This window comes from Actinomadura decatromicini (assembly GCF_008121305.1).
GTDB lineage: Bacteria > Actinomycetota > Actinomycetes > Streptosporangiales > Streptosporangiaceae > Spirillospora > Spirillospora syzygii.
In genome coordinates this window covers 394,704-452,374 of record NZ_VSRQ01000003.1, presented here as the reverse complement: position 1 = coordinate 452,374, position 57,671 = coordinate 394,704, and the positions used below count along the sequence as shown (strand labels likewise).

The window sequence follows — 57,671 nt, the reverse complement described above, 5'->3', positions numbered from 1 at the left end:
CGGGTCCGGCGGGACGGCGACGCCCGGCGCGAAGCCCGCCCGCGGCGCCGGGTTCCCGACGAGCGCCGCCGGCGCGTTCGCCATCCAGTTCGCCAACGTCTACCTGAACTACGACCAGAAGGGCGCGCCCGCCCGCGAGGCGCAATTGCGCACGTTCCTGCCCGACGGCGCCGACGCCCAATTCGGCTGGAACGGTGTCGGCCGGATGCAGGTGCAGTCCGTCCAGGTGGCCGGAGTGGACGCCCGCGACGCCAACAACGCGACGGTCACGCTGCTCGCCCGCACCGCCGACAAGTGGCTCCGGCTCGCCGTTCCCGTGTACGCCGACAACGGCGGCGCGCTGGTCGTGTCGGCCCGTCCCGCGCTGCTTCCCCCGCCCACCAAGGCCCGGCTTCCCCAGGGCGGCGTGCAAGACCGCGACACCGCGCTCGAGGGCGAACTCCAGCCGTTCCTCGGCACCTTCTTCCAGGAGTACGCGACCGGTAACCAGGCCGCGCTGTCGCGCTTCTCCGCCGACGGCGCGACCATTCCGGGGCTCGCCAACTCCGTGGCGTTCGTGCAGGTCAAGTCGGTCGTCGCGCCGAAGGGGTCCGCGGGCGAGCGCACCGTCACCGCGACGGTCGTGTGGCAGCCCGCGGGCGGCGGCGGGGGTGAACTGGAGCAGGCCTACCAGCTCGTCATGGTCAAGAAGGGCGCGACGTGGCTCGTGCGCGACATTCGCGGCACCACGCAACCGAACGCATCATGAAAGGCCGCGATTTGAAGAAGCCGACCCCTGAATCCGCCGACCTAGGAAGGTAGCCAGTCGATGCTGCACCACATCATGGCGTCGATTCCACATGAAATTCTGGCGGCGCCCGAGAACGACGAACTCAAAACAGACGATCTCGCCGACTGGCTGCGCCAGATATTCGGTCCGCTGTTCCTGGTGATCGTCTCCATTGTGGCGATCTTCTTCCTGTTCACCCGGGAGATCACGCGCTTCGTCCAGTTCATCGTGCTGGCCATCGGGATCGGGGTGATCTTCTACGTGCCCAACATCATCGAGACCACGGCCAAGGCGATAGCCAAGGCCCTCGGCGTGGACGTCACCTGACCGCGAGGTCGGCAGGCGGCACGGTGCTCGCGCAGTTAGGGGAGTAGGGGCGTGGATCTACCCACGTACACGAACATCTGGCGCATCGAGAAGCGGCTGTACAAGCTGTACGACCTGCGGTTGCCCATGCCGCTGCCGCTCGTCCAGATCGGCGTGTTCCTCGGGGTGTTCGTGCCCTGGATCGTGCTCCTCAGGGTCGTCGGCATCCCGTTCGAGTCCCCGTGGCACGTGCTGTACATCGTCCCGCCGGGAGTGCTGACCTGGCTGGCGACGCGGCCCGTCATCGAGGGCAAGCGGCTCACCGAGCTGCTGCTCTCCCAGGGCCGCTACCTCACCGAGCCGCGCACCTGGTGCCGCCTCACCCCGATCCGGGAGCCGCGCGAGGTCGTCGTCGTGGCCCGCGTCTGGCGCCGTGCGGGCGCCCCCGCCCCGGTCGCCGCCGCGGAACGCGCCGCGATCAAGTCCCGCCGCAAGGGCCGCAGGGCCGCCGCCGAACCGGCGCCCGCCCGCGCCGCTCAGCCGGTCGCGGCCGCGGTCGCGGAGCCCGCGCTGGTGCCGCGCCCCGCCGTGGCCACCGCGCCCCCGTCCCTGGGCGCCTACGCGGCCCAGCACGACGTCCCCGCCCCCGCCGAGGCCCTCGCTCCCGCCGCGCCCAAGCCGTGGCGCCGCACGACCCGCGACATCTCGCACGAGGACGACGTGCAGCTCGCCCCCGCCGAGTACGAGCAGCCCCCGGCGGCTCCCCGGCTGGAGGCCCCCTCGGGCTCCGGCAAGCGCGCCCTGGCCTCCGGCGTCCGCCGCCCCGGCGCCCCCGCCGAGATCTGGCAGGCCGCCGCCCCGCCCGCGACGACCCCCGACGTCCCGCGCCAGGCCCCGGCGCCGCGGCCGGACGTCCGCCGCGCCGCCGAAGAGATCGCCAACGCGACCCCCCAGGCCCCCGCCCTGCCCCCGGCCTCCCCGCCAACCCCGCAGACTCCCGAGCCCCCGGCTCTCCCAGCCTCCGGCCAGCAAGGCGCCGCACCACGCGAGCGCGCCAACACGCCCGCAATCCCCGGCCCAACACAACCGGCGGACACCCGAGCATCCGAAGCCCAGCCGCCCGTCCACCACGACGGGACGCCCGAACAAGCCCACCCAACCCCCGCCGAAGGAACCAAACCACCTTGGCCGGACGGCGCAACCACGCCAGCCGAACGTGACGGTGCTGCCCTTGAGCAGCCGGACGTCTCACAGCAGCCTGCGGAAGACCCGAGGTCGGCAGGTGCGGGCGAGCCGGGCGAGCGTGATGGCGCTGCCGCCGTCGAGCAGCCGGGCGTTCCTGGCCAGCCTGCCGAGGGTGCCAGGTCGCGGTGGCCGGAAGGTCCGCGTGGCGGTGCTGGTACCAATGAGCAGGCAGGCGACTCGCAGCAGCCTGCGGAAGGCGTGAGGTCGGCAGGTACCGATGCGCCGGGTGAGCGTGATGGCGCTGGCGCTGTTGAGCCGTCGGGCGTTCCTCGGCTGCCCGCCGAGGGCGCACGGTTGCGGTGGCCGGAGAGCGCGGCGACGGGTGACCAGCGTGATCGGGCCGGTGCCGTTGAGCAGTCCGGTGCGGACGTCGGACGGCGTGCTCAGGACGACTCGGCGGGGACGCCTTCGGAAGGTGTGCGCGAGCGGGTCAGGGGCGTTGCCGGGGCGGCGGACGGGGCCCAGGACGGGGAGCGCGTACGCGAAGGTGAGACCGGTTCCGCTGGAGAGCCGGGGGATGTGCGCGTTGGTGGACGCGGCCCGCAGGTCTGGTCGGCGGGGGAGACGCGGCGGGACGTGCGGCAGGAGTCCGGGGAACCGGGCGAGCAGCCGGTCGGCCAGCATCCCGCCGAGAGCGCGTCCAATGGCGAGGCCGGGGACAAGAAGGTCGCCGGACAGCGCACGCCGTCGCAGCGGCCGTCGCCGCCCGCGCCGCCCGCCACGCGTCCCGACATCCCGGTCGTGCCGGGAGCGTTCGGGGCGCGTCCGCAGAACGGCGAGGGCGCGCAGCCGCCCGAACGGCAACTGCCGCAGACCCCTCAGCTACGGCAAACACCTCAATTGCCGCAGACTCCCCAGCTCCCGCAGAGCCCTCAACTACCGCAGGCTCCTCCTCGGCAGGCGCAGGCGCCTCAGCAGCCGGTAACTCCTCAGCAGCCGCCGACTCACCAGCAGGCACAGACTCCTCAGCAGCCGCCCGCTCCCCAGCAAGCGCAGGCTCCTCAGCAGGGGCAGGCTCCTCAGCCGCCGCGGATGGAGCCGCGGCCGTGGTCGCAGGGGCTGTCGAACCCGCCTCGGCCTGCGGCGGCGGAGCACACCGCCTGGCCGTCCGTCCAGGAGCCGCAGCGGCAAGAGCCGCAAGAGCCGCAGCAGGCGGTCGAGGCGGTAGGGGAGCAGGCGCCGCCTCGGGAGGTCAGGTCCCAGCCCGCGTCGCCCGTCCGGCCGCGGCCGCTGCCGCCGCCGCCCGCGCCGCCGCAGTCCGGGCCCGCGATCACGCCGCCGGACCCGGAGCACGAGGTCACCGGCGGCGGTCTCCGGCGGCTGTTCCACGCGGTCGGCGGCGGGCACGGCGACGTCGACGCCGACTACGAGCAGCGGCTCCAGCAGCCGTTCCACGGGACGCGGCACATCGTCGTCCTCGGCTGCACCGGCGGCGCCGGGCAGACGGTGACCGGCCTGATGCTCGGCCACACGTTCGCCCAGCACAACGGCGAGCCGATCGTCGCGGTGGACGTGAACCCGGGCCCCGGCGCGCTCGCCCGCCGGACGCGCAGCGACACCAACGAGACGCTCACCGGCCTCATCACCCGCGCCGACCAGGTCGGCAGCCTGACCGCGATGCGCCGCTACACCTCGCAGGCGAAGTCCGGCCTCGACGTCATCGCGGCGGGCAAGAACCCGCTGCAGGCGCTCGACGACCGCGACTACGCGCTCGCGATCCGCACCCTCGACCGGTTCTACTCGGTGACGCTGCTGGACGCGGCGGCCGCCGTGGTCGCGCGCGTCCTGCCGTACGCCGACCAGCTCGTCCTCGTCGCCCCGGCGAGCGCCGACGCGCCGCGCGCGGTGTCGATGACGTTCGAGTGGCTGGACGGCCACGGCTACGAGGAGCTGCGGTCCCGCGCGGTCACGGTGATCAACGGGGTGAGCCGCCGCAGCATGGACGACGTCGAGCAGGCGGAGGCCGTGGCGCGCGGCAGATGCCGGGCGCTGGTGCGCATCCCGTGGGACGATCACCTCAGCATGGACCGCGCGCCGCGCAACGAGCTGAAGTCGTTGCGGACGCCGACGCGCCGTGCCTATCTTGCCCTCGCCGGCGTGGTCGCCGGCGGCTTCACCGTCATGCCCGAGCGTTACCAGGAGTTCCAGCAGGAGCAGGAGGCCACCCGATGAGCGCCCCTCGCGGGCATCGAGCGGACACCGTCGTCGGACTGGCGGGCGCGCCTGATCTTGATGACCGTCCGGACGGCGAACACTTCCCCCGACGGTCCTGCACGCCACCCGGCGCATCGGGACAATGGACCGGGGTTGGGAGGGGCGCGTGAGCAAGTCGAGCCGACTGGCGGTGCGGTACTTCGACGACCGCGTCCTCCTCACCGACAACGCCGCCTGGGCGTACTTCCGCCTGCCGACCGTGTCGTACGAGTTCACGACGGGTGAGGAGCGCGAGGCGCTCGCCACCAACATCACGATCGCGCTCGCGGGCATCCGGATGCAGGACGCCGAGGTCCACCTGCGGATCGCGCACCGGACGTACCCGGCCGCCGACTGGGCGCTGGCCCTCGACCGGACGTCCGACGGCGGCTCCGGCTGGCGCGAGTACCTGGAGGAGACCTACGCCCACGTGTGGGCCAAGGACTTCTGGACCAAGGAGGTCTACCTCGGGGTGAGGCTCGGGCCGCGCGGGATGGGCGCGCACCTGTCCGGCGGGGTGCTGTCGCAGCTCCTCGGGTTCTACAAGCGGAGCGAGAAGGTCCTCGGCGTCGTCGACGACGCGATCGACAAGAAGGAGATCGCCCGCTGGACGGAGCAGGCCGAGCGCATCGGCCGCGCCCTCGGCGGGTCCGCCCTCTACGCGCGGCACGCCACCTCCACCGAGGTGGCGTGGCTGTTCCAGCACGCGGTGACGGGGTCGCTGGCCGACCCGCCGCCGTCCGCCGTGTCGCGCCGCACGTGGGGCAAGGGCGAGATCGAGTCGCTGGTCGAGGGAGCGATCCACAACGGCCGCTCCTACCTGCGGATCGAGCAGCCGAACTTCACCGGCGCGGGCGGCGGCGCGACGGCCGCGTCCTACGTCGCGTACCTGTCGTTCGCCCGGTTCCCCGACATGATGCCCTTCCCGGACGGCGAGCCCTGGTTCCACTACGCCGACGCCCTGCCGTTCCCGGTGGAGATCAGCGCGCGGATGAAGCTGATCCCTCCCGCGAAGGCGTCCAAGGACGTCTCGCGCAAGCTCGCGCACGCCCGCGACATGGACCAGCACATCCGGGAGGCGGGCGCGGAGGCGCCGATCGCGCTCGCGGAGCAGATCGACGCGGCGCGGATGCTGGAGCACGGCATCACGAAGGAGCGCCTGCCGTTCGTGTACGGCTGGCACCGGCTGATCGTGTCGGCCCCGACGGAGGAGCTGCTCGCCCAGCGGGTGGACGCGGTCGTCGAGCACTACCGCGACATCGGCATCGACGTCGTCAACTCCACCGGCGACCAGTTCTCCCTGTTCCTGGAGTCGCTGCCCGGCGACCAGATCAGGCTGAACGCGTACGCGCAGCGCCAGCCGCTGCGGACGATCGCGGGCGGCATGCCGGTCGCGACCGTCGACCTCGGCGACCGCCCGGACGAGAACGACGAGGGCTGGATCGGCCCGTACGTCGGCGAGACGCTCGGCCGGGCCCGCTCGATCGTGCACTTCGACCCGCTGGTCGCGGCGGCGCGGAACCGTCCCACCGCGGTCGCGATCACCGGCGAGCCGGGCGGCGGCAAGACGACCCTCGCGCTGCTGCTGATCTACCAGATGGCGCTGCGCGGCGTGACGGTCGCGGCGATCGACCCGAAGGGCGACGCCGAGTCGCTGGTGGAGCTGCTGAAGGCGCGCGGGCGCAGGGCGCGCATCCTGCCGCTCGGCTCCGCCGCGCCCGGCCTGCTCGACCCGTTCTCGTTCGGCGACGACCTCGCCACGATGAAGACGATGGCGACCGAGACGCTGCGGCTGCTGCTGCCGCGGATGTCGGAGGAGCGCGAGTCCGCGATGATCCAGGCGGTCGGCGCGGTCGCGAACGCCGAGCGGCCCTCGCTCGGCCGGGTCGTCGACCACCTTGAGGCGTCCGACGACCCGGCGTCCAAGAACCTCGGCGCGGTGCTGCGGTCGATGTCGGAGATGCGGCTCGCGCGGCTGTGCTTCGACCCGTCCGGCGGCGAGCGCATCGACACCGAGGGCTGGACGACCGTGTTCACCCTCGGCGGGCTCACCCTCCCGGACGTCGCGATCTCCCGCGAGGACTACTCCTACGAGCAGCGGCTGTCCGTCGCGCTGATGTACCTGGTGTCGCAGTTCGCGCGGCGGCTCATGCACGGGCTCGACCGGCGCCTACCGAAGGCCATCTTCCTGGACGAGGCGTGGGCGATCACGTCCACGCCGGAGGGCGCGAAGCTGATCCCCGAGGTGTCGCGGATGGGACGGTCCCGCAACACCGCGCTGATCCTCGTCTCCCAGAACGCGGGTGACCTGCTGAACGAGCAGGTCACCAACTGCCTGTCGTCGGTGTTCTCCTTCCGCTCCACCGAGCGGGTCGAGGTCGGCAACGTGATGTCGCTGCTCGGTGTGGAGGCGTCCGACGAGCACAAGGCCGTGCTGCGCAACCTCGGCAACGGCGAGTGCATCTTCCGTGACCTCGACGGCCGAGCGGGGCGCATCGGCGTCGACCTGATCTCCGAGGAACTGCAGCGTTGGCTGGACACCAACCCCACCCGGTCGAGACCGGGCTCGTCCGAACTGACCGTCGCGGGGGCAGAGGTCGAGGAGGTCGGCAGATGAGAACCCGCGACCGGATGGCGCGCCTGCAGCGCTCGCCCGGCCAAGGTCTCGACCGTTCCGTGCTCGCCTCGCCGCGGCGCCGGCGGCTGCGCCGCGCGCGCCAGCCGGTGCTGGTGATGCTGGCGGCGGTCGTGCTGATGGTCGGGCTGTCGCCGATGGCCAGCGCCAACCCGATCTTCCCCAGCCCCAACGACGTCTGCAAACCGGCCGACAACCCGGCGCCCGAGCAGTACGGGTCGGGGACGGACGGCCTGATCAAGCCGCCCGACTACCCGAACCAGGAGCTGAGGAAGACGCCGGTCGAGCAGCTCACCTACTACGACCGCTACGGGACGGCCGGGCAGACCTGGTACGCGGTCGACATGGGCTGCTCGGACGCCATGGCGCTGATGGGCAACGGCCTCGCCAACACGGTGTTCACCGCCGTCCGCGCCATCGACCGGACGACGATCAGCGTGTACCAGGCGGCCGCGTCCGAGTCGCTGCTCGGCTGGCTGAAGAGCACCGTCGACGGCGTCATCACCGACATGGGCAAGACGTTCAACGCCCGCTACTGGTCGTGGGTGGTCATCCTCGGCGCGATGTGGCTGGCGTGGTGGGGGCTCGTCCGGAAGCGGGCGAGCAAGGTCACCGAGGGCGTCGTCTGGATGGTCGTCGCGATGGTCGCGCTGGTCTGGCTGATCGCGCGTCCGTCCGACTTCACCACGCTCGGGACGAAGACGTCGGAGGCGACGAGCGCCGCGTTCAACGCGGCGTTGCCGCAGAGCGGCACGACGGGTGGAGTGTGCATACCGGCGCCCGGCGGCAAGCCCGACCCGGCCGCGTCGCAGAACCTGGACGCGACGTCCCGCAACGCGAACCGGCTGTGGGTCGCGCTGGTGTGCAAGCCGTGGCTGCAAGGCGAGTTCGGGACGACCGACCCCAACGCCAAGGTCGTCAAGGACAACGCCGACAAGCTGCTCTGGGCGCAGGCCGTCGACCTGCCGGAGACGTACGGCGCGAACCAGGCCAACCTCGGTAAGAAGGCCGACGCGTACAAGGACGTCTCGAAGAACATCAAGGAAGAGCATCCGGGGACGTATCCGCTCTACCAGGGCAAGAACTGGGAGAACCGGCTGGCCGTCGCGTTCGGCGGGCTGCTCGCCGCGCTGGTCGCGGGGGTGCTGATCCTGGTCATCGCGATCGCGCTGATCGTCGTGAAGATCGCGTTCCTGCTCCTGCTCGTGGCGGGGCCGATCTTCCTCGGGATCGGCATCCATCCCGGCATCGGCCGGGTGATCGCCGTCCGCTGGCTGGAACTGCTGCTGTCGATGCTGCTCAAGCAGGCCGCGCTGATCGGCGTGCTGTCGCTGCTGCTGTGGGCGTACGGGCTGATCCTCAGCGAGACGCTGCCGTGGGGGCTGCAGATCCTGCTCATCGCGCTGGTGACGTTCGCGGCGTTCATCTACCGCAAGCCGTTCCAGCACCTGTTCTCCGCCGTCGGCTACTCGGCGATCGGCTCGCGGGAGAAGAGCGAGGCGCAGCTCAACCGGTCCGTCACGGAGGCGCGCCGGAGCACGATGGGCGTCGCGTCCGCGGTGCCGGGGGCCGGGCTCGTCCGCTGGGCGAAGCGGGAGGCGGCGTCCGAGGCCGTCGCGCCCGGCGCGCAGCGGGACACCTCGCCCGCCACCGCCGCGGTCGCGTCCGACCGGCGGGCCGCGGTCACCGGGACGGGCGAGGGCCAGTCGCCGGAGGACGCGCCCGTCCTCGCGGCGAGGCCGCGCGGCGGATCCGCCGCCGCGCACGGCCGGTCCCGGCGCGGCGCGCCGCCGCTGAACCTTCCTTCGCGGGCGCTCGGCGAGCGCAGCAAGGACGGCGGCAGTGGCAGCGGTGTGAGCGGCGGTGTCGGCGGCGGTGTGAGCGGTGGCGGCGGCGCGGGCGAGCCGGTCGGCGCGCGGCCGGGCGGCGGGAAGCCGTCCACGGGCACGGGCGGCGGGACCGTCCGGCCGACGTCCTGGTCCGGACGCGGCGGCACCAACGGCGGCACCAGCGGCGGCGTCAGCGGGGGTAACGGCGGCTCCGGGGGCAGCTCAGGCGGCTCCGGCAGCTCCGGCGGTTCGGGCAGGTCGGGCGGCTCCGGTGGTAGCTCGGGCGGCGGCAACGGCTCCGGGAACGGCGGGGGCGGCGGCTGGTTCGGCGGACGCTCGTCCGGCGCGGCGGAGCGCGGCCGCGCCCGCCCCGGCGGCGGTAACAGCGGCGGCGGCGGTAACAGCGGCGGCGGCGGAGGTAACAGCGGCGGCGGCGGAGGCAACAGCGGCGGAGGCGGGAGCGGCGGCGGGTCGGAGCCCGAGCCGAACATCCCGCGCCAGCGCGGAACGGCGGGCGGCGGCACCCCGCCGCGCAGCGGCCCCGGCGGCGGGCAGACGCCGCCGCCCCTGTGGGGCCGGCGCGGCTCCGAGGAGAGCCCGCCCATCCCGTTCTGGCTGCGTCCGGTCGACCGGGACGAGTGATGAACCTGAACGAACGCCAGCGCAGGCTGCTGTTCGGGGGGCTCGTCGTGGTGCTCGCGGCCATCGGCGTCTACCTGACCGTGGCCGGTCCCGGCGACGACGACTCCGGCGACCCGGACGCGCGCCCGCGTCCGACCGCGACGGCGACCGCGACGGGCCCCGCGTCCCCGCCGCCCGGGATCCAGGGCGCGGTCGATCCGAACTCCTTCGACGTCTACCGGCTGCTGCCGTTCTCCCGCGAGGAGTTCGCCACCGCCGCCGACCTGGCCGGACGGTTCGTCGCCGCGTACGGGACGTACCGCTTCGACGAGCCCCCCGAGACCTACGCCGCCCGCCTGACCGCCCTCACCAGCGGCGACCTCGGCCCGCAGCTCGCCCGCGACGCGTCCACCCCCGGCATCCTGGAGGAGCGGCGCCGCGAGCAGGTCGTCGCGCAGGGCTCGGCGAGCATCGACCAGGTCCGCGACATCGCCGACAACTCGATCATCTTCGTGGTGACCGGACGGCAGCAGGTCACCAAGGGCGGCAGGACCAGCAGCGACAGCAAGCGGTACGCCGTGACGGTCGCCCGCGACGGCAACTCCCTCAAGGTCTACTCGTTCCAGCCCGCCGACGCGGGGCAGGCGGGTGACACGGGATGAACCGGCGGCTGCTGATCGCCGGTGCGCTCTGCCTCGCCGCGACCGCGTTCGCCGCGCTGCTGATCGTCCCGGTCCTGTTCGGGACGAGCCGGTTCATGTTCGGCGGCGGCATGGCGGGCGGCGGCGGCTGCGTCGACACCTCCGGCGCCGGCGCGCAGCCCGCCGCCGCGAACGACGCGAAGGCCATCCCGGCCAACTACCTGGACCTTTATAAGGGCGCGGGGCGCGCGTACGGCATACCGTGGAACGTCCTCGCCGGGATCGGGAAGGTCGAGACGGGGCACGGCACGTCCACGCTCCCGGGCGTCAAGAGCGGCGAGAACTACGCGGGCGCGGGCGGCCCGATGCAGTTCCTCGCCGCGACGTGGAAGTCGTTCGCGGTCGACGGCAACAAGGACGGACGCAAGGACCGCTACGACCCGGCGGACGCCATCCCGACCGCCGCCGCCTACCTCAAGCACAACGGCGCCCCGCAGCGGATGCGGACCGCGATCTTCCAGTACAACCATTCCTGGGAGTACGTGAACCTCGTCCTGGACTGGGCGGAGAAGTACGTCGGCGGCGACTTCAAGGTCGTCCAGGCGAACGGCATCGACTGCGCCGACAACGACCTCCCGCAGAACGCCTCGGAGCTCGTGAAGAAGATCATCACGTTCGCGATGGCGCAGCGCGGCAAGCCGTACGTGTTCGGCGCGAACGGCCCCGACGCCTGGGACTGCTCCAGCCTCATCCAGGCCGCGTACCGGTCGGCGGGCCTCGCCATCCCGCGCACGACGTTCGAGCAGTGGCCGTACGGCGTGAAGGTCGGCAAGGGCAAGGAACTGCCCGGTGACCTGGTGTTCTTTAACTCCGGTCCGGGGACGTCCTCGAACAGCCCCGGCCATGTCGGCATGGTGATCGGCAACGGCAAGATGATCGTGGCGAGCTGCTCGACGTGCGTCCCGGCGATCGGGGTGAAGACGTACAAGCGGCCCGACTGGGTGGGGGTGACGCGGCCCCTGGCGCGTCCCGACGTCCAGAAGAAGGTCGACGCGCTGGCCGGCTGACGGCCGGGCGGGCTAGCGGTAGCGGCGCCTGCCGATGACGAGCAGGAGGTCGCGGAGCGCGTCGGCGGCGCCCCGGACGTCGCCCGCCGGGACACCCGCCATGACCTCCTCGTGCGCGTCGGCGGACGCGGCGAGGGCGCGCTCGGTGACCCGCAGCCCGACCGGGGTGAGCTGGACGAACCGGCTGCGCGCGTCCCCGGCGTTGGCCTCCCGCTCGACGTAGCCCGCCTTCTGCAGCCGCTGGAGCACGTTGCTCGTCCCGCCGGAGGTGAGGAATGCGGACCGGGTCAGCTCGCTCGGCCGCAGCCGGTACGGCTCGCCCTCCCGCCGCAGGACGGTCAGCACCTCGAACTCGGCGTAGGTGAGGCCGAGTTCGGCGAGGTCGGCGCGGAGGGCCTGCTGGAGGAGCATGGTGATCCGCCCGGCCCGCTTGCCGACCTCCAGCATCGCGATGAGCGGCTCGGGGAGCCCGTCCCGCCGCCAGGTCTCGGCGACCGCGTCGATGTCGTCCCGTGGTCCGCCGTCGTTTGCTCGCACCCGCCGAGAATACTCGCTCGCCCCATTGCTTTCTAAAAAGCTTGTTTCTAAGCTTTGTCGTATGACGACGTCAATGCTGCTGCTCCGGAACGGGCTCGTGATCGACACCGACCCCGTCCCCACCGTGCTCGGACACGCCGACGTGCTCGTCCGGGACGGCCTGATCGCCGCCGTCGGCCCCGGCCTCGACGCCCCGCCGGACGCCGACGTGCTCGACGCGACCGGCGGCCTCGTCCTGCCGGGGTTCGTCGACACGCACCGGCACGTCTGGCAGGCGGGCATCCGCGCGATCCTGCCCGACGCGACGCTGCCCGACTACCTGCGGCGGATCCTCGGCGAGCTGGCGCCCCGGTACCGTCCGGACGACGTGTTCGCCGGGACGCTCGCCGGCGCCCTGGAGTGCCTCGACTCGGGCGTCACGACGCTGGTCGACTGGTCGAACATCCAGCTCGGGCCCGGCCACACCGAGGCGAGCGTCGCGGCCCTGCGCGACTCGGGCGTCCGGGCCGTGTTCGGCTACTGCCACGGCGGCGGCGAGGACCTCGACGCGTTCGCCGCCGAGACCGCCCGCGTCCGCCGCACCCACTTCGACGGCCCGGGCGGTTCCGGAGGGACGGTCTCCATGGCCATGGCCGCGCTCGGCCCCGAGATCGCGGGCGAGGAGCGGGCGCTGCGCGAATGGCGGCTGGCGCGCGACCTGGACCTGCCGATCACCGTGCACATGGGCGGCTTCGGGCCGGAGAGCGCCGCCCGCGGCCTGGCGTTCCTCGACGCCCACGGCCTCTGGGACCGGCCGGTGTCCTACGTCCACGCGAACCACTACACCGGCGACCAGTTCAAGCGCCTCGCCGCCCACGGCGGGACGGTCTCCGCCACCCCCGCCGTCGAGGCCGTGCTGGACATCGGCCCGCCGCCCACCGGGCGGGCCCGCGACGCGGGTCTCCCCACCGGCCTCGGCGCCGACGTCGTCTCGTGTGGCCCCGGCGACATGTTCTCGATCATGCGGGCCGCCTACGTCCTGGAGCGGGGGCGTCCCGGCGGCGCCGGGCTCGGCCTCACCGCCGCCGACGTGCTGCGGATGGCCACGATCGAGGGCGCGGAGGCGATCGGGCTCGCGGACGTCACGGGGTCGCTGGCGCCGGGCAAGCAGGCGGACGTGCTCGTCCTGCGCACCGACACGCTGGGTCTCGCGGCGGCGCACGACCCGATCGCCGCCGTCGTCCTGTCGGCGGACGTCCGCAATGTGGACACGGTCCTCGTCGGCGGCCGGGTGGTGAAGCGCGGCGGGACGCTGCTGGGGCAGGACGTCCCGGCCCTGCTCGCCACGCTGGCGGAGTCGGCCCGACGCTTGACCTCCGGCTGACGCCGCGCCGGGGTTCCGCCGCCGGACGCGTGGCGGACGGATAATGCGAAGGGGAATGACGGACCGGCGTGGCATGCTGATCCGCGTGGAGCCCGACACCAAGGAGTCACAGACGACCACAGAGCCGGAGATCACCATTCGGGTGGCCGACGAACTGCTGATGTTCCTGCCCGCCGTCCGCCGCGCGCCGGTGAACCGCGTGGCCTGCGACGGCACGTCCACGCTGGGGCATCTGGTGGAGTCGCTCGGCGTCCCGCTGCCGGAGGCCGGTCCGATGACCGTCGGCGGCGAGCCCGCGGGGCCGTCCACCCGTCCGGCGCCGGGCGACGAGGTGGGGGTGGCGGCGGTGCCGCGGCCGCAGGCCGTCCCGCTGGAGCCGGGGCAGGTCGCGCCGCGCTTCCTGCTCGACGTCCACCTCGGCACGCTCGCCCGCCGGATGCGCCTGCTCGGCCTCGACACCGCTTACCACAACGACATGGACGACCCGGCGCTCGTCGTCCAGGCGAACGAGGAGCGCCGCGTCCTCCTCACCCAGGACCGCGGGCTGCTGCGCCGCCGGGCGCTGTGGTTCGGCGCGTACGTGCGCGGCTCCCGACCGGACGACCAGCTGCGCGACCTGCTCGACCGGTTCGCCCCGGTCCAGCGCCCGTGGACGCGGTGCACGGCGTGCAACGGGGAGCTCGTCCCGGTCGCCAAGGAGGAGATCGAGAGCGCCCTCCAGGCGGGCACCCGCCGCAGCTACGACGTCTACGGCCGCTGCTCGGACTGCGGCAAGATCTACTGGCGCGGCGCGCACGGCGACCACCTGGAGCGGATCGTCCGCGAGGCCCGCGCCTACGCCGCCGCGTCCGAAGCCGCCGCCGCGTCCGCCGCCGGAACCGCGTCCGGGGCCGGGCGGTGACCGCCGTGATCGTCGTCGTGGGCGCGGCGATCGTCTCCGGCGGGCGGCTGCTGACCGCGCAGCGGGCCGAGCCGCCGCACATGGCGGGCGGCTGGGAGCTGCCGGGCGGCAAGGTCGACCCGGGGGAGTCCGACGAGGACGCGCTGGTCCGCGAGTGCCACGAGGAGCTGGCGGTCAAGGTGCGGCTGGAGCGCCGGGTCGGCGGCGACTGGCGGCTCAGCGACCGCGCCCTCCTCAGGGTGTGGACGGCCCGTCTCGTCGAGGGCGAGCCGCGCGCCCTGGAGCACCTCGCGCTGCGCTGGCTGGCGCTCGCCGAGCTGTACGAGGTCGACTGGCTCCCGGGCGACCGCCCGGTGATCGACGTCCTCGCGGCCGACGCCGCCGCCTACGGCCTCGGCGTCGCCTCGGGACAGGGAGAGTGACGGGGGCTTCCTGCCGCGCCGCAGGAAGCCCCCGACGTCTCATCCCTCGATGACGCCCGCGTCCGCTCAGGAGATGCGGTTGGCGCCCGCGAAGTCGGACCGGTCGGACAGTTTGGAGATCTTCACCACATCGCCGGTCTGCGGTGCGTGCAGGAACTTGCCGTCGCCGAGGTAGATCCCCATGTGGTGCAGGCTGCCGCCGAAGTACACGAGGTCGCCGGAGCGCAGCTCGCTCCGCGAGACCTTGGTCCCCAGCGCGAACAGGTCGCCGGTGTAGTGCGGCAGGCCGGGCTTGCCGACCTGGGTGTAGGCCCAGACGACGAGGCCGGAGCAGTCGAAGCCGCTCGGTCCGGCGGCGGCCCACACGTACGGCGAGCCGATCTTGGTGAGCGCCTTGCGGGCCATCTTCGCGGGCAGTCCCGAGCCCTTGACGGTCGCGCTCAGGCCGGTGTGCGGGTCGCGGACGTGCGTGGTGGACAGCTTGTCGAGCCGCTTCATCACCTCGGCGACCTTGCCGCGGGCGGCGGCGCGGGCCTGCTTGGCGTCCTCGGCCGCCTTCTTGACCTGCGCGGTCTTGGCCTCAGCCGACCGCTGCGCCGACTCGGCCTGGCCGATCTGCTTCTGCAGCGCCTGCACGGCCGCGGCCTGGTTCTGCGCGAGGTAGGCGCGGTCGGACAGGCCGTCCGGGGAGCCGCTCGAACCGAAGATCGCGTCGGGCGCGCCGGTCATGTAGTTCGCCGCGGCCAGCTGCCCGAGCCGTTCCCGGGCGGGCGCGGCGGCGGCCCGCAGCCGCGCGGCCTCGGCGGCGGCGGCGCGCTGCGCCTGCATCGCCTTGCCCAGGTCGACGCGGGTCTTGTTGTACTTCTCGGTGAGGATCTCGGCCTCTTCGTTCAGCGCGTCGAGGCTCTTGCGGAGCCCCTGCTCCGTCGTCGGCGTGGGGCTCGGGGTCGCGGCGGCGGTGAGCGCGGCCACGGGCGCGGCGTGGGCGGCGACGGGAGCGGCGGCGCCGAGGCCGATGACGAGCAGTGCGGCGGTGGCGGCGGGCGTGAGCCGCCGCCGATGCGGAGCCGGTGTCAAACCGGTGTTCTCCTCTCCTCGCGCGCCTACCGGGTTAGCTGACGGGTTCGGGCCAGGAGTCGCCCTACGGCGCGCCCTCGCGGGGCGCGCCGATTCACCCCGGGGGGTTGGGTCCCCGGTTCTCCCGGCGTACGGGAGATTCGGCGCTCCGGCCGCAGCCCCGGGGGGTGGGACTCCGGACGGCCGGATCTCGGGCAGATTACAAAGGATCGGCAAAGTTGGCGAATCGGCCCCGCCGCCGCGGGCCGGTCCGGACGCCCGCGCGGGCCGGCGCCGGACGGCCGCGCGGCTCGTCCGCCGGGGCGGGTCGCGCGCGCGGGGAAGTAGAATAGGTGGCTGCCGCCGTTTGCGGTGAATCCCGAACTCTCACGCAAGGCGAACCCGCATGCCCATTTCCACGCGCGACGACCTTCGGAACGTCGCGATCGTCGCCCACGTCGACCACGGCAAGACGACGCTGGTCGACGCCATGCTCTGGCAGTCCGGCGCCTTCCGCGAGAACCAGGACGTCGACGACCGGGTGCTCGACTCCAACGACCTGGAGCGCGAGAAGGGGATCACGATCCTCGCGAAGAACACCGCCGTCCGGCACAACGGGCTGACCATCAACATCATCGACACGCCGGGCCACGCCGACTTCGGCGGCGAGGTCGAGCGCGGGCTGTCCATGGTGGACGGCGTCGTCCTGCTGGTGGACGCCAGCGAGGGCCCCCTCCCGCAGACCCGGTTCGTCCTGCGCAAGGCGCTCGAGGCGAAGCTCCCGGTGATCCTCGTGGTCAACAAGACCGACCGCCCGGACGCCCGCATCGACGAGGTCGTCGACGAGACGTACGAGCTGTTCATGGACCTCGACGCCGACGAGGAGCAGATCGACTTCCCGATCGTGTACGCCTCCGGCCGCGCCGGCCGCGCCTCGCTCGACAAGCCCGCCGACGGCGAGATGCCGGGCAGCGAAGACCTGGAACCGCTGTTCAAGGTCATCACCGAGACGATCCCGGCGCCGTCCTACGACCCGGACGCGCCGCTCCAGGCGCACGTCACGAACCTGGACGCGTCCAGCTACCTCGGCCGGATCGCGCTCTGCCGCGTGCACGCCGGGACGATCAAGAAGGGCCAGCAGGTCGCCTGGTTCCGGCACGACGGCAGCGTCGAGCGCGTCAAGATCACCGAGCTGCTGATGACGGACGCGCTCGCCCGCAAGCCCGCCGAGGCGGCGGGGCCGGGCGACATCATCGCGATCTCCGGCATCCCCGACATCATGATCGGCGACACCATCGCCGACCCGGACGACCCGCGCCCGCTCCCGCTGATCACCGTGGACGAGCCCGCGATCTCCATGACGATCGGCACCAACACCGGTCCGATGGCGGGACGCGAGAAGGGCACCAAGGTCACCGCCCGCATGGTCAAGGACCGGCTCGACCGGGAGCTCGTCGGCAACGTGTCGATCAGGGTGCTGCCGACCGAGCGTCCGGACGCCTGGGAGGTGCAGGGCCGCGGCGAGCTGGCCCTCGCGATCCTGGTCGAGAACATGCGCCGCGAGGGCTACGAGCTGACCGTCGGCAAGCCGCAGGTCGTCGCGAAGACGATCGACGGGAAGAAGCACGAGCCGGTCGAGCGGCTCACCGTCGACATCCCCGAGGAGCACCTCGGCGCCGTCACGCAGCTCCTCGCCGTCCGCAAGGGCCGCATGGAGCAGATGACGAACCACGGCACCGGCTGGATCCGGATGGAGTTCCTCGTCCCGGCGCGCGGCCTGATCGGGTTCCGCACCGAGTTCATGACCGAGACGCGCGGCACCGGCATGGCGCACCACGTGTTCGAGGGGTACGAGCCGTGGTTCGGCGAGCTGCGGACGCGGCCGTCCGGCTCGCTCGTCGCCGACCGCGCGGGCGCCGCCACCGGCTACGCGATCACGAACCTCCAGGACCGCGGCACGTTCTTCGTCGGGCCGACCACCGAGGTGTACGAGGGCATGATCGTCGGGGAGAACTCCCGGTCCGACGACATGGACGTCAACATCACCAAGGAGAAGAAGCTCACGAACATGCGGTCGTCCACGGGCGACGAGCTGGAGCGGCTCACCCCGCCGCGGCTCCTCTCCCTGGAGGAGGCCCTGGAGTTCTGCCGCGAGGACGAGTGCGTCGAGGTCACGCCGGGCAACGTCCGCATCCGCAAGGTCGTGCTGGACGCCAAGGAGCGCGAGCGCATGCGCGCCCGCTCCAAGCGCGCCGGATGACCCGCTGAACGAGCCGAAAGGGGCGGCCCGCGGATTCCGCGGGCCGCCCCTTTCGTCTTGTCGTGGGCTTTAGTTGAGCTGGACGGTCCCGGTGACGTCGGCGGCCAGGCGGAGCTGGTCGCCGTCGCGGAGCGGGGCCTCCACGCCGCGGGGGAGGCGCTCGCCGTTGACGAACGTGCCGTTCGTGGAGCCCTCGTCGCGGACCCACGCCGTCCCGGACGGGTCGAGCCACACCGTCGAGTGGCGCCGCGACACGTTGTCGTACTGCGTGAACGTGGACGCGACGGGGGACTGGCCCGCGTCCCGTCCGAGCACGAGGTGCTGGCCGACGGACACCTTCAGCTCGCCCGTCGGGAACTGCACCCGCAGGACGGGCGTGCCCTTCTGCGGCAGCGGACGCAGGCACGAGTCGCACTGCGCGGCGCCCGGGTTGGACAGCACCGCCTCGCAGTACGGGCACATGAACGCCGTGCTGTCGGGCTGGCGGGGCTGGTTGTGGTCGGCCGGGAGCAGGGTCGCCTCGCGGCCGTGCGGCGGCATCGGCGGCTGGCCGTGCTGCTGCGGCGGCGGACCGAACTGGTGGTCGCCTGGCCCCGGCTGCGGGGCGCCGCCGCCGAACTGGTCCTGCGGCGGCGGACCGTACTGGTCCTGCTGGGGGGCGCCGAACTGATCCTGCTGAGGCGCGCCGAACTGGTCGCGCTGGGGCGCGCCGCCGCCGTACTGGTCCTGGGGCGGCTGCCCGTAGTGCTGATCGCGCGGCTGCTGGTACTGGTCCTGCTGCGACGGGTACTGCTGGTCGGGCTGCGGATAGGGGTCGGCCATCGGCGCCTGCTGCTGCGGCTGGCCCCACGGGTCCCGCTGCTGTTGCTGCTGCGGCTGGCCCCACGGGTCGCCGGGCGGCTGCTGCCCGCCGGGCTGGCCGCCGTGCTGCTGCGGCTGGCCGTACTGGGGCTGCTGCCCGTGCTGCGGTTGCCCGTGCTGAGGCTGTCCGTGCTGAGGCTGTCCGTGCTGGTCGGGAGCCTGCTGCTGGGGCGCGCCCTGCTGGGGCACGGGCGGCTGGCCCCACGGGTCCTGCTGCTGCTGCGGCTGGCCCCACGGGTCGGACGACTGCCCCGAACCGGGCTGGCTCTGCTGCGGCGCCTGGTGCTGGGGGGCCTGGTGCTGGGGTGCCTGGCGCTGCGGCGCGCCCCACGGGTCCTGCTGCTGCGGCTGGCCGTACTGGGGTTGGCCGCCCTGCTGCTGCGGCCCGCCGTACGGCTGGCCGCCCTGCCGCTGCTGCCCCTGGCCCTGCGGCGGCGGGTAGCCCCGCTGCGGGTCGTCGTACCCGCCCGGCGCCTGCCGCTGGGCCCCGCCGGCGCGCGCCAGGTTGGCCCCGCAGCTCATGCAGAGAAGATCGCCCGGCTGGAACGGCTCGTCACAGACAGGACAGTTCAAGGTCGCCATGACACATCCCCCGAGCGCACCCCGGCGCGGTCGAGCCTCGACGTGAGGTGCTCCATGTCACCCCTTCGCGGGATCCCGATGTAGTACACCCGCCTTCCCTCCGGCCCTTCGTCCACGGACACCTGTACTCGGGGCCCTGTAGCTTCTCCAGTCTTCCCGTCGCCGGCCAGTGCTCCGTACCGTTCCCGTCCCAGCGGGGAGAGCGGCACGACTCGCTGGTTGGCCGATCCCCTCCAGAGTAGAGAGCCTCCCTCGGAGTGTCGCCCCCCCGGGTTGAGCCGGTCGACGTACGGCCCCGCGATCACGGCGTCGCACATGTCCAGGATCTCGCGCGCCTCACGGGTGCGGGACAGCCGAGAGTACACATATCCGCTGTAGACCAATATGTCCAATGTCATCGTCTCACGGTCGGGGCCGTCCCGCCACGCGTGTATCCCGCGCAGCAACGCGGCCAGCGCCGCCGGCTGCTGGAACGGTTCGCCTCCGGAGATCGTGACACCGTCGACCGGGCCGGGGAGGGATTTCAGCCACCCGAGAACGGCCTCGACGGGGACGGCCTTTCCCTGGTCGGCGTCCCACGTGTCCCTGGAGAGGCAGCCGTTGCAGTGCAGCGTGCAGCCCTGCGTCCAGACGCCCGCGCGGGTGCCGGGGCCGAGTGTGGTCACCGGGTAGTGCGCCTTCGCCAGCAGCAGCGCCGCCCCCGCCGGGTCGCGGGCGTCCGGCCCGGCGGGCCCGGCGCCGGAGGTCACTGGATGTCCAGATGGACGATGCTGCCCTCGCGCCGGATGCCGGTCACCGTGATCTCCTCGTCCGGCGTCAGTTCCCGGTCGAACAGCGCCCGCGCCAACGGGTTGACGAAGACCGACTCCAGCGCCATTCCGATGCCGCGTCCGCCCTTGTCCAGTTCCTCGGTGCACCAGGCGCGGAGCGTCGTGAGCGCCTCGCCCTTCACGGTGAGGCGGAGCCGGTGCTCGTCGGTGACGCGGCGGCAGATGTTGGCGAACTGGAGGTCGAATATCTTCTGCGCGGCCTCGTCCGAGATGAAGTCGAACACGACGATGTTGTCGCCGAACCGGTTGAGCAGTTCGGGACGGTTCAGCACCTCGGTGAAATGGTCGGCGACGGCGCCCTTGATGCGCTGCTCGACCTCGTCGTAGGTCATCCCGGGTGTGATGTTCTGCACACGGTTCGGCGACGCGTGCGGGGCCTGCGGGAACGAGTCGCGCGTGGTGAGGTCGCGTCCCGGCACGTACATGCCGAGGTTCGACGTGAAGATCAGGATCGACTCGGAGAAGTGGACGGTGTTCCCGCGCCCGTCGGTGAGCCGCCCGTCCTCCAGGATCTGGAGGAACTTGTCGAGGATGCGCGGGTGCGCCTTCTCGATCTCGTCGAACAGGATGACGCGGAACGGGTCCTCGCGGACGGCGTTGGTCAGCTCGCCGCCCGCCTCGTGGCCGACGTATCCGGGCGGCGACCCGATCAGCCGGTCGCCGGAGCCCTCCCCGGAGAACTCGCTCATGTCGAAGCGCAGGTAGGCGGACTCGTCGCCGAACACCAGCTCGGTGATCGCCTTCGCCAGCTCCGTCTTGCCGGTGCCGGTCGGGCCCGCGAAGAACAGCACGCCGCGCGGGCGGCTGCCCGACCGCGTCGCCTGCGCCCCGGACAGCCCGAGCACCGCCCGCTTGAGGATGTCGAGCGTCTTCGTGACGGCCTGCGGCTGCCCGATCACCCGCTCCGGGACGCGCTTCTCGCCCTCCAGCACCCGGCGGCGCAGATGGCCGCGGCTCCACGGGTTGTCGAGCACGCCGAGCTTGTAGGTGCGGACGGCGTCCGGCAGGTCGGGCAGGTCGACGCTGCGCTCCTTCGCGAGCCGGGTCACCTCGATCATCGACTGGAGGGTGAGGCCGTCGGCCTGCTCGGCGAACGCGTCGCAGGCCGCGGCGGCGGTCTCGTCCGCGCCGACGTCGGTCACCCCGAACGCGCGGGCGAGCAGCCGGGCCGTCTCCTGCCGGTCGCCGAGGTGCGGGCGCGGGATCGTGATCTCGCGGATGTTCTCGTTGTCGGTGGTCAGCCAGGGCGGCAGGTCGCCGGGCCGCTCCACCAGCCACACGACCGGGTTGTACAGGGGCTTCGGCCGCGGGCCCGTCACCCGGACCGGGCGCGCGCTGCGCGACAGCTTCGCGCAGAACCGGAAGAAGTCGCGCTCGCCGGGCTCCAGGTCGGTCGGGGTCCGCGCGATCCGGGACGCCGAGTCGATCACGAACGCGGCGCGGACGTTCTCCTCCGGCCGCGTCAGCGCCGCCAGGTGCCGGGCCAGCGCCTCCAGGGACGGCTTGTCGTCCGTCTTCACCTTGCCGAGCAGCCGCTCGGCGGCGCGGATCCCTTCGTCGCCGACGTCCGGGTCGCCCGCGTCCGGGATGATCTGCAACCCGTCCACCGGGTCGTAGACCACCATGAAGGACGCGCCGCTGGACCGCAGCGTCTCCCACAGCAGCGCCCGCAGCGGCAGCAGCCGGGCGGGCCCGACGCCGTCCAGCGGCGGCGCGAGGAAGCTGTCGTACAGGTTGCCGGACAGGACGTACTGGGAGTGCACCGAGAGCGTCGCGTCCAGCTCGCGGATGAACGGCGGCCAGCCCTGCAGGCGGCCGCCGAGCGTCGGCGATTCAATGCCCATGCGCACTCCCCGTCATGCTCCCCGTCGTGCCTTCCGCCGCGCCTCCCGCGAGAGATCGCTCACTTGTGACGCTCCCGGCCGCGTTCGCGTTGCCCCGCACGGGCCCTAGTCTGCCGTGACCCCGCCGAGACCGGCAGCTCGCGGACCCCCGGGTCGAGCCGCCACGCCACCTCGGAGCCGATGCCGACGTCCCGCAGGCGGGCGCGGGCGGCCTCGAACTCGGCGCACCACTCCTCCTCGCGCTCGACGTCCACCCGCCGGTCGTCCTCGCTCTCGGCCGGACGCTCCCGCACCATCGACGCCCGCACGTGCGCGGCGTCGTCCACCCGCATCCGCACGCTGTGGTCGGGCCACGCGCCCTTCGTCAGCGTGACCGTGCCGTCGTCCGCGGTCAGCGTCTCGAACCCGGCCTGGACCTCGTAGCCCATGTCCTCGAACGCGGCGGTGATCGAGTCGAGCACGTACCGGCGCTCGGCCGCGGCCTGCTCGGCGGCGTCGCGCTCGGCGGCGCGGCGGCGCTCGTCCTCGCGGCGGCGCTCGGTGCGGCCGTTCGCGTCCTGGATCCGCAGCCGCACCTCCTGGAGGACGGCCTCCGCCTCCTCCGGCGTCCCCGCCCCGGCGAGCAGCCGCGCCGCCGCCGCGACGGCCTGCCGCTCCTCCTCGGACGCGTCCGGGAGCAGCCGCCCCATGATCCGTTCGAGGTTCGACTGGACGGCGCCTTGGTCGTCCGCGCGGCTCGCCTCCCGTGTCGCCTCTTGCTGCACGTCGGCGCGCAGCGCCTCGGCCGGGACGTCGAAGATCTCCGCGCTGACCTCGGCCGCGAGGTGCTCCGACAGGCGGCGCTCGGCCTCGTCCAGGAGGGGGTCGGTGGCGGCGCACCAGGCGGTCAGCTCCGCGGCCGGACGCTCGTCCGGCATCAGCCGCTCGGGCAGCGGCACGTCCGCGCCGAGCTTGGCGCGGGTCTCGGCGAGCGCCGCGATGCGCGCGTTGCGCGCCACGACCTCGCGCAGCGCCCGCTCCTGCGAGCGGACCTCGGCGAGCGCCGCCGCCCGCGCCTCGGCGCGGCCCTCGGCCAGCGCGGCGAGCGCGTCCGCGCCCCGCCCCGCCAGCCCCGCGCCGCGCCCGAGGACGCGGTTCATGCCCAGGGTGAGCACCACCGCCGCGTCCAGCACGATCTCGGCCTCGACACCGCTGCTCAAAGCTTCCCTCCGCCGATCTCGTTCCCGCCCGGTCTCCTGGACTCCCGCCACCGGTGCAGCCGCATGCCCGCCGTGACCGCGTGCGCGAACGCGGCGGCCGCCATCGCGAGCAGCCACAGCAGCGACCCGATCGGGGTCATCGCGCCGAGCAGCAGCAGGACGAGCAGCAGCGGCACGATCCCCGCGATCAGCAGGAGGCCGCAGCCGGGACGCCCGGTCCGCCGCGCCGCGCCCGACATCGACTGAGACGCCCGCGACACCCCGGACAGTACCCGTCCGCCCGCCGCGACGGCCTTCGCGAAGAACGACCACGGGCCGTGCGGGAGGTAGTCGGCGCCCTGCCTGCGCGCGAGCGCGACCTCGCTGCCGCACTGCACCGCCCACACGAGCACCGACGCCGCGACCAGCACGGCGAACGGCATCCCGGACCTGTTCGACGACCCGCCGACCGAGCTGGTCCCCGAGTCGTCGCCGCCGAACAGGCCGTCCGCGATCCAGCTTCCGAGCAGCCAGAACAGCAGGAGCGGGAGCGTCCAGAGGACGGCGCGGGTCATCGCGGAGTTGGTCCCGGCGAGCCGCAGCCGCTCGCGTTCGGCCCACCGGGCGCGGAGTTCCTCCTCCTGGCGCGCGGCGGCGAGCCGGTCGCGCGCCCGCGCCTCCGCCTCCAGGACGGCCTCCGGCGCCGCCAGCGACAGGGCGAGCAGCCGGAGCGGGTCGTCGCCCGCGCCGTCCGCCATCCAGGTGAACCACGGCGGCGGGTCGGCGACGGACGCGCGGGCCCGCGCCGCGCTCTCCGCCAGCCGCGCCTGCGTCTCGGCTGGACGCGCGGCGAGCGCCAGCAGGGTGAGCAGGACGGTGGGCGGGTCGTCGGTCGCGGCGTGCGGCAGGCGCGCGGCGAGCCCGGCGGGCGTCGCGTCCTGCGCCCGCAGCCAGCGGGCCAGCTCCGTCCAGGTCGTCGCGTGGGCGCGCCACTGGTCGTCGACGCGGGACAGCTCGCGTCCGCCCTCGAACCCGGCGAGGATCCGCAGCAGGCCGCGCTCCCACAAGTCGCGTCCGATGCGGCAGGCGAGGCGGTGGTCGGGATGGCGGCGGTCGGCGGCGAGGACGGCCAGGTTCGGCAGGTCCTCGACCGCCAACCGGCGGCCCAGGTAGTGCGGCGGCAGCTCCGGGTCGAGCCAGCGGACGAGGTGCAGCAGCTTCACGTCGGGCGGCAGCGGCGACACGAGCCGCTCGTCGAGCAGCTCGGCGCGGCCGTCGCCGCCGTGTTCGGCGGGCAGCCGCTCCAGCCATTCGCGCAGGCTCCGCCCGGCCGGGCCGGACTCGCCGCGCTCGAAGAAGTGCCGCGCGGCGTCGTCCCAGTCCGCGACGAGGACGCGGGCCAGCTCGTCGCGGCGGGTGAACCGGGCGCCCTTGAAGACGAGGTCCGCGCCGGGCGGCGCCTCCTCCTCGGCGACGGCCGGGGCGCCGCCGTCCAGCCACTCCCTGACCTGCGCGCCCGTCCACCTGCGGCGCGGGTCGCGGGCCAGCAGGCCACGGCACAGCAGGCGCAGCCGCGGGTCGCCGACGTCGTCCGCCGACACCGGGCGCGTCGCCAGATGGTCGACCACCACGGTCTCGCTCAGCCCCTGGAAGGGCGGGCGCCCCGTCGCCAGCTCCCGGACGATCATCCCCAGCGACCACCAGTCACGCGCCGGGGACACCTGCCCGGACAGCGACTCCGGCGCCGCGTAGGCCAGCGTCCGCGACGACGACGCGAACACGACGCTCTGGTCGAGCACCTTGCTCAGCCCGAAGTCCGCGATGGCCAGCTGCACCGGCTCCGCCCGCAGGACGAGCACGTTCTCCGGCTTGAGGTCGCGGTGGACGATGCCCGCCCGGTGCAGTGCCGTCAGGCCCTCCGCGAGCTGCGCCGCGATCTCCGTCGCCGTCGCGACCGGGAGCGGGCCCCCGCCCATCAGCGACCGCAGGTTGCCGTCGGGGGCGTAGGCGGCAACCTCGTAGTCGCGGCCGTCCGCGTGGCCGGTCTCCAGGATCCGCAGGACGTGCGGGGAGTCGAGCGTGGGGAGCTTCGCCCACACGTCCCGGTCCGCGCGGTAGCCCCGCCGGAAGATCTTCGCGACGTACTCGTCGCCGTGCTCGTCGCGGACCAGCAGCAGGTCCGACTCGGCGCCCTGCACCGGCAGCTCCGCGACCGCCTCGAAGCGCTCGCCGAGCACCGCCGGGAGCCGCAGCAGCGAACCGCCGACCGGCGGCGCGCCTTCCCGCCGCGTCTCGGCGGCCGGACGCGGTCCGGGCACCCGCCGGTCGCGGCGCGTCCCGTCGTCCCGCCGGGTCTCCCGGGGCGTTCCGGGGTCCGGTTCGTCGAACTCGCCCACGCGCGCAGCCCCGCCTACAGCTTGTCCTTGATGACCCGCAGATACTCGGCCTGCTTGAAGCGGACCACGACGGCCTCCATCAGCGTCCGCGTCACCAGCATCTGGAACAGCCAGATGAACGGCGTCGCGAGGATCACCACGGCACCCGACACCCAGTACTGCGTCCCGACGAGGACCCAGGCGCCGAACGCGAGGATGGCCAGGCATTCGAGACTGATCACGAGCATCGCCAGGACGTAGATGGTCTTGACGAGGCTCGGTGTCACGAGCGCGTTGAACTCGGTGTCGAGGAGGGCGCCGAGCACCCCCTTCCGCCTGGGGCCGGGCTGTGCCCACTCCTGCGGCTCCTGGCCGTATCCGGGCTGGCCGGGCTGTCCCGGAGCGGGTTGACCCGGAGCGGGGGGACGCGGGCTCGGGATGGGCCCCGTCTGCCGCGCTCCAGGAGGGAACACGTTGGGCTGCGAGCCGGGCGGTGGGCCGTATGCCCCGGACGGATGGCCGGGCGCCTCCGGGCGCGGGGGTTGACCGGGGTCCGATGGGTGCGTCATCGCCGTCGTCTCCAGGGTTTGGCCGTCTACACAAAGACTCTAGAGCCTGCCGTCCACCCGCGCCGGAACCGTTCGTGTAGCGGTGGGGCGGCCGCCTTCCCCGCCGGGCGGCGGCTATTGTGCGGGGGCCGAGCTAAGGGTCCGGATCGGGGCGTGGGTCGATGGTCGTCGCGTTCGTGTCGGCGCTCGCGGGGCTGGCCGCCGGGCTGCTCCTCGCGCCGCTGACCGCCCCTTTCGTCGGGGACGTCCCGCCGCGCCGGGCGCCGGTCGCCCTGGTCACCGCCGTCGCCTTCGGACTGCTCGGATGGCGGGTGGGGCTTGAGCCCGTCCTGCCCGCGCTGCTCTACCTCGCCGCGGTCGGCGCGCTGCTCGGCGTCGTCGACGTGAAGGTCAGACGGCTGCCGGACCGGTTCACGCTGCCGTCCTACGGCGTCGCGGCGGCGCTGCTGGCCGCCGCCGCCCCGTTCACCGAGAACGGCCTCCGCCATTTCCTGCACGCCCTTCTCGGAATGGCGGCGCTGTTCGCGCTGTATCTGCTGCAGGCGTTCATCACGCCGTCCGGGATCGGGCTGGGGGACGTCAAGCTGTCCGGCGTGCTCGGCCTCTGCCTGGGCTGGTTCGGCCTGGACACCTGGGTCTTCGGCCTCCTGGCGACCTATCTCATCGGCGGCGCGATGGGCATCGGGATCCTGATCGTCCGGCGGGACCGGAAAGGCGAGTTCGCCTTCGGACCGGCCATGCTCGCGGGCACCCTGCTCGCCGTCCTGGTCCTCTCCTCCTAGCGCGCGGAGGGCGGGCGGGTCAGTCGCGGCAGGGGTTCTGCCCGCCCTGGACGCCGCCGCCGATCTTGTTGATGGCGGGCGGGGCGAGCCGCAGCCCGTTCGACCCGATCACGAGGCGGACGCCGTCCGCCGGGGCGGCCGCGTCGGCGGTGAGCAGCGCGTCCGGGACGTCCCGCGCGAGCGCCGACGCCTGCGCCTCCGCGGCGGCCCCGTAGACGATGCGGCTCTCCGGCGCCGCGGCGCCCTTCTCGACCCTCTTCGCGACCTTGAAGCCCCGCTGCCTGAGCTGCCGCACGACGCGCTGCACGAGCGGGTCCGGCCCGCCCGCGTCCACGACGGTGACGTTCACCTTGCCGGGGGCGGGCGGCGCCTGCTTCGCCTGGACGGGCTTCGCGGGCTCGGCGGGCAGGTCGTTGTCGTGCTTGACGGCCTCGAACAGCGGCTTCGCCAGCTCCTGGTTCCACTGGACGCGGTTCGGGTCCGGCGCGTACCGCTCGACCGGGACGGTCACGAACCGCACCTGCCCGGCGCTCATCCCCTTGAGCCCGTCGGCGAGCTTCCGCATCGCGGACAGGTCGAGGTCGTCGTCGGTCGTCACCGACTTCGTCGCCGCCTTGAGGAACTTGTACGTCTTCGCCGGGTCGGACAGGACGGAACCGCTGGTCGCCTTGTCGACGACCGCCGCCATGAACTTCTGCTGCCGCTCGATCCGTTCGAGGTCGGACCCGTCGCCCAGCGAATACCGCGCCCGCACGTACCCGAGCGCCTGCTCGCCCTTGACGGTCTGCTTCCCGGCCTTCAGATACAGCTCGGCGCGCGGGTCGTTCACCGGCTTGTCGACGCAGATCTGGACGCCGCCGAGCGCGTCCACCATCCGCTTGAACCCGGAGAAGTCGACCTGCACGAAATGGTCGATGTGGATTCCGGTGAGCGACTCCAGCGTCTTCCACGTGCAGGTCGGGCCCGCGTAGGCGAACGCCGCGTTCAGCATCCCGAACTGCGCGGGGACCGTCCCGCCCTTCTCCTTCCTGCACTGCGGGATCTTCACCATCGAGTCGCGCGGGAAGCTGATCCCGACCGCCTGGTCCCGGTTCGGCGACAGGTGCAGGATGATCGCCGTGTCCGAGCGCGCCCCCGACATCCCGGCGGCCGCCCCGTACCGCGCGTTGTCGCCCTCCCGCGTGTCGGACCCGATCAGCAGGATGTTCAGCGACTTGTTCAGCTTCTTCGGACGGTCCGCGCCGAGCTGGTCGTCGACGTGCTTCTTCTCGATCCCGCCCATCAGGTCGTCGTAGAGCCAGGCCGCCCCGGCCCCGCCGACGAGCACGACCACGGCGGCGCCGATCGCGGTCCACCGCAGGATCCTCCGCGACCGCCTCCGCCCCTTCGGGGGAACGTCCTCGGCGTCGGTGTCCGCTTCGGCATCCGCCGTCGCGGCGACCGGCTGAGCCTCGGCCTCGGCCTCGGTCTCGGGCTCGGTCTCGGATTCGGCGTTCTGGTGCGTTCCGGACGCGGGGCCGGTCGGCTCGCGGTCGGCGGGGTCCCCCGCGAGATCGTCGCGGCCGGGGTTCTCGTCGCTCATCGGTCCCGTCTCGGGCCAGGCCCTGGTCCAGGGCGCGGTCTTCGTGGTTCGCCACTCCGGGGAGGCGGCGGGATTCACGGCGGTGCGTGCACCTACGCCTGTTGGATGCGCGAGCCGCCATTTTTGTTGACAACCACGCGGAAATCCTGGCATCCGCCCTGGACACGTTCGGCCGGAGCACCCGTCATGCCTTACCGCACTCGTCTCGATTCCGCCCGGCAATAACAACTGGTTATGGATGGCGGACGCCTCCCACCCCCGCTCAGGCGTCTAAAGTCTGTGGTCAGACTCACAGCGGGGTCTGCCTGTTATGTATGTCACAGCCACCGGAAGGTGGCGTAAGGTCGCTTCGCTGGAAGCGCACACGAGGCGTCACCGCCCGCATGCGACCCGCCGCCGGGAGCGTCCCCCGCCGGGGCGCGCGGCCCCGCGCGCGACGGCCGCACGGGTGCGCTCAGACCGTGATGCGGGGACACGACGACCCGAGCTCAGGAGAGCGATCGATGAGCACTGTGGAGGCGCCGGCGAAGTCGCGCGCCCAGATCAAGGAACGCACGCTCCGGAAGGACAACTGGCGCCTGTATCCGGTCACGACCTTCGTGATCTTCACGGCGTGGGTAGTGTACGCGACCGTCCGGGCGTTCTGGGGCTCCGCCTTCTACGTCCCGGAGTTCCACTACCTGACGCCGTTCTACTCGCCCTGCCTGAACGAGATCTGCAACAACGTGACGGTGGACGGCCACACCGGCGATGCGGCGGAGTTCGGGACGTTCCTCCCGGCGGGCACCCGCGGCTTCATCCCGTTCGCGGCGATCTCGCTGCCGTTCCTGCTGCTGTTCCGGCTGACCTGCTACTACTACCGCAAGGCGTACTACAGGTCGTTCTGGCAGTCGCCGACCGCGTGCGCCGTCCGCGAGCCGCACGGCAAGTACACCGGGGAGCGGCGGTTCCCGCTGATCGGGCAGAACCTGCACCGCTACTTCTGGCTGGCGGCCGTGCTGATCTCCCTGGTCAACACGTGGGACGCGGTCCGCGCCTTCCACGGGAAGGACGGCGGGTTCGGCATCGGGCTCGGCACACTCATCCTCGTCGCGAACGTGGTGCTGCTCTGGCTGTACACCCTGTCCTGCCACTCGTGCCGGCACATCGTCGGCGGACGGTTGAAGAACTTCTCCAAGCACCCGTTCCGGTACCGGATGTGGGGCTGGGTCTCCAAGATCAACGAGCGGCACGGCACCTACGCGCTGATCACCCTCGGCTCGCTGGTGGTGGCCGACCTGTACGTCGCGCTCGTGGCCGGCGGCACCATCTCCGACCCGCGAATCTTCAACTGAGGCCAAGGAAATGACTGAGATCGAGAGGCACTCGTACGACGTCGTGGTCATCGGCGCCGGCGGCGCCGGGCTGCGCGCGGCGATCGAGGCGCGCCTCCAGGGCAAGAAGACGGCGATCATCTCCAAGTCGCTGTTCGGCAAGGCCCACACGGTGATGGCCGAGGGCGGCGCCGCCGCCGCGATGGGCAACGTCAACGCCAACGACAACTGGATGGTCCACTTCCGCGACACCATGCGCGGCGGCAAGTTCATGAACAGCTGGCGGATGGCCGAGCTGCACGCCAAGGAGGCCCCGGAGCGAATCTGGGAGCTGGAGCACTGGGGCGCGCTGTTCGACCGCACCAAGGACGGCAAGATCAGCCAGCGCAACTTCGGCGGCCACGAGTACCCGCGCCTCGCGCACGTCGGCGACCGGACCGGCCTGGAGCTGATCCGCACCACCCAGCAGAAGATCGTCGCCCTCCAGCAGGAGGACCACGCCGAGCACGGCGACTACGAGGCCAACCTCAAGGTGTGGGCCGAGACGACCGTGACGCGCCTGCTCAAGGACGCCGACGGACGCATCTGCGGCGCGTTCGGCTACGTCCGGGAGACCGGCAAGTTCGTCGTGTTCGAGGCGCCCGCCGTGGTCCTCGCGACGGGCGGCATCGGCAAGGCGTTCAAGGTGACGTCCAACTCCTGGGAGTACACCGGGGACGGGCACGCGCTGGCCCTGCTGTCCGGCGCGACGCTGCTGAACATGGAGTTCGTCCAGTTCCACCCGACCGGGATGGTCTGGCCGCCGTCCGTCAAGGGCATCCTCGTGACCGAGTCGGTGCGCGGCGACCGCGGCGTCCTGCGGAACTCCGACGGCAAGCGGTTCATGTTCGACTACATCCCCGAGGTCTTCAAGCACCAGTACGCCACCACCGAGGAGGAGGGCGACCGCTGGTACGACGACCCCGACAACAACCGGCGCCCGCCCGAGCTGCTGCCCCGCGACGAGGTCGCCCGCGCGATCAACTCCGAGGTCAAGGCCGGGCGCGGGTCCCCGCACGGCGGCGTGTTCCTCACCGTCGTCGACCGGATGCCGGGCGGCGCGGCCGAGATCGTCCGGCGGCTGCCGTCGATGTACCACCAGTTCAAGGAGCTGGCGGACGTCGACATCACCAAGGAGCCGATGGAGGTCGGCCCGACCTGCCACTACGTGATGGGCGGCGTGGAGGTCGACCCGGACACGGCGGCGGCGAAGGTCCCCGGCCTGTTCGCGGCGGGCGAGGTGTCCGGCGGCATGCACGGCTCGAACCGGCTCGGCGGCAACTCGCTGTCCGACCTGCTGGTCTTCGGACGCCGGGCCGGGCTCGGCGCGGCCGAGTACGTCGACGCGCTGGCCGCGCGTCCCGCCGTCCCGGACGCGGAGGTCGAGGCGGCGGCGGCCGAGGCGCTCGCCCCGTTCGAGCGCAAGGACGGCGAGAACCCCTACGCCGTCCACGCCGAGCTGCAGACGACGATGAACGACCTGGTCGGCATCATCCGCAAGGAAGAGGAGCTGAAGCAGGCGCTGGAGGCGCTCGGCAGGCTCCGCGAGCGGGTCGCGAACGTCGCCGTCGAGCCGGTCGCGGTGAACGACGGCCGCGGCTACCACCCGGGCTGGCACCTCGCGCTCGACCTGCGCAACATGCTGCTCGTGTCGGAGGCGGTCGCGAAGGCGGCGCTGGAGCGGCAGGAGAGCCGAGGCGGCCACACCCGCGACGACCACCCGGGCATGTCGGCCGAGTGGCGCAAGGTGAACCTCGTCTGCAGGCTGGCGGGCGACCCGTCGTCCCCGCACGTCGAGCTGGTCCGGCAGGACATGGTCCCCATGCGGGACGACCTGCTCGCACTGTTCGACAACGACGAGCTGAAGAAGTACCTGACCGCCGAGGAGCTGCCGGCGGGCCTGGCCGAGGAGGTCAGGACCGAGGAGGCGGAGGCCGCCGCCGGGTCCGGCGCGACCGCCGCGGCCGCGGACGACGAGGAGGGCGACCGATGAGCTACGAGGCCAAGTTCCGGGTCTGGCGCGGTGACGACGGCGACGGCGAGCTCACCGACTACACGGTCGAGGTGAACGAGGGCGAGGTCGTCCTCGACATCATCCACCGGCTGCAGGCCACGCAGGCGCCGGACCTCGCCGTCCGGTGGAACTGCAAGGCGGGCAAGTGCGGCTCGTGTTCGGCCGAGATCAACGGCATGCCGAAGCTGCTGTGCATGACGCGGATGTCGACGTTCGAGCCGGACGAGACGATCACGGTCACCCCGGTCCGCACGTTCCCCGTCATCCGCGACCTCGTCACGGACGTCTCGTACAACTACGAGAAGGCCCGCGAGATCCCGTCGTTCGACCCGGGCGACGCCAAGCCCGGCGAGCTGCGCATGCAGCAGGTGGACGTGGAACGGTCGCAGGAGTTCCGGAAGTGCATCGAATGCTTCCTGTGCCAGAACGTCTGTCACGTGATTCGTGACCACGAAGAGAACAAACCGGAATTCTCGGGCCCGCGCTTCCTGATGCGGATCGCCGAGCTGGAGATGCACCCGGCCGACCAGTCCGACCGGCGGCAGATCGCGGCGAAGGACCACGGCCTCGGCTTCTGCAACATCACCAAGTGCTGCACCGAGGTCTGCCCCGAGCACATCAAGATCACCGACAATGCGCTGATCCCGATGAAGGAACGGGTCGTCGGCCGCAAGTACGACCCGGTCGTGTGGCTCGGCAGCAAGCTCGGCATCGTGAAGAAGGGCCAGGACACGCCCTCGGCCTGACCCGGCGCCCTGACCTGGTGGCCTGAGCTGGTGCCCTGACCTGGTGCCCTGACCTGGGATCATGCCCTCGCGAACGTCCCCCGCCGCCCCGCGCGGCGGGGGACGTTCGCGGTTCCGCCGCGGGAGTCGGCGCTCTGGCATACGGCGCTCCCGGAACACGACGGGCGGCGTGCCCCCGGGCCGCCGCCCGCCGTTCCGCCGCTCGCCTCGGCGAGGAACGGGACGCCGGCCGGCCTTCCGGCCGTACACGCCAGGTCCCACCCTCGCCCGCCGCTTCCGTCCCGAAAAGGCATTTGTGCACAGAGCGTGTGATTGAACCGTGATTGCTTCCCGGGACCACGGGACGGCCCGGTCCCTTTAGCGTGGTGGCATGAGCGCCCTCGAAACGGGTTCGTTTCTCACCGAGCTCACCCCGGTGGAACGCGCGGAGCTGGAGTCGCGCGGCCGCGTCCGCGATTTCGAACGGGGGGCGACGCTCTTCGTGGAGGGGGAGCGGCCGGGCTGGGTCGCCGTCCTGCTGAAGGGGCGGGTCAAGGCGTTCTCCTACCGGGAGCAGGGCGGGGAGGCGCTGCTCGCGGTGCGCGGGCCGGGCGCGCTGCTCGGCGAGGTCGCCGCGATCGACGGGCTGCCCCGGTCGGCGTCGGTGGAGGCCCTCGAACCGGTGCGGGCGCTCGCCGTCACGGCGGACGAGTTCATGGCGTTCCTCCAGGTCCACGGCCGCGTCTCGGTCATCATCATGCGGATGCTGTGCCAGCGGTGGCGCGACGCCGACCGCAAGCGCGCCGAGTTCGGCATGTTCGACGCCACCGGACGGGTCGCGCAGCGGCTCGTCGAGCTGGCGGAGCGGTTCGGCGTCCCCTACGAGCGGCGGTCGGGCCCGGCGGCGGCCGGGCAGAGCGTCCGCATCACGCTGAACCTGTCGCAGGAGGAGCTGGCCGGGTGGGTCGGCGCGTCCCGGGAGGCGGTCAGCAAGGCGCTGCGGACGCTCCGCGCGCACGGCTGGATCGAGACGGGGCGGCGGCGGCTGATCGTCCACGACCTCCAGGCGCTCCGCAGACACGCCCGCTGAGCTCCCGTCACCGCGGAGACTCGCTGGTCGCGACCCGGTTCGTACCGGCCGCCCGTCCGGCACGTACGCTGTGCCGGGTGCAGTTGCAGCAGCTCGCCTACTTCGTCGCGGTCGCGGAGGTCCGCCACTTCACGCAGGCCGCCGAGATCCTGCGGGTGGCGCAGCCGTCCCTGTCCAAGCAGATCCGCGCGCTGGAGGGCGAGCTGAACGTCTCGCTGTTCAGCCGGGCGCGGGGGAACATCACGCTGACGCCCGCCGGCGAGGCGCTGCTGCCGCTCGCGAAGCGCATTCTCGCGGACGTCGACACGGCCCGGCTGGAAGTGCAGGAATTGGCGGGCCTGAAACGCGGGCGGGTGCGGCTCGGCGCGACGCCGTCCCTGTGCGCGGGCCTTCTGGCGGACGTCCTCCGCCGTTTCCACGACACCTATCCGGGGATCCAGCTCATCGTCGAGGAGGGCGGGTCGCGTGACCTCGTCCGGGAACTGACCCGGGGGTCCCTCGACCTGGCGCTGGTCATTCTCCCCTTGCACGGCGACCCGCCGCTGGACACCGTTCCGATACTGCGCGAATACCTGGTGGTGGCGTCTCCGGCAGGGCCCGATCGGAACGTCCCGGAGCGTGCGGCCAAGGCCGCGCGGTTGCCGCGCCGCTCCTTTCTGCGCATCGAGGATCTGCGGAACCGGCCGCTGGTGATGTTCCGTCCCGGATACGACCTGCGCGAGGCGACGATCAGCGCGTGCCGGGCCGCCGGGTTCGAGCCGAGGTTCGCGGTCGAGGGCGGCGAGATGGACGCCGTGCTGCGGTTCGTCGAGGTCGGGCTGGGTGTGGCGGTCGTCCCGAGCATGGTCCTCGCCGGGCGGCCCGGCCTGCGCGGCACGCCGCTCGTCCTACCCGACGAGGAGGCGCGGCGCGGCCGCCACGGCCCCGGCCTGCTCCGGACGGTCGCGCTCGCCCACCGCAAGGACGTCGAACTCACCCACGCGGCACGCGCATTCCAGGACACCTTGCAGACGTTCCTCGTCGAAGCGGGCCTCGCCGGAAACCTCCCCGCCGGGGTCGAGAACCTCGTCAGCGACTAGACCCCGGTCGGCTCGGGAATCCGCACCGTTTCCGAGCGCGTCCGTCCGATGGACATCGACATTCCCGCCGCGAACAGGCACAGCACCGCCGCGCCCCACCACGCGAGCGTGTAGGAGCCGAGCGACGTGCGGAGCACTCCCGCGACCGTGGCGGCCACGGCCGCGCCGAGTTGATGCGCCGTGAACACCCATCCGAAAACGATGGTGCCTTCGGTAGGCCCGAACACCTCCCGGCACAACGCGATGGTCGGCGGGACGGTCGCGACCCAATCCAGCCCGTAGAAAATGACGAAGACGAGCATGCTCGGATGGGGTGAATCCGCGAACAGCATCGGCAGGACGAGCAGCGACAGCCCGCGCAGGGCGTAGTACCAGCCGAGCAGCTTCCGGCTGTCGAGCCGGTCCGTGAACCAGCCGGACGCGATCGTCCCGACGATGTCGAAGACGCCGACCAGGGCGAGCAGGCTCGCCGCCGTCGTCTCGGCCATGCCGTGGTCGTGCGCGGCGGGGATGAAATGCGTCCCGACCAGCCCGTTCGTCGACGCGCCGCAGATGAAGAAGCCGCCTGCGAGCAGCCAGAACGCCTTCGTCCTGGACGCCTTGGAGAGCGCACGCAGCGCCGTCCGCGCGGCGTCCCGGTTCCGGGGCGGGTCGGGCTGCGCGACCGTCGCCCCGTAGGGAAGCAGCCCCACGTCGGACGGACGTTCGCGCAGCACCAGCACGATGAGCGGCACCACCGCCAGCGCGGCCCCGCCCACGGTCAGCGACGCGGAGCGCCAGCCGTACTCGTCGACGAGCCACGCCAGCAGCGGCAGGAACACGAGCTGCCCGGCCGCGCCGCCCGCGGTGAGCACGCCGACGACGAGCCCGCGGTGCCGGACGAACCACCGCCCGGTGACGGTCGCGGCGAACACCATCGCCATCGACCCGGTGCCGAGCCCGACCAGCACGCCCCAGCACAGGACGAGCTGCCACGACGCCGACATGAACACGGTCAGCCCGCTGCCCGCCGCGACCAGCACGAGCGCCACGGCGGTGACCCGCCGGATCCCGAACCGGTCCATGAGCGCGGCCGCGAACGGCGCCGTCAGCCCGTACAGGACGAGGTTGACCGACACGGCCGCCGACGTCGTCGCCCGCGACCAGCCGAACTCGTCCTGCAGCGGCACGATCAGGACGCCGGGCGTCGCCCGGAACCCCGCCGCCCCCACCAGCGCGACGAACGCCACGGCCGCGACGAACCAGGCCCGATGAACACGTTTGATCACCCGGCCACTCTGCGTCCTCCGCCCGCCCGAGGAAAAGTGGCAGGAATGCCATTCACCGCAAACATCCGGCCATCCCGTCGGGGGTCACGGGGCCAGGAGGGCTTCCAGGAGATCGGCGCGGTGGGTGTCGTCGTTCTCGGGCGGGTCCCAGGTGCAGGCCACGTCGAGGGCGGCCACGCGGCCGGTGGCGAGGACGCGGCGGGCGGAGGCGATCACGGCGTCCGTGGAGGGTCCTGCGCCCGCCGGGAACTTGATGCCGGGGACCTCGGCCTCGTCGATGACGTCCAGGTCGATGTGCAGGAGGATCGGGCCGTCCGGGAGGACGACGTCGTCCACCGGGCTGCGCCGCACCTTCGCGGTGGCCAGGAACTCCGCCTCGGCGGGGTCGAGGTCGCGGGCGTCGACCAGGACGGTGCGCTCCTCGGGCACGGGGCGGAACCCCAGCCGGTCGGCGAGAAGCTCCGGATGGTCGCCGAGGATCTGGCGCAGCGACATCCCGCCGATGTAGCCGGACGTCGAGCTCTCCACCGAGTGGATGTCGCCGTGCCCGTCGTACCAGACGACGGACGGGTCCACGCCGGCCTTCTGCAGCCCGGCGAGGACGGCCTGGGCCGTCATGCAGTCGCCCGACACGACCGTGGGCCGCGTCCCGCCGCCGACCTGGCCGGCGACCTCGGCGGACACCGGACCGTAGAGCGCGGCGAGACGCGTCCAGACGTCGCCGTCCGGCAGCGGACGGGTCACTTCGACGACGTCCGCGCGGGGCAGCGGGAACGTCGACTCGGGGAGGCGTTCGTCGTGGTGGTAGGGGACCAGAGTGATCGTCATGCGATCACACTAGAAGATCGCGTCAGCGCTTCTTCCCGCCCGCGGTGGCCTTCAGGTAGTCGTGGTTGAGGCGGCCGATGACGTCCAGCGGGATGCCCTTCGGGCAGGCGGCGGTGCACTCGCCCGTGTTGGTGCAGCCGCCGAACCCCTCCGCGTCGTGGGTGTCCAGCATGGACACGACGCGGTCCCAGCGCTCCGGCTGCCCCTGCGGCATCAGCCCGAGGTGGGTGACCTTCGCGCCGAGGAACAGCGCGGCCGACCCGTTCGGGCAGGCCGCGACGCACGCGCCGCAGCCGATGCACTCGGCGGCCTCGAACGCCTGGTCGGCGTCCGGCTTCGGGACGGGCGTCGCGTGCGCCTCCGGCGCGGTGCCGGTCGGCGCGGTGATGTAGCCGCCCGCCTGGATGATCCGGTCGAACGCGGACCGGTCGACGACCAGGTCCTTCACCACCGGGAACGCGGCGGCGCGCCACGGCTCGACGTCGATGACCTCGCCGTCCTTGAACTTGCGCATGTGGAGCTGGCAGGTCGTGGTGGCGCGCTCCGGGCCGTGCGGGGTGCCGTTGATGACGAGGGAGCACATGCCGCAGATGCCCTCGCGGCAGTCGTGGTCGAACGCCACCGGGTCCTCGCCGGACGCGATGAGCTTCTCGTTGAGGACGTCCAGCATCTCCAGGAACGACGCGTCGGGGGAGATGTCGTCGAGCTCGTACTCGACCATCGCGCCCTTGTCCTCGGGACGGCGCTGGCGCCAGACGCGCAGTGTGAGCTTCATTATTTGTACGACCTCTGGGTCGGCTTGACGTATTCGAATTCGAGGGCCTCCTTGTGGAGGACGGGCCGTCCGTCCTCCCCGGCCCATTCCCAGGCGGCGACATAGGAGAACCCGTCGTCGTCGCGCTTGGCCTCGCCGTCCTCGTCCTGGCTCTCGGCGCGGAAATGGCCGCCGCAGGACTCGGTGCGGTGCAGCGCGTCGATCACCATCAGCTCGGCCAGCTCGAAGAAGTCGGCGACGCGGCCCGCCTTCTCCAGTTGCTGGTTCAGCTCCTCGCCCTTTCCGGTGACCTTGACGCGCGTCCAGAACTCCTTGCGCAGTTCGGGGATGAGGGCGAGGGCCTTGCGCAGCCCCTCCTCGGTGCGCTCCATTCCGCAGTACTCCCACATGATGTGGCCGAGTTCGCGGTGGAAGGAGTCGACGGAACGGTCCCCGTCGATCGACAGCAGTTTCTCGATGCGGGTGCGGACCCTTTCCTCCGCCTCGGCGACGGCGGTCTCGGCGACCGGGCCGAGGGCGTTGCGGGCGATGTAGTCGCCGATGGTGTTCGGCAGGACGAAGTAGCCGTCCGCCAGGCCCTGCATCAGCGCGGACGCGCCGAGCCTGTTCGCGCCGTGGTCGGAGAAGTTCGCCTCCCCGATGACGAACAGCCCCGGAATGGTCGACTCCAGGTCGTAGTCCACCCACAGCCCGCCCATCGTGTAATGGACGGCCGGGTAGATACGCATCGGCGTGTCGTAGGGGTTCTCGCCGGTGATGCGCTCGTACATCTCGAAGAGGTTGCCGTATTTCGCCTCGACCTTGTCGCGGCCGAGCCGGCCGATGGCGTCGGCGAAGTCGAGGTAGACGCCGAGCCCGCCGGGGCCGACGCCGCGCCCTTCGTCGCACACGTTCTTCGCGGCGCGGGACGCGATGTCGCGCGGGACGAGGTTCCCGAACGACGGGTAGATGCGCTCCAGGTAATAGTCGCGCTCGTCCTCGGGAATGTCGGCGGGCTTCCGCGTGTCCCCGGCTTTCTTCGGCACCCAGACGCGGCCGTCGTTGCGCAGCGACTCCGACATGAGCGTCAGTTTCGACTGGTGGTCGCCGCTCACCGGAATGCACGTCGGGTGGATCTGCGTGTAGCAGGGATTGGCGAAGAGCGCGCCGTGCCGGTGCGCCCGCCACGACGCGGTGACGTTCGACCCCATCGCGTTCGTCGACAGGAAGTACACGTTGCCGTAGCCGCCGGACGCCAGCACCACCGCGTCCGCCGTGTGGTGCTTGATCTCCCCGTTGATCAGGTTCCGGACGACGACGCCGCGCGCCCGCCCGTCCTCCATGATCAGGTCGAGCATCTCGTGCCGCGGGTACAGCTCCACGTTCCCGGCCTCGACCTGCCGCATCAGCGCCTGGTACGCGCCGAGCAGGAGCTGCTGGCCGGTCTGGCCGCGGGCGTAGAAGGTGCGGGAGACCTGCGTCCCGCCGAACGAGCGGTTGTCGAGCAGGCCGCCGTACTCGCGGGCGAACGGGACGCCCTGCGCGACGCACTGGTCGATGATGTTCCGGGAGATGTCGGCGAGCCGGTACACGTTCGACTCCCGGGACCGGAAGTCGCCGCCCTTCACCGTCTCGTAGAACAGCCGGTACACACTGTCGCCGTCGTTGCGGTAGTTCTTCGCGGCGTTGATGCCGCCCTGCGCGGCGATCGAGTGCGCGCGGCGCGGCGAGTCCTGGAAGCAGAACTGGACGACGTGGTACCCGGCCTCGCCGAGCGTCGCCCCGGCCGAGCCGCCGGCCAGCCCGGTGCCGATGATGATGATCTTCTTCTTGCGCTTGTTGGCCGGGTTGACCTGCTTGGCCTCGAACTTGCGGGTCGTCCAGCGGTCCTCGATCGGGCCCTTCGGCGCCTTCGCGTCGGCGATCGGCGCACCGGAGTCGTAGAAGTCGTCGTACATGATCAGCTCACCCACCCGAACGTGATGGACAGGGGGACGGACACGAAGCCCAGCGTCACCAGCGCGGCGACCGTCCCCGCGAGGCCGCGCAGCGCCCGCTCGCTGCGCGGCGTGCGCAGCCCGAGCGTCTGGAACGCGCTCCAGATGCCGTGGTTGAGGTGCAGGCCGACGAGCACGAGCGCGAGGACGTACCAGACCGTGATGTACCAGCGGGACGGGTCGAAGTCGGCGACCATGCGCTCGTAGGGGGTGGCGTCGGAGCCCTTGGGGTTGACGACGAAGAACGTGAGGTCCAGCAGGTGCCAGACGACGTAGACGGCGATGATGACGCCGCCGTACCGCATCGTGCGGGCGGCGTAGCCCTGCGCGTGCGACTTCTTCTTCGACCGGTACTTGACCGGCCGCGCGGCCGAGGCGCGGCGCGCGAGCGACACCGCCGACCACATGTGCAGGACGACCGACACTCCCAGCACCACCTCGATGAGCGTGAGCACCGTCCGGCGCGGCACCGCGGGCTCGCCCATCGTGCGGAGCCACTCCGCGTAGTGGTTGAAGTCCTCCGCGCCGAGGAAGATCTTCAGGTTCCCGACCATGTGCGCGACCAGGTACAGCACGAGGACGCCGCCGGTCACGGCCATGACGGCCTTCTTGCCGACGGTCGTCCGGTAGATCGCAGGTATCGCTACAGCCACGACCCGCACGTTAGGCAGACGAGGCTGGATACTTCCAAGTCATCAGGCCACTCGTTTCGATAGCCGCAGGCTATGAATACAAGCAGCAGGGACTTTGGTCCCGATTCCGACATAAGCCCAGGTGAGGGACTTCACAGCCGGTCGAGGAACTCCTGCCGGGCGTGACGCAGCGGACATTGACGGCGCCGCGCGGCGGTCAGCGGGGGCCCACCGCGTTCGGGTCGTGGGTGAGGAGGAGAACGGCGAGGTCGTCGGCGAGGACGTCGCCGTTGAGGCGCTCGACCTCGGTGACCAGCTCGTCGATGAGGCCGCGGCCGGTGGCGCCGGAGGCGCGGGCGGTGCGGGCCAGCTCGACCAGGCCGTCCGTGCCGAGGCGGTCGGAGCCCTGGCCGACGCGCCCCTCGATGAGGCCGTCGGTGTAGAGCATCAGGCCCCAGGACGCGCCGAGGTCGATCTCGGTGGTCGGCCACTCCGCGCCGGGGACGAGGCCGAGCGCGGGGCCGTGCGCGTACTCGGGCAGCGCGCTGACCTCGGAGCCGCCCGGGCCGGTGCGGAACAGCAGCGGGGCCGGGTGCCCGGCGAGGTGCATCCGCGCGGTCCGCCGGGACGGCGCGATGGTGATCATGCAGAGCGTGGTGAAGATCTCCTCGTTGCGCCGCTCGTGCCCGAGGACGGTGTCGAGCGTGCCGAGGAGCTGGTCGCCGGTGTGCCCGGCGAGGACGAGCGTCCGCCACGCCATCCGGAGCTGGACGCCGAGCGCCGCCTCGTCCGGGCCGTGCCCGGCCACGTCCCCGATCATCAGGTGGACGGCGCCGCCCTCGGTCTGCACGGTGTCGTAGAAGTCGCCGCCGAGCAGCGCGCGGCGCCGCCCGGGACGGTAGCGGGTGTGGTGGCGCAGCGCCGGGTCGTCGATCAGCGGGACGGGCAGCAGGCCGCGCTCCAGCCGGGCGTTCTCACGGCCGAGGATGCGGGCCTCCACGAGTCGGCGCTCGGTGTCCTCCGAACGCTTGCGCTCGATCGCGTAGCGGACGGCGCGGGCCAGCAGCGGCGCGTCGACCTCCTGCTTGACCAGGTAGTCCTCGGCGCCGGCGGCGACCGCGCGGACGCCGAGGTGGGCGTCGTCGAGGCCGGTCAGGACGACCACGGCGGCGGCGCCGGACATCGCGAGGACCTCGCGCAGCCCGTCCAGCCGGTCGATGCCGGGGGTGGACAGGTCGACGATGATGCACTGGACGCGCCGGGTCAGCGCGCGGCGCGCCGCGGCGAGGTCGGGCGCGACGGTGATCCCCGCGTCCATGCCGCTCTCGGCGAGCATCTTCTCGACCATGCTGACGTCGGCGGGGTCGTCGTCGATGAGGAGCAGGTCGACCCTGTCCTCGGTGCCCGCTGCGAAGGGGCGCGTCTGATGGCTGATGGTGCTCACAAGGCTTCCGCGAAGTCGGGCTGTCGACGGCACTGGCAACGGCCGGGCGTCCCGCGTTTATTCCCGCGGCTGGTACTGCGGCCGCGGGGGAGCGGTACAGGCCGCGCCGGGGAAGCGGCGTTGGCCTAGCCGCCGGGGTCCCGGCTCAAGGAGCGGATGATCGCCGCTCCGTCGGTCCGACCCTAGCGCGTTCCGGCCGCCCGACGCACCCCTGGAACGCGACCGCGGCCCCGTTTTCGGACGGTCCGGAACGTATCGGCGCAGGCGAAAAACCAGTCGAACTCCGGACGATCGACTGCATAACCTTCGTCGAGTGAAGTCGTTGCCGGAGAAAGATCCTGGCAGTCCCGACCACGCCGTACGAGGGGGGACGACCCCCCGCTCCGCCGACCGCGGATCCCCCGCCCGATACCTGCTGTGGCTGCTGCGCGTCCAATGGCGCAGCTGCGCCGCCGGCGCGGCGCTCGGCGTGGTGTGGATGCTCAGCCAGGCACTGATGCCCGCCGCGCTCGGCCGCGCCATCGGCGACGGCGTCGCGGCGCGGGACGAGCGCGCCCTCCTCGGGTGGGCGGGCGCGCTGCTCGCCCTCGGCGTCGCGCAGGCGGTGAGCGGGGCGTTCCGGCACCGGCTCGCCGTCTACAACTTCCTGGCCGCCGCGTACCGGACGATCCAGGTCGTCACCCGGCAGGCCACCCGGCTCGGCGGGACGCTGCCGAAGCGGCTGAGCGCGGGCGAGGTGGTCAGCATCGGGCTGTCCGACGTCGGGCACGTCGGCGACGCCCTCGACATCGTGTCGCGCGGGACGGGCGCCGTCGTCGCGATCATCGCGGTGGCGGGCATCCTGCTGTCGGCGTCGCCGCCGCTCGGCCTGATCGTGCTGGTCGGCGTCCCGCTGATCCTGGCGATCGCGGCGCCGCTGCTGCGCCCGTACCGGGACCGCGAGCTGGAGCACCGCGAGCTGGTCGGCGAGCTGACCACGCACGCCACCGACGTGGTCGCGGGCCTGCGGGTGCTGCGCGGCATCGGCGGCGAGGCGCTGTTCTCCGCCCGGTACCGGGCGGAGTCGCAGCGGGTGCGCGCGGCCGGGGTCGCGGCGGCGCGGGCCGAGACGCGGATGAACGCCGCCGAGGTCCTGCTGCCCGGCCTGCTGATCGCGCTCGTCACCTGGGTCGGCGCCCGGTTCGCCGCGCGCGGCGCGATCGGCGTCGGCGAGCTGGTCTCGTTCTACGGGTACGCGGTGTTCCTGATCGTCCCGCTGAAGACGCTCGGCGAGGCCGCCGGGAAGATCACCAAGGGCCTGGTGGCGGCGGGCCGGGTGACGACGCTGCTGTCCCTCGACCCCGAGCTGCCGGACGCCGGGACCGTCCGGCCGGAGGCGGACGCGGAGCTGGTCGACATCGCGTCCGGGCTGGTCGTGCGGCCGGGCCGGGTCACCGCGGTCGCGGCGGCCGACCCCCGGGACGCGCAGGCCGTCGCCGACCGGCTCGGCCGGTACGCGCCCGGCGAGGTCGACTTCGGCGGCGTCCCGCTGCACGCGGTCGCGGACGTCCGGAGGCGCGTCCTGGTCGCGGTCAACGAGGACCGGCTGTTCTCCGGGCCGCTGCGCGAGTGCCTCGCGCCGGACGGCGACGAGGCGGCGCTGCGGGCGGCCGTCCGCGCCGCGTGCGCCGAGGACGTCGTCGACTCCGCCGGGCTGGACGCGCACGTCGCCGAGGCGGGGCGCGAGTTCTCCGGCGGACAGCAGCAGCGCCTCCGCCTGGCGCGGGCGCTCATCGCCGACCCGGACGTCCTGGTCCTGGTGGAGCCGACCAGCGCGGTGGACGCGCACACCGAGGCGCGCATCGCCGAGAGGCTCGGCCCGGCGCGCGCGGGGCGCACCACCGTCGTCTGCACGACGAGCCCGCTCGTCCTGGACCGCGCCGACCACGTCGTGTACCTCCACGGCGGCAGGGTCGTCGCGGAGGGGACGCACCGCGACCTCCTGGCGGCCGAACCCCGCTACGAGGCCACGGTGACCCGAGGCGAGACCACCACGAGCCAGAAGACGAGCACCCAGAAGACGAGCACCCAGAAGACGAGCACGGAGAGGGCGGGGACGTGAGCGCCGAGACGCTGCCGGTCGCGAGCCCGGCCCAGGTCCGCGCGTACGCGCGGCGGCTCGTCGTGCGGCATCCGCGGCACCTCGCCGCGGTGCTCGCCCTGCACGCGCTCGCCGCCGTGACGGGCCTCGTCACGCCGCGGCTGCTCGGCGCGCTCGTCGAGGACGTCCGGGACGGCCGCGCCGCCATCGACACGACGGGCCTCGCGATCGCGGCGTTCGTGATCGTCCAGGGCGTGCTGACCCGGTACGCCTACCTGGAGTCCGCGCGGCTGGGCGAGCGTGTGCTCGCCGAGCTGCGGGAGGAGTTCGTCGACCGCGTCCTCGCGCTGCCGCTGTCGCGGGTCGAGCGGGCGGGCACCGGCGACCTCGTCACCCGCGCGTCCCGGGACGTGGACACGCTGAGCACGTCCGTCAGGTACGCCATGCCGGAGACGATGGTCGCGCTCGTCGTGAGCGGGTTCACGGTCGGGGCGCTGATGCTGAACGGCCCGCTCGTGGCGCTGCCCGCGCTGGTCGGCGTCCCGCTGCTGTGGGCGGTGATGCGCTGGTACCTGCCGCGCGCGCACGGCGGCTACCTGCGCGAGAACGCCTCCTGGTCGCAGATAGCGGACGGTCTCACCGAGACCGTCCAGGGCGCGCGGACGGTCGAGGCCCTCGGCCTCGCGGACCGCCGCCACGCCCGCGGCGACGCCGACATCGCGAACTCCTACAAGGTCGAGCGCTACACGCTGCGCCTGCGCACGGTGCTGTTCCCGGTCGCCGAGATGTCGTTCGTGCTGCCGGTCGTGGCGACGCTGGTCGTCGGCGGCTACCTCTACATCCACGACATGGCGACGCTGGCGCAGGTGACGGCCGCGACCCTGTACGCCCAGCAGTTGATCGAGCCGGTGGACACGGTGCTGTCCTGGCTGGACGAACTCCAACTCGGCGGCGCCTCCCTCGCCCGCCTGCTGGGCGTCGGCGAGGTTCCGCCCGACCGGCTCCCGGAACGGAGCTCTAGCGGAGTGGAGGGAGCCGGTCTGGCGGCTGCCGGGGGGCGTGGGGGGTCGTCCCCCCACAAGAGACACGACCGGGCGGCCGACGGAGGCCGGAAGGCGTCGGGGGAGCGGTTGACGGCGCGGGACGTCCGGTACGCGTACCGGCCGGGGCAGGACGTCCTGCACGGCGTCGACCTCGACCTGAGACCCGGCGAGCGGCTCGCGATGGTCGGGCCGAGCGGGGCGGGCAAGTCCACGCTCGGCCGCCTCCTCGCCGGGGTCGACGGCCCGCGCTCGGGCGCCGTCACGGTCGGCGGCGTGCCGCTGGTCGAGCTGCCCCTGGACGACCTGCGCGGCCATGTCGCGCTCGTCACCCAGGAGCACCACGTGTTCCGCGGCACGCTCCGCGAGAACCTCGTGATGGCGCGGCCGGGCGCGTCCGACGCGGAGGTCGAGCGGGTCCTCGCGGCGGTGGACTGGGACGGCCCCGGCCTCGACGCCGCGGTCGGGTCCGGCGGCGAGACGCTGTCGCCCGCGCAGGCGCAGCAGCTCGCGCTGGCGCGGCTCGTCCTCGCCGACCCGCACACGCTCGTCCTGGACGAGGCGACGTCCCTGCTCGACCCGCGCGCCGCGCGCCGCCTGGAGCGCTCGCTCGCCGCCGTCCTGGACGGCCGGACCGTCGTCGCGATCGCGCACCGCCTGCACACCGCGCACGACGCCGACCGCGTCGCCGTGGTCGAGGACGGCCGGATCACCGAGCTCGGCGCCCACGACGAGCTGATCGCCGCGGACGGCTCCTACGCCGCGCTCTGGCGCTCCTGGCACGGCGCCTGAGCGTCCCGCGGCCGGTGGCTCAGTCGGACAGGCGCAGGAAGTCGTTCACCCCGATCGCCCCGAGGATCGGCCGGACGGCGGCGGGCGCGGCCCGCCGCGTCTCGTCGTGCACGATCCTCGGGTCGGTCAGGTGGATCCGCTCGCCCCGCGTCACCAGGTCGCAGCCGCCCGCCGCGACCACGTTCCGCACCCAGTCCGACTCCGGGCCGTAGGTGAGCGCGGCGACGTAGCCGCCGGGCACGCGGAAGACGTTGATCGGCGTCCGGTACACGCGCCCGGTCCGGCGCCCCTTGTGCAGGACGATCCCGAACCCGGGCAGGCGCGCCGCGAACGGTTTGGTCACCCTGTTGGTCGCCACCCGGTTGACACGGGCCACGAATCCCGGGATCGGCACTGCCATCACCCTTTCGGAAATCTCTCGGAGGTCAGCGCGCCAGCGCGTTCTTCAGGAAGTCGACCTGCAGGTGGAGGAGGTTCTCCGCGACGACCTCCTGCGACGTCATGTGCGTGACGCCCGACAGCGGCAGGACGGTGTGCGGGCGCCCGGCCGCGAGCAGCGCCGACGACAGCCGGAGCGTGTGCGCCGCGACGACGTTGTCGTCCGCCAGCCCGTGGATGACCATCAGCGGGCGCTTCAGCTCCCCGGCCATCCCGATCAGCGAGTTCGCCTCGTAGTTCTCCGGCTCCTCGTCGGGGTGGCCGAGGTAGCGCTCGGTGTAGTGGGTGTCGTACAGGCGCCAGTCGGTGGGCGGGGCCCCGGCGACGGCGGCGTGGAAGACGTCCGGGCGGCGCAGCACCGCGAGCGCGGCGAGCCAGCCGCCGAACGACCAGCCGCGGATGCCGACCCGGTCGAGGTCGAACGCGGCCGGGTTGCGGCGGGCCGCCTCGATCAGCGCGGTGATCTGGTCGTCCAGGACGGGTTCCACGAAGTCGCCGCGGATCGCCCGGTCCCAGGACGGGCCGCGGCCGGGAGTGCCGCGGCCGTCCGCGATCACCACGGCGAAGCCCTGGTCGGCGAGCCACTGCGGCTCGCAGTACATCCGCTGGACGGCGAGCACCCGCTGCGCGCCCGGCCCGCCGTACGGGTCGACGAGCACGGGCAGCTTCCCGTCGCCCGGCCGCCACCCGGACGGCAGCACCACGGCGGTGCGGATCTCGTTGTCGCCGGAGCGCAGCAGCTCCACCTTCGGCGTGATCACCGGGGTCTCCGCCAGCGAGGCGACCGGGTGCGTCCCGGACGGCGTCCGCACCTCGACCTCCGAGCCCGGCCGGTCCAGCCGCGCCCCCGTCACGACGGTGATCGCGCCGGACCTGGTGCCGCCGAACACGCCCGCGCCCTCGGTCAGCCGGGTCACCTCGCCACCCGTGACGGAGTAGAGGTGGACCTCGGTCGGCTCCTCCGAGCCGGTGAACAGGATCGAGCCGCCCTCCACGCCGAGGACCGACCGCACCTGGAGCCCGGCGGGCGTGACCGGCTCGCCCGCGACGGTCAGCCGCCGCGTCTCGGCCGAGCGGTCCTCGGTGACCCAGACGAGGTCGCCCGCGTCCGTCCGGGCGGGCAGCCCGTGGACGATCTCCGTCCAGTCGGGGTCGTGCTCGTTGTGCAGCAGCGCCGTCTCGCCGTTGGTCGGGTCGACCCGCAGCACCCGCTGCGACCGCTGGTCCCGCGGCTGGACGACGATCAGCAGGCCGTGCCGGTCCCACGCGGCGGTGACGACGTAGGGGAACTCGCCCCGGTCCCACGCGACGGCGACCCGGCCGCCCTCCACGGTGAACAGCACGAGCGACACCAGCGCGTTCGGGGTGCCCGCGCCCGGATAGGCGATCTCGGTCGGCACCGTCTCCGGGTTCGCGGGGTCGGCGATGTGCCAGCGCTGCACGGGCGTCTCGTCGACGCGGGAGACGAGCAGCGTCCCGCCGTCCGGGGACCACCAGTGGCCCCGCATCCGGCCCATCTCCTCCGCCGCGACGAACTCGGCGAGGCCGTAGGACACCTGGGCGGACTCGGGCTGGACGAGCGCCCGGTCGCCCGTCCCGTCGATCTCGATGAGCCGCAGCGTCCGTCCGGACACATAGGCGATCCGCCGCCCCGCCGGGTCGGGACGCGGGTCGAACACCGGCGTCTGCGCGGGCAGGTCGCGGACGAGCCCCGTGTCGAGGTCGGCGACGTAGAGCCGGCCGCCCAAGGTGAAGACGGCCTGCCGCATCGCCCGGTCGGTCGCGTAGCCGACGATGCCGCCCGCCTGCTCGCGGGCCCGCTCGCGCCGGGCCCGCTCCTCGGCGGGCAGGTTCTCCTCGCCGGGGACGTCGAGGCCCGCCGGGTCGGCGACGCAGCGCTCCTCCCCGGTTCCGGTGTCCAGCGTCCACAGGCAGGTCACGGGGTCGTCGCCCGCCCGCGTGCGCAGGAAGGCGACGCGCGTCCCGTCCGGGGCGATCTGGAAGGCGCGCGGGACGCCGAGGCTGAACCGTCGGGTGCGGGCGCTCTGCCGCGGATAGCTGATGCTCATGAACCGAGTCTGCCAGGCTGGAACGGCGGCGCGCCGGGCCCCTCTGCCCCTATGATCACGGGTCGTCGCGGGGCCGCCGCGGAATGAGCGGTGCCCCCGTCCAGGCTCGCGTAAGCTCAAAGCTTCCCAAAGCACATTTCGTCACCGCGGCTGAGGAGTGGTCAATGCCGGAGCTGCAGCCGGGAGATCCCCGGCGGCTTGGCTCGTACGAGATCGTCGAGCGGCTCGGCGAGGGCGGCCAAGGAGTCGTCTACGCCGGCGTCGACGCCTCCGGGAACAAGGCCGCCATCAAACTGCTGCGCGCCGACCTGGCCGTCGACACGATGGCGCGCAACCGGTTCGTCCGCGAGGCGCAGGCGGCCAAGCAGGTCGCGCGGTTCTGCACCGCGCAGGTCCTGGAGGCCGACGTCGCGGGCGACCAGCCCTACATCGCCAGCGAGTACGTGCCGGGCCCGTCCCTGTACGCGCAGGTTACCGAGAGCGGCCCGATCTCCGGCGCCGCGCTCGACCGGCTCGCCATCGGCACCGCGACCGCGCTGGTCGCGATCCACCAGGCCGGGATCGTCCACCGCGACTTCAAGCCGCACAACGTCATCATGGCGCCGGACGGGCCCCGGGTGATCGACTTCGGCATCGCGCGGGCCTTCGACACGGGCCAGACCAACGCGACCAAGGCGATCGGGACGCCGTCCTACATGGCCCCCGAGCAGGTCGCGGGCGCCGCCCTCACCGAGGCCGTGGACGTGTGGGCCTGGGCCACCACGATCGTGTTCGCCGCGACCGGGCGCCCGCCGTTCGGCGACGACACCGTCGTCGCGGTGATCAACCGGGTGATGCACGAGCCGCCGTCGCTGGACGGCGTCCCCGCCGACCTGCACCGCCTGATCGCCGCGTGCCTGGTCAAGGAGCCGGAGCGGCGGCCGACCGCGCAGCAGCTCATGATGGCGCTGATCGGCAGCGGTCCCGGCGGCCCGGGCGCCGTCGGCGCCGCCGGAGCCCTCGGGCAGACCCGGATGGACGACCCGGCCCAGGCGACCTCGATGCTCGCCGAGGGCTCCACGCTCGCCGCGGGCGGGCTCCCCGCCGCCGCGGCCGCCGCCGCCGGAGCCGGGGCGACCCGGCGGGTGTCGCCCGCCGACTACACCGGCAACCTGCCGCCCGCGCGCCCCCCGTACGGGGGCGGCGGCCCGCCGGGACGCGGCCGCTACGACAACTGGGAGCCCGAGCGCAAGTCCAAGTGGCCGATCGTCGCGGCCGTCGCCGCGATCGCCGCGCTCGCGATCATCGTCGGCGTCTTCATCGCGACCCGCGGCGACGGCTCGCCGACGACCCCGGTGACGCCGTCCGTCAGCGACTCCCCGTCGGTCTCGGACACCCCGACCGAGGAGCAGCCCACCGAGCCGACGCCCACCCGCACGCGCACCCGCCAGAACACGCCCCCGCCGGAGCGCCCGACCCCCACCAACACCCCTACTGACGAGGGCACGCCGACGAACACCCCGACCGAGACGCCGACCGAGACCCCGACGACCGGCAGCACCGGCGGCAGCACCGGCGGACCGGGCGGCGGCGGTGGCGGAGGAGGAGGCGGTGGCGGCGGAGGCGGCGGCGCCGGCACGGGCGCCGGCGGCCTCGGCACCGGCGGCTGATCGCGGCCGGACGACACGGCGGGCAGGGCGGTCACCACCGGCGGTCCATGCCCTGAGTAGGCTCGTTGACTATGAAGGAGCCGCGGATCCTGTTCGTCCATGCCCATCCGGACGACGAGTCCATCGGGACCGGGGCGACCATGGCCAAGTACGCAGCCGAGGGAGCCCACGTCGTCCTCGTCACCTGCACGCTGGGCGAGGAGGGCGAGGTCATCCCCGAGGAGCTGCGCCACCTCGCGTCCGACAAGGAGGACCGCCTCGGCGAGCACCGCATCGGCGAGCTCGCCGCGGCGTGCGCGGCGCTCGGCGTCCGCGACCACCGCTTCCTCGGCGGACCCGGGCGCTGGCGCGACTCCGGCATGATGGGCGCGCCGACGAACGACGACCCGCGCTGCTTCTGGCAGGCCGACGTCGACACCGCCGCCCGCGACCTCGTCACCGTGATCAGGGAGCAGCGCCCGCACGTGATCGTCACCTACGACGAGCGCGGCAACTACGGCCACCCCGACCACATCCAGGCGCACCGCGTGACCCGCCGCGCGTTCGAACTGGCCGCCGACCCGTCCCACGAGGACGGCGCCGAGCCCTGGCGGGCCGCCAAGTTCTACGCCTACGCCACGCCGCGGACCGTCCTCGCCCGCGCCATCGCCGTGATGCGCGAGGCGAAACTCCCCTTCGCCCGCGTCGCCGGACTGGACGAACTGGGCTCCGGCGTCCCCGACGGCCAGGTCACCACGGTCGTCGACGCCCGCGCCCACCTCCCCGCCAAACTCGCCGCGCTCCGCGCCCACCGCACCCAGATCACCGTCGCCCCCGAACAGGTCGGCCCGTTCTTCGCCCTGTCGAACAACCTGGGCCAACAGGCGTTCGGCACGGAGTACTTCATCCTCCAAACAGGCGACCTGGGCCCCCTGGGCCAAGGCAGAAGAGAGACAGACCTCCTAGCAGGGTTGTGTTGACCCAGGGGGGCGACCCCCTGGAACCCCCGTTGCTCGCGAGGGACCGTTTCCCGAATCGCGGTCGCTCTCGGGAAACGGCCCCTCGCTCGGCGGGTCGGGCGGCCTCCGGCCTTGGCGGCCTCCGGCCGCCCGACCCGTGACCCCGGCTGAGCTTGTCGCACGACCATCGCCCGGCTGGGCTTGCTGTGCGGCTGTGGCCCTGGCCGGGCTTGGTCGGGCGCCGGGGCGGGGCCGATACGCTGGCGGGGTGGACGAGGACGACGAGACAGGGGTGAGCCTGGCCAAGGGCTCGCCGCCCGCCGAGGCGGGCCCGGACGGCGAGGGGCCGCTCGACGCGGTCGTGTCCGGCGCCGGTTACGCGGCGCTCGGCCTGCTCGGCGGCGTGGTCGGCCTGCTCGGCTCGTTCGCCCAGGGCTGGACGCCCTGGGACGTCCCGGTGGCGGCAATCGCTCTGGCGGCGCTGGTGTTCGCGATGGTGCGGCTGGCGGGCCACGGCATGGGCGGACGAATCGGCGCGGCGGTCCCCGCCGCGGTGTGGGTCCTCGTGGTCCTGATCATGTCCATGCGCCGCCCCGAGGGCGACCTGGTCGTCCCGGGCACCCTGGCCGGATACGTCTACATCATCGGCGGCCTGGTAGCCGCGACCTTCGGCGTAATGCGAGTCCCCCCAGCAAACCCGCCCGGCCAATGGCTCCTAGGCAAGACCCCTCGGCCCCACAACAAGTAACCCCGGCCAGGGCCCGTGTAGAGGCTCTGGCTATGGCCGCGCACGAGTAACCTCCGCCACAGTCGTTGCGGCAAGCTCGGCCGGGGTCACGGTTCGTGCGGCCGTAGGCCGCCAAGGCCGGAGGCCGCACGAACCGCCGAGCGAGGGGCCGTTTCCCGAGAGCGACCGCGATTCGGGAAACGGCCCCTCGCTCGTGACGGGGGTTCCAGGGGGTCGCCCCCCTGGGTAAACACAGCCCCCTGGGGGTCAAGAGTGCGAGGATCGACCGGCTCGCAACGGGGGTTCCAGGGCGTCGCCCTCCTGGGCGGACACGTGGCCTTTGAGGGTCAGGCAGGCTGCTGCGCTCAGCAGGATCACGGCTATCGGGAGGATCATCGTCGGCTTCATGGCGTGGACGAAGCCGTGGGAGAACACCTGGCCTGCCACTTCCTGGACGCGGTGCGCCACGTTCGGCGGGACGCCCGGCGGCAACTGCTGTTTCGCGCCGCTCTGGCCCGCGCCGACCTCCAGGCCGCCCTTGGCGGCCTGCGCGAAGCCCTGGACGAAGCCGGGGCGGACGTCGGGCGGGAGGGCGGTCGAGCGGGTCGCGGCCTCGTCCCGCAGGGACGACGCGAGCTGGTTCTGCAGGACCGCGCCGACCGCCGCGCTGCCGAGGACGGAGCCGACCTGCCGGATCGTGTTGTTCACACCGGACGCGGCCCCGGCGAGCCGCGGCGGGACGTTCCGCGTCGCCTCGGTCGCCATCGGGGCGAACACGCCGCCGATGCCGATCCCGGAGATGACGAGCGGCGCGATGAACGCCGTCCAGTCGGTGCCGACGCCCGCCACGGCGATCAGCCAGAGCATGCCGACGGCGTAGAGGGTGAGCCCGGCCATCAGGATGAACTTGCCGCCGATGCGGTCGGACAGGCGTCCGGCGACGGGCGCGAGGAACATCGACATCAGCGAGGACGGCGCCATCACGAGCCCGGCCTTGAGGGCGCTGAACCCGAGCACCGACTGCATGTAGATCGTCATCGGCAGGAACATGCCGATCATGCCGACCGACACGGCCGCGCCGACGAAGTTCAGGATCGTGAAGTTGCGGTCCTTGAAGAGGGAGAACGGGACGAGCGGCTCCCCGTCCTGGCGTCCGCGCTGGTGCAGGACGAAGATCACGAACAGCACGAGGCCGCCGCCGATGAGGGCCCAGATGCCGGTGTTCCAGTCGTACTTCTGGCCCTCGGTCAGCGCGAACACGAAGCAGAACAGGGAGGCGGACGCCAGCACGACGCCGGTCATGTCGAACTTGTGCCGGACGGTCCGGGTGTGCCCCGGCAGGATCGGCACGGCCATGGCCAGCACGAGGATCCCGATCGGCAGGTTCACGAAGAAGATCCACCGCCAGTCGAGGCTGGTGACGAGCAGGCCGCCGACGGTGGGCCCGGCGATCGTGGAGACCCCGGCGACCGCGCCCCACACGCCGAGCGCGGCGCCGCGCCGCTCCGGCGGGAACACGCTGATGATCATCGACATGGTCTGCGGCATCAGCAGCGCGGCGCCGAGCCCCTGCACGGCGCGGGCGGCGATCAGCTGGACCGGGTCCTGCGCGATCCCGCACGCGAGGCTGGACAGTGTGAACAACGCCACACCGGCGATGAACAGGTTCTTCTTGCCCCACAGGTCGCCGAGCCTGCCCGCGGTGATCAGCAGGACGGCGAGCACCAGGATGTAGGCGTTGACGACCCAGAGCACCTCGTCCAGCGAGGCGTCCAGCTTGTCGATCATGCTGGGGATGGCGATGTTGACGATCGTCAGGTCGAGCAGCGTCATGAAGAAGCCGAGCGACAGGGTCAGCAGGATCGCCCAGGGGTTTCCCCGCCATCTACTCATCGGTTCCCGCCTTTCTGGGGGACGTCCCCCGAGCCCCCCGAGAGGGGAGCCGATGATCTTCCGGTCATCGGTCCCCCGGTCGTGCGGCGTGCTTCGTAGTCGTGGTGGAGCGCGTGCTCGTCCGGCGGGTGACAGGTCGTCACACCTTCGTGGTCCTCCCAGGTGAGGCGGCCGGACTCCAGGTCGTCGGCGAGCGCGCGGGTGAAGTCGAGCTCGGCCCGCACGCGGGTGATCAGCCATTCCTGGTCGAGCAGCTTGTAGCGTTCGAGGCCGGTCTTCAGGAGCGCGTCGTTCGCCGTCTGGTGCCCGGCGAGATGGGCCTCCAGGGCGACGACCCGGTGCCGCAGCTGCCGCGCGACCTCCGCCTCCGGGAGGAGGTTGACGAACGCCAGCGCGGTGCCGAACAGCGGGAACTCCTCGGCCGGGCGCGCGAGCAGCTCGGCGAGCCTGATGTGGGCGGCGTCGCGTCCGGCGCTCGTCACCGCGTACACGGTGCGCTCGGGGCGGCGGCCCGTCCGGCTCGTCTCCAGCGGCTCGATCAGGTGGGCCGCGGAGAGCCGCTCCACCGAGTGGTAGAGCGACCCGTGCGTGATCTTGACGGCCTGGTCGTAGGCGTGGTCGCGGATGCGCTGCTGCATCTCGTACGGGTGCATGGGCCCGTCGCACAGCATGCGCAGGACGGTCAGCGCGAGCGGCGTGAGGGGTCGGGACATGACGACGGCCTTCGGTCGATGTCGATTAGTCCACTTAGACTAATCCATCTAGATGGCCGTCGGGAAATCACTCTACTGGTCGGACAATTCTCCCAGCTCAGAGGGGTCGGCGGAACGTGCCTAGCGGACGGCGTCCACCGAGTTCGCCGCGCCGTTCCGGGTCACGTAGTCGCCGACGCGGTCGTCGCGGACGGCCGTGAACAGCGACCGCAGCCCATCATCGTCCAGGAGTACGACACTTTGGCCGCCGCGCTCCCCGAGCTTGCCGACCGGGGCCGTCAGGTACTCCATCAGGGACGTGCCGAGCAGCCGCTGCGCCAGCCCGCGCAGCGTCCCGGACGACACCGAGTCGTCCACCGTCACCGACCGGCTCGCCGCCCGCACGAACCGGTCGATCTTGATCGGGTTGCGGGTGTTGAGGGCCTTCTCCGACAGCGCGTGCAGGAACGCCTGCTGCCGCTTCATCCGGTCGAGGTCCCCGGCCGGGAGGTTCCAGCGCTGCCGGACGAAGTCCAGCGCCGCGACGCCGTTCAGGTGCTGGCGGCCGGCCTTCCACGTCCGGTCGTGCTTCGGGTCGTGGGTCTGCCGGGTGACGGTGACGTCCACGCCGCCGAGCGCGTCCGTCATCGTGACGAAGCCGTTGAAGTCCAGCGCCGCGTAGTGGTCGATCCGCACCGAGGTGAGCGACTCCACCGTCCGGATCAGCAGTCGCGGCCCGCCGTAGGAGAACGCCGCGTTGATCTTCGTGGTGCCGTGCCCGGGGACGGGCACCCAGGAGTCGCGGGGGATCCCGATCACCGACACGCGGTCGCCGCGCCCGGACATGTGCACCACCATGATCGTGTCGGCCCGCGCGCCCATCGAGGGCAGGTCGGCGCGCCGGTCGGAGCCGATCAGCAGCCAGTTCTCGCCGCGTCCGGACGCGGGCCTGCCCTGCTCGGTCGGCAGCGCCCCGGCGATCCGCCGCACCCCGCCGTCGTAGGCGCGCTGCAACAGGTAGAGGCCGCCCGCCGCCAGCAGCAGGACGCCGAGCGCGATCCCGCCGCAGCCGATGGCCACCCGGCGTCTACTCCTGTTCCGCAGCATCCCTCCACCCTCCACGCGAGGGCGGACGCGCCCGCCGCGCCGGGCGGGCCGCGGACGACTCTTTGACGAGATTCGAGTTCGCTCTGAAGATCCCCGGGGAACGCGAAGGGGACGCCGCCGGGCTCCGTTGACCGGGGGCGCCCCCTCGCGCCTCACCCCTTGAGGGCGATCTCCAGCTGGTCGAGGGCCCAGTCCAGCTCGTCGCGCTCGATGACGAGCGGCGGGGCGAGCCGGAGCGTGGTCTCGTGCGTCTCCTTGACGAGGACGCCCAGCTCCATCAGCCGCTCGCTCACCGGACGCGCCGCGCCGTGCAGCTCGACGCCCGCCCACAGCCCGCGTCCGCGGATCTGCCGCGCGATGTCGGACGGCAGCCGCCCGAGCCGCTCGTGCAGGTGCGCGCCGAGCGTCCTGGAGCGTTCCTGGTACTCGCCGGTCTTCAGCATCGCGACGACCTCGCGCCCGATGGCGCAGGCGAGCGGGTTGCCGCCGAACGTCGACCCGTGCTGCCCAGGCCGGAACACGCCGAGGACGTCGCGGTCCGCGACGACCGCGGAGACGGGCACGATCCCGCCGCCGAGCGCCTTGCCGAGGATGTAGACGTCCGGGACGACGCCCTCGTGCTCGCACGCGAACGTGTCGCCGGTGCGGCCGAGGCCCGACTGGATCTCGTCCGCGATCATCAGCGAGCCGTTCGCGGTGCACAGGTCGCGGACGGCCCGCAGGAACCCGCTCGGCGGGACGTTCACGCCCGCCTCGCCCTGGATGGGCTCGACCAGCACGCCGACCGTGTCGCCGTCCATCGCGGCCCGCAGCGCCTCGACGTCCCCGTACGGGACGGTCCGGAATCCCGGCGTGTACGGCCCGTAGGAGTCCTTGGCGTCGGCGTCGGTGGAGAAACTGACGATCGTGGTCGTCCGGCCGTGGAAGTTGCCCTCGAACGTGACGATGTTCGCCTGGCCGTCCGGGACGCCCTTGACCTCGTACCCCCACTTGCGCGCGGTCTTCAGCGCGGTCTCGACGCCCTCGGCGCCGCTGTTCATGGGCAGGACCATGTCCTTGCCGCACAGCTCGGCGAGCTCGGTGACGAACGGCCCGAAGTTGTCGTGGTCGAACGCGCGGCTGACCAGGGTCACGCGGTCCATCTGGCGCTTGGCGGCCGCGGTGAGGCGCGGGTTGCGGTGGCCGAAGTTGACCGCCGAGTACGCGGCCAGCATGTCGAGGTAGCGGCGTCCCTCGACGTCGGTCAGCCACACGCCGTCCGCCTCGGCGACCACGATCGGGAGCGGGTGGTAGTTGTGCGCGCTGTGCTCGTCGGACATCGCGCGGAGTTCCTCGGTCGGCGTCACGGCGCTCCTTCGCGGCTCGGCCCGGGCCGCCGGCGGTCCGGGCATACCTGGGACACCGGACGTCGGTCCGGTGCCGGGGGGAGGGGGCCGGACAGGTCAGGCTGGCCGCCGGTCCACAATCCAGCGTATGTTCGGATACGACCGTCGACCAATGACGAAAACCGACTTAGGGGGTGTTATTTGTTGCGTCTTGACGACCTGGACCGGCGCATCGTTGCGCGCCTCCTGGAGGACGGCCGGGCCTCCTACGCGCAGATCGGCGCGAAGGTCGGGCTGTCCGCCCCGGCGGTGAAGCGGCGCGTCGACCGGCTCCGCGCGGACGGCGTGATCAACGGCTTCGCGGCCGTCGTCGACCCGGCCGCGCTCGGCTGGACGACCGAGGCGTTCATCGAGATCTTCTGCACGGGGGCGACGTCCCCGGAGGAGATCTACTCGAGCGTCCGGGGCCATCCGGAGGTCGTCGCGGCGTACACGATCAGCGGGGACGCGAGCGCCCTCGTCCACGTGCGGGCGCGCGACATCCAGCACCTGGAGCAGGCCCTCGAACGGCTCCGCCGGGAGGACAACATCACCGCGACGAAGACGGCGATCGTGCTGTCGCGGCTGATCGGCCGTCCGATCGACGCCCCCTCGCATCCGAACGGCGGCACTACCGGGGAGTAGGGTGCCCGGCATGCACTTCGCGACCGCCGACCTCATCGACGACTTCGGGGACGAGCTCCGCAGCTGCGAGACCCAGTTCCGGCTCTACGGCGGACGGACGGCCTTCGCGGGCTCGATCGCGACCGTGCGCTGCCGCCGCGACAACGGGCTCGTGAAGAGGCTGCTCAACACGCCGGGCGAGGGCCGCGTCCTGGTCGTGGACGGCGCCGGGTCGCTGGCGTCCGCGCTGCTCGGCGACATGATCGCCGGGGCGGCGGTGGCGAACGGCTGGTCCGGCGCGGTGATCCACGGGGCCGTCCGGGACGTGGCCGCGCTGCGCGCCCTGGACCTCGGGGTGAAGGCCCTCGGCTCCAACCCGCGCAAGAGCGCCAAGGACGGCGCGGGCGAGGTGGACGTCCCGGTGGTTTTCGGCGGCGTCGAGTTCCGTCCGGGGGACTGGCTTTACAGCGACGAGGACGGGATCGTGGTGGCCGGTCGCGATCTGCTCGACCGGCGTCCGCCGGACTGACCTGGGCGAATTGTCCGACATGCCATGCGAAACCGGACTAGATCGGCTATGTCGGCCCTAGCCGGGCGGATTCCCCTGTCCTTACCTTGTGGCGCAAC

46 protein-coding genes and 1 riboswitch (1 of these 47 only partly in view) are annotated in these 57,671 nt (G+C 72.7%); of the genes, 25 read left to right on the top strand and 21 right to left on the bottom strand.

All coding sequences use genetic code 11. The annotated features are described in order from the left end of the window. From FXF68_RS15850 to FXF68_RS15820, 7 genes are all read left to right on the top strand, one after another. Window positions 1-748, top strand: partial view of a conjugal transfer protein gene (locus FXF68_RS15850; RefSeq protein ID WP_148759852.1) — the 3' portion only. Its footprint begins 290 nt before the window's first position; the window shows 748 of its 1,038 coding nt (coding positions 291-1,038); its start codon lies off the left edge, out of view; the stop codon is at window positions 746-748. Between the two features lie 60 nt (window positions 749-808). Beyond that, window positions 809-1,096 carry a hypothetical protein gene (locus FXF68_RS15845; RefSeq protein WP_067896330.1) on the top strand — a complete coding sequence of 96 codons (288 nt, stop codon included), beginning with the start codon at window positions 809-811 and terminating at the stop codon, window positions 1,094-1,096. A gap of 51 nt (window positions 1,097-1,147) precedes the next feature. Next, window positions 1,148-4,492 carry a TcpE family conjugal transfer membrane protein gene (locus tag FXF68_RS15840; RefSeq protein WP_148759850.1) on the top strand — a complete coding sequence of 1,115 codons (3,345 nt, stop codon included), beginning with the start codon at window positions 1,148-1,150 and terminating at the stop codon, window positions 4,490-4,492. 148 nt (window positions 4,493-4,640) lie between these two features. Beyond that, window positions 4,641-7,130 carry an ATP-binding protein gene (locus tag FXF68_RS15835; protein ID WP_246178727.1) on the top strand — a complete coding sequence of 830 codons (2,490 nt, stop codon included), beginning with the start codon at window positions 4,641-4,643 and terminating at the stop codon, window positions 7,128-7,130. Beyond that, the gene (locus tag FXF68_RS44465; RefSeq protein ID WP_148759846.1) at window positions 7,127-9,619 is read left to right on the top strand and encodes a type IV secretion system protein; all 2,493 of its coding nucleotides are present in this window, start codon (window positions 7,127-7,129) and stop codon (window positions 9,617-9,619) included. The genes FXF68_RS15835 and FXF68_RS44465 overlap by 4 nt, the downstream gene beginning before the upstream one ends. Further along, window positions 9,619-10,260 carry a hypothetical protein gene (locus tag FXF68_RS15825; protein WP_148759844.1) on the top strand — a complete coding sequence of 214 codons (642 nt, stop codon included), beginning with the start codon at window positions 9,619-9,621 and terminating at the stop codon, window positions 10,258-10,260. Before FXF68_RS44465 ends, FXF68_RS15825 begins: the two co-directional genes overlap by 1 nt. After that, a complete protein-coding gene (locus FXF68_RS15820) occupies window positions 10,257-11,306 on the top strand; it encodes a C40 family peptidase (RefSeq protein WP_148759842.1) in 1,050 nt (349 codons plus the stop codon). The genes FXF68_RS15825 and FXF68_RS15820 overlap by 4 nt, the downstream gene beginning before the upstream one ends. A gap of 12 nt (window positions 11,307-11,318) precedes the next feature. Here FXF68_RS15820 and FXF68_RS15815 read toward each other — a convergent pair whose 3' ends face one another. Beyond that, entirely contained in the window at window positions 11,319-11,843 is a 525-nt protein-coding gene (locus FXF68_RS15815) for a MarR family winged helix-turn-helix transcriptional regulator (protein ID WP_148759840.1), read from the bottom strand. Between the two features lie 61 nt (window positions 11,844-11,904). Here FXF68_RS15815 and FXF68_RS15810 point away from each other — a divergent pair, with 61 nt between their 5' ends. The 3 genes from FXF68_RS15810 to FXF68_RS15800 all read left to right on the top strand — a co-directional run bounded on the left by FXF68_RS15810 (window position 11,905) and on the right by FXF68_RS15800 (window position 14,529). Then, the gene (locus tag FXF68_RS15810) at window positions 11,905-13,206 is read left to right on the top strand and encodes an amidohydrolase family protein (RefSeq protein WP_148759838.1); all 1,302 of its coding nucleotides are present in this window, start codon (window positions 11,905-11,907) and stop codon (window positions 13,204-13,206) included. 73 nt (window positions 13,207-13,279) lie between these two features. Continuing rightward, window positions 13,280-14,107 (top strand): Mut7-C RNAse domain-containing protein, encoded by an 828-nt coding sequence (locus FXF68_RS15805; protein ID WP_148760768.1) that lies wholly within the window; start codon window positions 13,280-13,282, stop codon window positions 14,105-14,107. Then, window positions 14,104-14,529 carry a (deoxy)nucleoside triphosphate pyrophosphohydrolase gene (locus tag FXF68_RS15800; protein ID WP_246178726.1) on the top strand — a complete coding sequence of 142 codons (426 nt, stop codon included), beginning with the start codon at window positions 14,104-14,106 and terminating at the stop codon, window positions 14,527-14,529. The genes FXF68_RS15805 and FXF68_RS15800 overlap by 4 nt, the downstream gene beginning before the upstream one ends. Before the next feature lie 66 nt (window positions 14,530-14,595). On the opposite strand, the gene FXF68_RS15795 is transcribed toward FXF68_RS15800, so the two are convergent. Next, entirely contained in the window at window positions 14,596-15,606 is a 1,011-nt protein-coding gene (locus tag FXF68_RS15795; RefSeq protein ID WP_148759836.1) for a C40 family peptidase, read from the bottom strand. Window positions 15,607-15,613: 7 nt separating this feature from the next. After that, window positions 15,614-15,762: riboswitch (cyclic di-AMP (ydaO/yuaA leader) on the bottom strand. A gap of 229 nt (window positions 15,763-15,991) precedes the next feature. On the opposite strand from FXF68_RS15795, the gene typA reads away from it, so the two are divergent. After that, window positions 15,992-17,845 (top strand): translational GTPase TypA, encoded by a 1,854-nt coding sequence (gene typA / locus FXF68_RS15790; RefSeq protein WP_148759834.1) that lies wholly within the window; start codon window positions 15,992-15,994, stop codon window positions 17,843-17,845. 69 nt (window positions 17,846-17,914) lie between these two features. Here the strand turns inward: typA and FXF68_RS42380 are convergent, their stop codons facing one another. Next, window positions 17,915-18,385, bottom strand: a complete 471-nt coding sequence (locus FXF68_RS42380; RefSeq protein WP_148351211.1) for an FHA domain-containing protein — start codon at window positions 18,383-18,385, stop codon at window positions 17,915-17,917. On the opposite strand from FXF68_RS42380, the gene FXF68_RS42375 reads away from it, so the two are divergent. Continuing rightward, complete coding sequence (locus FXF68_RS42375; RefSeq protein ID WP_187437947.1) at window positions 18,374-19,372, top strand: hypothetical protein; 999 nt, start codon at window positions 18,374-18,376, stop codon at window positions 19,370-19,372. The two genes, FXF68_RS42380 and FXF68_RS42375, sit on opposite strands and share 12 nt — an antisense overlap. Here the strand turns inward: FXF68_RS42375 and FXF68_RS15780 are convergent. Genes FXF68_RS15780 through FXF68_RS43870 form a run of 5 tightly spaced genes read right to left on the bottom strand, consistent with a single transcriptional unit; the run spans window position 19,276 to window position 25,841 of the window. After that, complete coding sequence (locus FXF68_RS15780; RefSeq protein ID WP_246178725.1) at window positions 19,276-20,037, bottom strand: 4Fe-4S single cluster domain-containing protein; 762 nt, start codon at window positions 20,035-20,037, stop codon at window positions 19,276-19,278. The genes FXF68_RS42375 and FXF68_RS15780 overlap by 97 nt on opposite strands. Then, complete coding sequence (locus FXF68_RS15775) at window positions 20,034-21,962, bottom strand: AAA family ATPase (protein WP_148759830.1); 1,929 nt, start codon at window positions 21,960-21,962, stop codon at window positions 20,034-20,036. The genes FXF68_RS15780 and FXF68_RS15775 overlap by 4 nt, the downstream gene beginning before the upstream one ends. Window positions 21,963-22,021: 59 nt before the next feature. Continuing rightward, window positions 22,022-23,161: a response regulator receiver protein gene (locus tag FXF68_RS15770; RefSeq protein ID WP_148759828.1), complete on the bottom strand. Its 1,140-nt coding sequence runs from the start codon at window positions 23,159-23,161 to the stop codon at window positions 22,022-22,024. Then, on the bottom strand, window positions 23,158-25,536 hold the full coding sequence (locus tag FXF68_RS15765; RefSeq protein WP_148759826.1) for a protein kinase domain-containing protein: 2,379 nt from the start codon (window positions 25,534-25,536) through the stop codon (window positions 23,158-23,160). Before FXF68_RS15765 ends, FXF68_RS15770 begins: the two co-directional genes overlap by 4 nt. A gap of 14 nt (window positions 25,537-25,550) precedes the next feature. Further along, window positions 25,551-25,841: a DUF4282 domain-containing protein gene (locus tag FXF68_RS43870; protein WP_246178724.1), complete on the bottom strand. Its 291-nt coding sequence runs from the start codon at window positions 25,839-25,841 to the stop codon at window positions 25,551-25,553. 404 nt (window positions 25,842-26,245) lie between these two features. On the opposite strand from FXF68_RS43870, the gene FXF68_RS15755 reads away from it, so the two are divergent. Beyond that, a complete protein-coding gene (locus tag FXF68_RS15755; protein WP_148759822.1) occupies window positions 26,246-26,866 on the top strand; it encodes a prepilin peptidase in 621 nt (206 codons plus the stop codon). A 19-nt stretch (window positions 26,867-26,885) separates the two neighbouring features. Here FXF68_RS15755 and FXF68_RS15750 read toward each other — a convergent pair whose 3' ends face one another. Further along, window positions 26,886-28,448 carry an LCP family protein gene (locus FXF68_RS15750; RefSeq protein ID WP_187437946.1) on the bottom strand — a complete coding sequence of 521 codons (1,563 nt, stop codon included), beginning with the start codon at window positions 28,446-28,448 and terminating at the stop codon, window positions 26,886-26,888. 503 nt (window positions 28,449-28,951) lie between these two features. On the opposite strand from FXF68_RS15750, the gene FXF68_RS15745 reads away from it, so the two are divergent. The 5 genes from FXF68_RS15745 (at window position 28,952) to FXF68_RS15725 (ending at window position 34,708) form a co-directional block, all read left to right on the top strand. Further along, entirely contained in the window at window positions 28,952-29,782 is an 831-nt protein-coding gene (locus FXF68_RS15745) for a hypothetical protein (RefSeq protein ID WP_148351219.1), read from the top strand. A gap of 10 nt (window positions 29,783-29,792) precedes the next feature. After that, complete coding sequence (locus FXF68_RS15740) at window positions 29,793-31,793, top strand: fumarate reductase/succinate dehydrogenase flavoprotein subunit (protein WP_148759818.1); 2,001 nt, start codon at window positions 29,793-29,795, stop codon at window positions 31,791-31,793. Further along, on the top strand, window positions 31,790-32,560 hold the full coding sequence (locus FXF68_RS15735; RefSeq protein ID WP_148759816.1) for a succinate dehydrogenase/fumarate reductase iron-sulfur subunit: 771 nt from the start codon (window positions 31,790-31,792) through the stop codon (window positions 32,558-32,560). The genes FXF68_RS15740 and FXF68_RS15735 overlap by 4 nt, the downstream gene beginning before the upstream one ends. Before the next feature lie 370 nt (window positions 32,561-32,930). Further along, window positions 32,931-33,629 carry a Crp/Fnr family transcriptional regulator gene (locus FXF68_RS15730; protein ID WP_148759814.1) on the top strand — a complete coding sequence of 233 codons (699 nt, stop codon included), beginning with the start codon at window positions 32,931-32,933 and terminating at the stop codon, window positions 33,627-33,629. A 77-nt stretch (window positions 33,630-33,706) separates the two neighbouring features. Continuing rightward, window positions 33,707-34,708, top strand: coding sequence for a LysR family transcriptional regulator (locus FXF68_RS15725; RefSeq protein ID WP_148759812.1), 1,002 nt, complete (start codon window positions 33,707-33,709; stop codon window positions 34,706-34,708). On the opposite strand, the gene FXF68_RS15720 is transcribed toward FXF68_RS15725, so the two are convergent. The 6 genes from FXF68_RS15720 to FXF68_RS15695 all read right to left on the bottom strand — a co-directional run bounded on the left by FXF68_RS15720 (window position 34,705) and on the right by FXF68_RS15695 (window position 41,631). Then, window positions 34,705-35,976, bottom strand: coding sequence for an MFS transporter (locus tag FXF68_RS15720; protein ID WP_425458599.1), 1,272 nt, complete (start codon window positions 35,974-35,976; stop codon window positions 34,705-34,707). The two genes, FXF68_RS15725 and FXF68_RS15720, sit on opposite strands and share 4 nt — an antisense overlap. A gap of 84 nt (window positions 35,977-36,060) precedes the next feature. Continuing rightward, window positions 36,061-36,804 (bottom strand): arginase family protein, encoded by a 744-nt coding sequence (locus tag FXF68_RS15715; RefSeq protein ID WP_148759810.1) that lies wholly within the window; start codon window positions 36,802-36,804, stop codon window positions 36,061-36,063. Between the two features lie 22 nt (window positions 36,805-36,826). Then, window positions 36,827-37,579, bottom strand: a complete 753-nt coding sequence (locus FXF68_RS15710; RefSeq protein ID WP_148759808.1) for a succinate dehydrogenase/fumarate reductase iron-sulfur subunit — start codon at window positions 37,577-37,579, stop codon at window positions 36,827-36,829. Then, the gene (locus tag FXF68_RS15705; RefSeq protein WP_148760762.1) at window positions 37,579-39,516 is read right to left on the bottom strand and encodes a fumarate reductase/succinate dehydrogenase flavoprotein subunit; all 1,938 of its coding nucleotides are present in this window, start codon (window positions 39,514-39,516) and stop codon (window positions 37,579-37,581) included. The genes FXF68_RS15710 and FXF68_RS15705 overlap by 1 nt, the downstream gene beginning before the upstream one ends. Window positions 39,517-39,518: 2 nt before the next feature. Continuing rightward, window positions 39,519-40,208, bottom strand: coding sequence for a succinate dehydrogenase cytochrome b subunit (locus FXF68_RS15700; RefSeq protein ID WP_148759806.1), 690 nt, complete (start codon window positions 40,206-40,208; stop codon window positions 39,519-39,521). 196 nt (window positions 40,209-40,404) lie between these two features. Further along, window positions 40,405-41,631 carry a PP2C family protein-serine/threonine phosphatase gene (locus FXF68_RS15695; RefSeq protein ID WP_246178723.1) on the bottom strand — a complete coding sequence of 409 codons (1,227 nt, stop codon included), beginning with the start codon at window positions 41,629-41,631 and terminating at the stop codon, window positions 40,405-40,407. Window positions 41,632-41,944: 313 nt separating this feature from the next. Here FXF68_RS15695 and FXF68_RS42370 point away from each other — a divergent pair, with 313 nt between their 5' ends. Together FXF68_RS42370 and FXF68_RS42365 are read left to right on the top strand one after the other, a co-directional pair. Then, the gene (locus FXF68_RS42370) at window positions 41,945-43,732 is read left to right on the top strand and encodes an ABC transporter ATP-binding protein (RefSeq protein WP_222869957.1); all 1,788 of its coding nucleotides are present in this window, start codon (window positions 41,945-41,947) and stop codon (window positions 43,730-43,732) included. Continuing rightward, complete coding sequence (locus FXF68_RS42365) at window positions 43,729-45,543, top strand: ABC transporter ATP-binding protein (protein ID WP_187437945.1); 1,815 nt, start codon at window positions 43,729-43,731, stop codon at window positions 45,541-45,543. Before FXF68_RS42370 ends, FXF68_RS42365 begins: the two co-directional genes overlap by 4 nt. A 19-nt stretch (window positions 45,544-45,562) precedes the next feature. Here the strand turns inward: FXF68_RS42365 and FXF68_RS15685 are convergent, their stop codons facing one another. After that, window positions 45,563-45,886: a nitroreductase family deazaflavin-dependent oxidoreductase gene (locus FXF68_RS15685; RefSeq protein WP_222869956.1), complete on the bottom strand. Its 324-nt coding sequence runs from the start codon at window positions 45,884-45,886 to the stop codon at window positions 45,563-45,565. Window positions 45,887-45,968: 82 nt separating this feature from the next. Beyond that, entirely contained in the window at window positions 45,969-48,050 is a 2,082-nt protein-coding gene (locus FXF68_RS15680) for a S9 family peptidase (RefSeq protein WP_148759800.1), read from the bottom strand. Between the two features lie 164 nt (window positions 48,051-48,214). Between FXF68_RS15680 and FXF68_RS44460 the strand changes: the two genes are divergently transcribed. The 3 genes from FXF68_RS44460 to FXF68_RS15665 all read left to right on the top strand — a co-directional run bounded on the left by FXF68_RS44460 (window position 48,215) and on the right by FXF68_RS15665 (window position 51,385). Beyond that, complete coding sequence (locus FXF68_RS44460; RefSeq protein WP_148759798.1) at window positions 48,215-49,699, top strand: serine/threonine-protein kinase; 1,485 nt, start codon at window positions 48,215-48,217, stop codon at window positions 49,697-49,699. A gap of 71 nt (window positions 49,700-49,770) precedes the next feature. Beyond that, entirely contained in the window at window positions 49,771-50,658 is an 888-nt protein-coding gene (gene mshB, locus FXF68_RS15670) for an N-acetyl-1-D-myo-inositol-2-amino-2-deoxy-alpha-D-glucopyranoside deacetylase (protein ID WP_148759796.1), read from the top strand. 247 nt (window positions 50,659-50,905) lie between these two features. Then, window positions 50,906-51,385, top strand: a complete 480-nt coding sequence (locus tag FXF68_RS15665) for a DUF6113 family protein (RefSeq protein WP_148759794.1) — start codon at window positions 50,906-50,908, stop codon at window positions 51,383-51,385. Window positions 51,386-51,631: 246 nt separating this feature from the next. Here the strand turns inward: FXF68_RS15665 and FXF68_RS15660 are convergent, their stop codons facing one another. The 4 genes from FXF68_RS15660 to rocD form a co-directional block, all read right to left on the bottom strand. After that, complete coding sequence (locus FXF68_RS15660) at window positions 51,632-53,257, bottom strand: DHA2 family efflux MFS transporter permease subunit (protein ID WP_148759792.1); 1,626 nt, start codon at window positions 53,255-53,257, stop codon at window positions 51,632-51,634. Beyond that, window positions 53,254-53,970 (bottom strand): PadR family transcriptional regulator, encoded by a 717-nt coding sequence (locus FXF68_RS15655; protein ID WP_148759790.1) that lies wholly within the window; start codon window positions 53,968-53,970, stop codon window positions 53,254-53,256. The genes FXF68_RS15660 and FXF68_RS15655 overlap by 4 nt, the downstream gene beginning before the upstream one ends. A gap of 120 nt (window positions 53,971-54,090) precedes the next feature. Continuing rightward, window positions 54,091-55,029, bottom strand: a complete 939-nt coding sequence (locus FXF68_RS15650; RefSeq protein ID WP_187437944.1) for an LCP family protein — start codon at window positions 55,027-55,029, stop codon at window positions 54,091-54,093. A 179-nt stretch (window positions 55,030-55,208) separates the two neighbouring features. Then, window positions 55,209-56,447: an ornithine--oxo-acid transaminase gene (gene rocD, locus FXF68_RS15645; protein ID WP_148759786.1), complete on the bottom strand. Its 1,239-nt coding sequence runs from the start codon at window positions 56,445-56,447 to the stop codon at window positions 55,209-55,211. Window positions 56,448-56,585: 138 nt separating this feature from the next. On the opposite strand from rocD, the gene FXF68_RS15640 reads away from it, so the two are divergent. Further along, window positions 56,586-57,065, top strand: a complete 480-nt coding sequence (locus tag FXF68_RS15640) for an Lrp/AsnC family transcriptional regulator (RefSeq protein ID WP_067905618.1) — start codon at window positions 56,586-56,588, stop codon at window positions 57,063-57,065. Window positions 57,066-57,075: 10 nt separating this feature from the next. Continuing rightward, entirely contained in the window at window positions 57,076-57,573 is a 498-nt protein-coding gene (gene rraA, locus FXF68_RS15635) for a ribonuclease E activity regulator RraA (protein WP_148759784.1), read from the top strand. Window positions 57,574-57,671: the final 98 nt, after the last annotated feature.

What these genes read in the sequence shown, in the direction of transcription:
- FXF68_RS15845 (WP_067896330.1), top strand. Translation starts at nt 809, where the DNA reads ATGCTGCACCACATCATGGCGTCGATTCCACATGAAATTCTGGCGGCG.
- FXF68_RS44465 (WP_148759846.1), top strand. Translation starts at nt 7,127, where the DNA reads ATGAGAACCCGCGACCGGATGGCGCGCCTGCAGCGCTCGCCCGGCCAA.
- FXF68_RS15825 (WP_148759844.1), top strand. Translation starts at nt 9,619, where the DNA reads ATGAACCTGAACGAACGCCAGCGCAGGCTGCTGTTCGGGGGGCTCGTC.
- FXF68_RS15820 (WP_148759842.1), top strand. Translation starts at nt 10,257, where the DNA reads ATGAACCGGCGGCTGCTGATCGCCGGTGCGCTCTGCCTCGCCGCGACC.
- FXF68_RS15810 (WP_148759838.1), top strand. Translation starts at nt 11,905, where the DNA reads ATGACGACGTCAATGCTGCTGCTCCGGAACGGGCTCGTGATCGACACC.
- FXF68_RS15805 (WP_148760768.1), top strand. Translation starts at nt 13,280, where the DNA reads ATGCTGATCCGCGTGGAGCCCGACACCAAGGAGTCACAGACGACCACA.
- typA (WP_148759834.1), top strand. Translation starts at nt 15,992, where the DNA reads ATGCCCATTTCCACGCGCGACGACCTTCGGAACGTCGCGATCGTCGCC.
- FXF68_RS42380 (WP_148351211.1), bottom strand. Translation starts at nt 18,385, where the DNA reads ATGCCGCCGCACGGCCGCGAGGCGACCCTGCTCCCGGCCGACCACAAC.
- FXF68_RS15775 (WP_148759830.1), bottom strand. Translation starts at nt 21,962, where the DNA reads ATGGGCATTGAATCGCCGACGCTCGGCGGCCGCCTGCAGGGCTGGCCG.
- FXF68_RS15755 (WP_148759822.1), top strand. Translation starts at nt 26,246, where the DNA reads ATGGTCGTCGCGTTCGTGTCGGCGCTCGCGGGGCTGGCCGCCGGGCTG.
- FXF68_RS15750 (WP_187437946.1), bottom strand. Translation starts at nt 28,448, where the DNA reads ATGAGCGACGAGAACCCCGGCCGCGACGATCTCGCGGGGGACCCCGCC.
- FXF68_RS15745 (WP_148351219.1), top strand. Translation starts at nt 28,952, where the DNA reads ATGAGCACTGTGGAGGCGCCGGCGAAGTCGCGCGCCCAGATCAAGGAA.
- FXF68_RS15740 (WP_148759818.1), top strand. Translation starts at nt 29,793, where the DNA reads ATGACTGAGATCGAGAGGCACTCGTACGACGTCGTGGTCATCGGCGCC.
- FXF68_RS15735 (WP_148759816.1), top strand. Translation starts at nt 31,790, where the DNA reads ATGAGCTACGAGGCCAAGTTCCGGGTCTGGCGCGGTGACGACGGCGAC.
- FXF68_RS15730 (WP_148759814.1), top strand. Translation starts at nt 32,931, where the DNA reads ATGAGCGCCCTCGAAACGGGTTCGTTTCTCACCGAGCTCACCCCGGTG.
- FXF68_RS15715 (WP_148759810.1), bottom strand. Translation starts at nt 36,804, where the DNA reads ATGACGATCACTCTGGTCCCCTACCACCACGACGAACGCCTCCCCGAG.
- FXF68_RS15710 (WP_148759808.1), bottom strand. Translation starts at nt 37,579, where the DNA reads ATGAAGCTCACACTGCGCGTCTGGCGCCAGCGCCGTCCCGAGGACAAG.
- FXF68_RS15705 (WP_148760762.1), bottom strand. Translation starts at nt 39,516, where the DNA reads ATGTACGACGACTTCTACGACTCCGGTGCGCCGATCGCCGACGCGAAG.
- FXF68_RS15680 (WP_148759800.1), bottom strand. Translation starts at nt 48,050, where the DNA reads ATGAGCATCAGCTATCCGCGGCAGAGCGCCCGCACCCGACGGTTCAGC.
- FXF68_RS44460 (WP_148759798.1), top strand. Translation starts at nt 48,215, where the DNA reads ATGCCGGAGCTGCAGCCGGGAGATCCCCGGCGGCTTGGCTCGTACGAG.
- mshB (WP_148759796.1), top strand. Translation starts at nt 49,771, where the DNA reads ATGAAGGAGCCGCGGATCCTGTTCGTCCATGCCCATCCGGACGACGAG.
- FXF68_RS15660 (WP_148759792.1), bottom strand. Translation starts at nt 53,257, where the DNA reads ATGAGTAGATGGCGGGGAAACCCCTGGGCGATCCTGCTGACCCTGTCG.
- FXF68_RS15655 (WP_148759790.1), bottom strand. Translation starts at nt 53,970, where the DNA reads ATGTCCCGACCCCTCACGCCGCTCGCGCTGACCGTCCTGCGCATGCTG.
- rocD (WP_148759786.1), bottom strand. Translation starts at nt 56,447, where the DNA reads ATGCCCGGACCGCCGGCGGCCCGGGCCGAGCCGCGAAGGAGCGCCGTG.
- rraA (WP_148759784.1), top strand. Translation starts at nt 57,076, where the DNA reads ATGCACTTCGCGACCGCCGACCTCATCGACGACTTCGGGGACGAGCTC.